The organism is Streptomyces sp. NPDC018029 (assembly GCF_044327655.1).
Classification (GTDB): domain Bacteria; phylum Actinomycetota; class Actinomycetes; order Streptomycetales; family Streptomycetaceae; genus Streptomyces.
Genome location: NZ_JBIRFV010000004.1, coordinates 169,729 through 225,628 on the forward strand (window position 1 = coordinate 169,729; position 55,900 = coordinate 225,628).

Consider the following 55,900-nt stretch of genomic DNA (forward strand, 5'->3'; position numbering starts at 1 on the left):
GCGCACCGCGAGCTGATCCTGCGCGAGGTGCGCGAGCGCCGCCCGCTCCGGGAGATCTATGAGGACGTGGACCGGCTCATGGTCCGCCAGGGCTATGCCAACCGCCATCGCGCCTATCCCTTCGGCGTCATCGCGCACAAGGTCGACCGGGTCAAGGAGCGCCGGCTGACCCCGCACCTCTTCGGGTTCGGCACCCAGTCGCTGAAGGGACTGGCGAGCGACGCCCTCCGCGGCCACCGGGACGGCTGGTCCCCGCTGTGGTCGCCCTACAAATTCTCCGACCACCCGCCCCGGGAGGGGCTCTGGGCGGTCGAACCCCACCTCGGTTTCCGGGGTACGGGCGCGAAATTCGAGGAGATCCTGGTCGTCACCGACTCCAAGGACCCCGAACAGAGCGCGTTCTGGCTGGACGACGACCTGCCGCATGTGCGGCGCTGGGCTGAGGAGAGGGCCGCCGCATGACGACCGGAGCAGTCCCCGCGAAGATGAAGGACGCGCGCGAGCGGTGGGTGCGCACGGGCGGAGTGGAGCTGTGCGTCGCCGAGCTCGGCGACCCCGACCGGCCCACGGTCCTGCTGGTGCACGGATATCCGGACTCCAAGGAGGTGTGGTCCGAGGTCGCCGAGCGCCTCGCGGACCGCTTCCACGTCGTGCTGTACGACGTCCGCGGACACGGCAGGTCGACCGCGCCTCGTCCGCTGCGCGGCGGCTTCACCCTGGAGAAGCTGACCGACGACTTCGTGGCGGTCATCGACGCGGTCAGCCCGGACAAGCCGGTGCACGTGGTCGGGCACGACTGGGGCTCGGTGCAGTCCTGGGAGTTCGTCACGGTCAAGCGGACGGAGGGCCGCATCGCGTCCTTCACGTCGATGTCGGGCCCGTCGCTCGACCACTTCGGCCACTGGATCAAGAACCGCATCTCCAGGCCCACGCCCCGCAAGGTCGGCCAGCTGCTCGGCCAGGGCGCCAAGTCCTGGTACGTGTACATGCTGCACACCCCCGCGCTCCCCGAGCTCGCCTGGCGTGGCCCGCTCGGCAAGCAGTGGCCGAAGATCCTCCAGCGCGTCGAGAAGGTCCCGGCGGGCGACTATCCGACGCCGTCGCTGCCCCAGGACGCCGCGCACGGCGCCTGGCTCTACCGCGACAACATCCGCGCGAGGCTGCGCAGGCCCCGCTCCGACGCGTACGCGCACGCGCCCGTGCAGCTCATCACGCCCTCCGAAGACGCCTTCCTCTCCGAGCGGCTCTACGACGAGTTGGAGCTGTGGGCCCCCCAGCTGATCCGCCGCACCCTGACGGCCAAGCACTGGGTGCCGCGCACCCGCCCTGACCAACTGTCGGCCTGGATCAGCGACTTCGTCACGGCGAACGAAGACGGCCTGCCCGCGCAGAGCAGCGCGGCCACCGGGAAGTACGCCGACCGGTTCGCCGGCCGGCTCGTCCTGGTCACCGGAGCGGGCAGCGGCATCGGGCGGGCCACCGCCTTCGCGTTCGCCGAGGCGGGCGCGCGCGTGGTGGCCGTCGACCGGGACGCGGAGAGCGCCGCCCGCACGGCGGAGATGTCCCGCCTGATCGGCGCCCCGGACGCCTGGGGAGAGACGGTCGACGTCTCCGACGAGCAGTCCATGGAGAAGCTCGCCGAGCGCGTCGCCACGGAGTACGGCGTGGTGGACGTCCTGGTGAACAACGCCGGCATAGGCCTCGCCGGCTCCTTCCTCGACACCACCGGGGAGGACTGGAAGAAGGTCCTCGACGTCAACCTGTGGGGCGTGATCCACGGCTGCCGGCTCTTCGGCAAGCGGATGGCCGAGCGCGGCCAGGGCGGCCACATCGTCAACACGGCGTCGGCGGCCGCCTATCAGCCCTCGAAGACCCTCCCCGCCTACAGCACCTCCAAGGCGGCCGTCCTGATGCTCAGCGAGTGCCTGCGCGCGGAGCTCGCGGACCAGGGCATCGGCGTCTCCGCGATCTGCCCGGGCTTCGTGAACACGAACATCACGACGACGTCCCGTTTCGTCGGTGTCGGGCCCGACGAGGAGAAGCACCGCCAGAAGAAGTCCGCCCGGCTGTACGGCCTGCGCAACTACCCGCCGGAGAAGGTCGCCGACGCGATCCTGCACGCCGTCGTCAAGAACCAGGCGGTGGTTCCGGTCACTCCCGAGGCCCGCGGTGCTCGCTTCATGTCCCGCCTCAGCCCCAAGGCCCTGCGCGCGATAGCCCGATTGGAGCCGCCGTTGTGAGCACGGAGGAGCACTACGCAATCGTTCCGCGGCGGGTCTCGTTCGACTGGGACGGGACACCGCTGCACTGGATACCGGACGAGCCGACGGCCACCCACGTCATCAACGTCCTGCATCTGCTTCTCCCCGCGGGGGAGCGGTGGTTCGTGAAGGTCTTCAAGGAAGGCCTGCCCCTGATCACCGATCCGGTGCTGCGGGGCGACGTCAAGGGGTTCATGGGCCAGGAGGCCACGCACAGCGTGCAGCACGCGCATGTGCTCGACCACCTGGCGGCGCAGCACCTCGACACCGCCGACTTCACCCGGTACGTGGACTTCCTCTTCGAGAAACTCCTCGGTGAGAAGCCGCCGTTGGGGCTGCCGGTATCGACGCGGGAGTGGCTGCGTTTCCGGCTGTCGATCATCGCTGCGATCGAGCAGTTCACGGCGGTCCTGGGGAACTGGGTCCTGCACGCGGAGGGCCTCGACCGCGCCGGGTCCGACGAGGTGATGCTCGACCTGCTGCGCTGGCACGGTGCGGAGGAGGTCGAGCACCGCGCGGTCGCCTTCGACATGTTCCAGCACTGCGGTGGGCGGGGCCTGCCCCGGTACGCCCGCCGGGTCGCGGGCATGACGGTCACGGCGCCCGTGATGCTGTACCTGTGGATCTGGGGCACGGCCTATCTGATCCGCCACGATCCCCGACTCGCGGGCCGCCTGCGGTACTCACTGGCCGAGCACAACAGGGCGGTCCGCAAGGGGCTGCTGCCCACCTGGCGCGAGCTCGGCACGGCCATACCCCGCTATCTGCGGCGGTCGTACCATCCCTCGCAGGAGGGCTCGTTGCGCAAGGCCGTCGAGTATCTGGCGCAGTCGCCCGCGGCACGGGCGGCGGCGGGCGCGATCGGCCGGGCAGCCACTGCCTAGGGACCCCGGCGCGGGCCCCGGCAAGTCATCACGGAGGACGGGCAGCGTGGAGTACCGCATCGAGGACCTGGCGCACCACAGCGGTGCCACGGTCCGCACGATCCGCGCCTATCAGGACCGGGGGCTGCTTCCCCGCCCGGAGCGGCGCGGCCGGTCCAATGTGTACGGGGACGCGCACCTGGCACGGCTGCGGCAGATCGCGGACCTGCTCGACCGCGGGTACACCCTGGCCTCCATCAAGGAGCTCCTGGAGGCCTGGGACGCCGGCAGGGGCCTCGGCGGGGTGCTTGGCCTCGCCGCAGAGGTCGACGGCCCGTGGACGGACGAGAAGGCCGACCGGATCACCCGTGCGGAGCTCGACGCGGCCTTCGGCGGTACGTCGGACGAGGCGGCGGTGGCCGACGCGGTCGCCCTCGGCGTGCTCGAACCGGTGCCGGGGCGCGAGGACGAGTTCCTGGTGCCGAGCCCCCAAGAGCTGGCGGTGGCAGTCGAGTTGCACGCCGCGGGCGTTCCGTTGTCGGCGATATCCGGCCATTTGCGGGAGTTGAGGGGGCAGGTCGAGCACATAGCGTCCCGTTTCCTGGAGTTCACGACGGAGCACGTCTTCGCCCGCTATCTCGGTCATCGCCCGCCGACCGAGGCGGACGCGGCCGAGGCCGCGGAGCTCGTGCGAAGACTCAGGCCGCTTGCCCAGCAGTCGGTCGACGCCGAACTCGCGCGTGCCATGCGTCTGTTCGCCACCCGGCACCTTCGGCAGCACCTTGACACCGGTGAACCGCCGCCTCGGGCAGATGAGCCCCAGGTGGTGTCGGTGCCCGGTTCCACAATGCGGGCCGTGCAGGCCCTGGTTGGCGTGGAGAACGCGGCGGCGTTCATCGCGGCGGCCGCCGAAAGGGAGGTGCAGAAGCGGACGTTGGACGCCTTGGCCTCAACTAGTGACGATACTGGGCGTATTGGTCAAATGCCGCCTATCGCTTAGGAGTTGTCCACAGAATCGCCAACTAGCCTGTGGATAACTTGACTTGGCTGTGGATCAAACCTTCGGACCGAAATCCGTCGATGAAAAGCTGATGGCCGAAGCTGGAGTGCGCGGGAAACTGATCGCCAAGTGCGCGGAAAGCTGACCGCCGAGACTGCGTGCCCCCGACGGCTGTCAGCCGAGCTGGCGGACAGCCTCCGTGGCGATCTGCTCGAACACGGCCTGGTCCGCGGCGAAGTCGGAGCCGGGGATCGGCCAGTGGATCGCGAGCTCGGTGAAGCCGAGCTCCTGGTGGCGGCCGGCGAAGTCCACGAAGGCGTCGAGGGACTCCAGCGGACGGTTCCGGTCAGGGGTGAAGCCGGTCAGCAGGATCTTGTCCAGCTCGGCCACGTCCCGGCCGATGTCCGCGCAGGCCTTGCCGAGCTTGTCGACCTGGTTCCGGATCGCCTCCCGGGACTGCTCGGGCGTGCCGGCCTCGAAGAGCTTCGGGTCCCCCGTGGTCACCCACGCCTGCCCGTGCCGGGCCGCGAGCTTCAGACCGCGCGGACCGGTGGCCGCGACGGCGAAGGGCAGCCTGGGCCGCTGTACGCAGCCCGGGATGTTGCGGGCCTCCAGCGCCGAGTAGAAGGTCCCCTCGTACGTCACCGAGTCCTCGGTCAGCAGCCGGTCGAGCAGCGGCACGAACTCGCCGAACCTGTCGGCGCGCTCCCGCGGCGTCCAGGGCTCCTCGCCGCTCTTCAGCAGCGTCGTGGCGTCGAAACCGTTGCCACCGGCGCCGATGCCGAGGGTGATCCGGCCGCCGGAGATGTCGTCGAGCGATATGAGTTCCTTGGCGAGCGTCACCGGGTGCCGGAAGTTGGGCGACGTGACGAGCGTCCCCAGGCGCAGCCGCTCGGTGGCCGACGCGGCGGCGGTCAGCGTGGGCACCGCGCCGAACCACGGGCCGTCGCGGAAGGTGCGCCAGGCCAGGTGGTCGTACGTGTACGCGGTGTGGAAGCCGAGCTCCTCGGCCCGCAACCACTGGTCGCGGCCGCCCTCCTGCCAGCGTCGTACGGGAAGTATCACGGTGCTCAGGCGCAAACTCATGTATCAGAGCTTACGGCGGGGCTGACGGGGCGGGACGTGGGATGAGCTGCGCTCGGATGTGAGTGGGCCGCACTCAAATGTGCACCCCACCGCACGGCCGTGCACGCATATGCGGGACAATCGACGACGTGACCTCAGCTACCCCAGGGCCCCAGACCCCGGCTTCCACCGCACCGGCAGCCGACGGCCCGGCCGCGCCGCGACCACGGCCCCGGCTGATCGCGACGGACCTGGACGGCACCCTGCTGCGCGACGACAAGACCGTCTCGGACCGTACGGTCGCCGCGCTCGCGGCCGCCGAGGAGGCGGGCATCGAGGTCTTCTTCGTGACCGGCCGCCCGGCCCGCTGGATGGACGTCGTCAGCGCCCACGTCCACGGTCACGGCCTCGCCATCTGCGGCAACGGCGCCGCGGTGGTCGACCTGCACGGCGGACCCGGCACCCACAGCTTCGTCAAGATCCGCGAGCTGGCGCGGGAGTGCGCCCTCGACGTCGTCCGCAGGCTGCGCGCCGCGGCCCCGGGCACGTCCTTCGCGATCGAGCGGACCGGGGGCCTCCACCACGAGGAGACGTATCCACCGCTGCACATGGAGCCGGGTGAAAGCGTCGCGCCGGCCGAGAAGCTGCTGGCGGAGACCCTGGCGGACTCCGCTGTCGCCGTGCAGCCCGTCCTGAAGGTCCTCGCCTTCCACCCGGGGCTCGCCCCCGACGAGTTCCTGGTGCTCGCCCGCGCGGCCATCGGCGACCGGGCCACCGTCACCCGTTCCAGCCCCAGCGCTCTCCTGGAGATCAGTGGCCCCGGCGTCTCCAAGGCCAGCACCCTGGAGCTGTGCTGTGCCGAGCGCGGCATCACCCCGGCGGAAGTCGTCGCCTTCGGAGACATGCCCAACGACATCGAGATGCTCGCCTGGGCGGGTACGTCGTACGCGATGGGCAACGCCCACCCGGACGTCATCGCCGCGGCCTCCGGACGCACGGTCGCCAACAACGACGACGGCGTGGCGGTCGTGATCGAGCAGATCCTGGCGGAGCGCTAGATCCTGCGGATCGCCGGAGCCCGGTGGAGCGCCGGAGCCCGGTGGAGCGCTAGAGCCTGACGCCTCGCCTGGCCAGCCACTTCCGTGGGTCGACCCCCGAGCCCAGGTGCGGCGTGAGCCGCGTCTCGAAGTGCAGGTGCGGCCCGGTCGAGTTGCCGGTCGTGCCGGCCTGACCGACCCACTGGCCGGTGCGCACGCGGTCCCCCTGGTCGACGGTGACGGCCGCGAGGTGCGCGTACTGCGTGAAGTACCCGCCCTTGTGCCGCACCACGACCTCGATGCCGAAACCCCCGCCGCACGACACGCTCTCCACCCGGCCCGCCCCCACCGACCGCACGGGCGCCCCGATATCGACCGCGAAGTCCTGCCCGGTGTGCCGGCCGGACCAGCGGCCACCGACGCTGTCGAAGCCCGCGGAGAGTTCGTACGTCTCCACGGGCGTGACCCACGCGCGCGTGACGGGCTTTCTCCGCTGGTGCAGGCGTACGGCACCGCGGCACTTCCCAGCCGCGGCCGACCGGTCGGCCTCGCCCTGGAGGGTCCACCGCGCCGTCTCCAGCTTCCGCTCGATGCCGCGCTTCAGCTTCGCCAGGCGTGCGGTGCGCCGAACCAGCGAGCGTCTGGCACGGTCTGCCCTGTCCTTGGCGGCGGCGAGACCGGCCACCGCCCGGCGGGTCTTGGTGACGGCACTGTTGACGGCCAGGTCGGCGTGCCACAAGGCGCGTCTGCCGCGCATCACGGCGTCGGGGCTGTCGGCGAGGAGCAGCTGCGCCGTGTAGGGGAGACCTCCGCCGGTGCGGTACTGGGCGCTGGCCATCCTGCCGAGGTCGTCATGGAGCACCGCCACGTGGCGCCGCTCCTTGGCGAGGAGTCGGTCCAGTTTCCGGACCTTCTTCTTCTGGATGCCGGCTGCCCGGCGGCCCTCTTCGTAGCGGGCGGTCGCGGCGGAGGCCTCTTCGTAAAGCCGTGCCACGTCGGCGCTCGCGCTCGGCCCCTCGGAGCCCGCGGCGGGCGGCACGGGTCCGAGCAGCGCGCACAGCAGCACCGGCACCAGCGCCCGCAGGAGCGGATGTGGCAGGCGGCGACGGCGCACGCGGCGGCGATGGCGACGGCTCGAACACATGTCACGGATCGTTGCCCGCCGCGACGGCGCGGATCCTGCGCGACGCGGGCACTCGGGGTGCGCGATGCCCCGTAAGGACCAGGCGTATACCGCCGAACAGACCCCTTCCACCACCGCCGAACAGACCACTCCGGCGCGGTCAGTACGGTGCCTCCCACACCACCGTCGTACCGCCCCCGTCCTCACCGATCCCGGGCCCGTACCAACTGTCGCCGCCGAGCGACTCCGCGCGCCGCTTGAGGTTCCTCAGGCCACTGCGCCGACCGCCCTCCGCGATGCCCACGCCGTCGTCGGCGACGGTCAGACGTACGCCCTGCTGCCCGTCCGGGAGGACCACCGTCGAGTCGACCACGACGTCGATGCGGGCCGCGTGCGCGTGCCGGAACGCGTTGGACAGGGCCTCCCGCAGCGCGGCGATGAGGTTCTTTCCGGTCAGTTCGCCGACCACCGTGTCAACCGGCCCCACGAAGTGGTGCGAGGGCTTGAAGCCGAGGGGGACGGCGGCCATGTTGATCTCGCGCAGGACGCGGGTGCGCAGCCCCGACGGGGCTTCGGCGGGGCCCTGCTGAAGCGCGAAGATCGCCGTGCGGATCTCCTGGATCGTCACGTCCAGTTCGTCGACCGCCCTGCCGACACCGACCTGCACCTCCGGGACGACCGACCTGCGCTGGGCGCTCTCCAGCATCATCCCGGTGGCGAACAGGCGCTGGATGACGAGGTCGTGCAGGTCCCTGGCGATCCGGTCGCGGTCCTCGTACACCGCGAGCCGCTCCCGGTCCCGCTGGGCCTCGGCCATCATCAGCGCGAGCGCGGCCTGCGAGGCGAACTGGGCGGCCAGGGTCCGCTCGGCCTCGCTGAAAGGGCGTGCCCCGCGCGCGCGGGGCGTCACGAGCGTGCCGAGGACCCGGCCGTCGCTCTGCAGCGGCAGCATCATGACGGGGCCGTAGGCGCGGGCGAGCTCGGTCATGACGCGCGGGTCGCTCGCCGCGTCGTCGATGAACACGGACTCTCCTTCGAGGAGTTCGGCGACGATGCGGCTCTCCGGAGGGACGATCATGCCGAGCGCGCCGGTCGGTTCGTCCGAGGAGACCGCGACGATCTCCATGCCGCCCTCCTCGTCGGGCAGCAGCACGATGCCCGCGGCGGAGTCTGCGAGGTGCCTGGCCTGCTCCGCGACGACCGTGAGCGCCTCCTCCGCGTCGCTGCCAGCCAGCAGGGCGGTGGTGACCGCCACGGAGCCGTCGATCCAGCGTTCGCGCTGCTTGGCGGCTTCGTAGAGGCGTGCGTTCCCGATGGCGATGCCGGCCTCCGTCGCGAGGACGCGGACCATGTGCACGTCGTAGTCGTTGAACTCGGCCCCGTCCCGCTTCTCCGTCAGATAGAGGTTGCCGAAGATCTCGCCCTGGACGCGGATGGGGACGCCGAGGAAGGTCCGCATCGGCGGGTGGTGGCGCGGGAAGCCGCAGGAGCGCGGGTCCACGGAGAGGTCGGGCAGGCGCAGCGTCCTCGGCTGGTGGATGAGCGCGCCCAGGAGCCCTTTGTGGCCGTCGGGCAGGTGCCCGATCCTCTCGGCGGTCTCCTCGTCGATGCCGTGGTAAACGAAGTCGGAGAGTCCCTTGCCGTCCTCGGCGACGACACCGATCGCGGCGTAGCGGGCGTCCGCGAGCTCGGCGGCGGTCTCGCAGATGCGGTCCAGAGTGGTGTGCAGTTCGAGTCCAGTGCCGACCGACCGCATGGCCTCGAGCAGTTGCGGCACCCGGGACGTCAGCTCCGGCGAGAGCCCTTGGAGGGTGCGGCTCGCCCGCGCCGCCGCCCGCACCGAGTCCGGTGTGCCGTCGGGGAGCGGGGAGTCGGCGGAGGCCGAGGGTGCTGACATGCCTTTGAGCCTAGTAAGTCCGATTTACAGGGGAAAGTCGAGGCCGCCCGGCCACCGCCGATGTCGTCCGCGCCCGGGGCACCCCGGAATCCGCCACCACCAGCGGGCCCGCGCCCTCAACCCCGCCGCCACCAGCGGGCCCGCCGCTCTCACCCCGCCACCAACAGATCCGCCGCCCGCTCCACCTCCAGCATCCGCCGCAGCGGCCCCTCCTCCGCCGCGAGCTCCGCGTACGTGCCGCGCTGCACCACTCGTCCGCCGTCCAGCACGAGCACCTCGTCCACGGCGTCGAGCCCGGCAAGCCGGTGCGTGATGAGCAGCGTCGTGCGCCCCTCGGTCGCGGTCAGCAGGTCGGCGGTCAGGGCGTCGGCGGTCGGCAGGTCCAGGTGTTCGGCGGGCTCGTCCAGGACGAGGACGGGGAAGTCGGCGAGCAGAGCGCGGGCCAGCGCCAGGCGCTGTCGCTGTCCTCCGGAGAGGCGGGCCCCGTGCTCCCCGACGAGCGTGTCGAGCCCGTCGGGCAGGGAGGCGACCCAGCCGTCGAGCCGCGCACGCTCCAGGGCGTCACGCAACTCCGCGTCGGTGGCGTCCTTCTTGGCGAGCAGCAGGTTCTCGCGCACCGAGCTGTCGAAGATGTGGGCGTCCTGGGCGCACAGCCCGACCATGCCGCGCACCGTGTCGCCGTCCAGCGCGGTCGCGTCCGTGCCGCCGAGCGTGTACGTCCCTTCGGACGCTCCGAGGAACCGCAGCAGCACCTGCGCGAGCGTCGTCTTGCCGGACCCGGACGGGCCGACCACGGCGATCCGCCGCCCCCGGTCCAGCGTCAGGTCGACGCTGGCGAGCGCGGGCGCGTCGGCGGACTGCCCTTCGTAGCGGGCCCCCAGCCCTTCGACGCGCAGCGGGAAAGGCGTACGGGGGGCCTCTGCGGGCACGGCGGGCTCGGGGACCGGCACGGGTGCGTCGAGGACCTCGTAGACCCGCTCGGCGCTCTTCCTGACCCGCTGGCGGTACTGCACGGCGAGCGGCAGCCCCATCACCGCTTCGAAGGCGGCGAGCGGGGTGAGGACGACTGCGGCGAGGGCCACGCCGCTCAGCCGCCCGTCGTGGACCGCCTGCACGCCGACGAGCGCGGCGGCGGCCACGGTGAGCCCGGTGACCAGGGCCCCGAGGCCGTCGCCGAGCGCGGTGGCGGTGGCGCCCCGGGAGGCGATCCGGGTCAGCTCGGCGTCGGCCTCCGCGGCCTTGGCCGTACGACGCTTCAGCGCGCCGGCGACGGTCAACTCGGCGGTCCCGGTGAGGAGATCGGCCACGCGGGTGGCGAGCACCCCGCGCGCGGGAGCCAGCTTCCGCTCCGCGCGCCGGGCCACGGCGCCGCTCACGAGCGGCACGCCGACCCCCGCCGCGAGCAGCCCCGCGGCGAGCACGGCGCCCGCCTCGGGCAGCAGCCACGCGGTGAAGCCGACGGCTCCGGCGCCGACGACGGCCGCGGCGGACGCGGGGAGCAGCCAGCGCAGCCAGTAATCCTGCAAGGCGTCGACGTCGGCGACCAGACGGGAGAGGAGGTCGCCGCGCCGGGCCCCGCGCAGACCGGCCGGGGAGAGCCGTTCCAGGCGCCGGTAGACGGCGACCCGGGTGTCGGCGAGCATCCGCAGCACGGCGTCGTGCGAGACGAGCCGCTCGGCGTACCGGAAGACGGCACGGCCGATACCGAAGGCGCGGGTCGCCGTCACGGCGATCATCAGGTACATCACCGGGGGCTGCTCCGAGGCCCGCGATATCAGCCACCCGGAGGTCGCCATCAACCCCACGGCGCTCGCGAGCGCGAGGCTGCCCAGGAGCAGCGCCAACGCCAACTGCCCTCGCCGGGCCTGCGCCGCGTCCCGGACCCGGCCCAGCACTCCGCCCGTACGCCGGAGTCCCGGGCGGACACTCTCTTCCAGGGACTCCGGCACCACCGGCCCACCGGCCACATCGCCATCGCTCCCGGCAGGGGCAGCCGCGCCCCCCTGCCTGTGAGCAGCGGCCGGATACGCGCCCCGGGACCGGGAAGCCTCGGCGGCGTCCAGCCGTACGACGCGGTCGGCGACGGACAGCAGTGCCGGCCGATGCACGACCAGCAGCACGGTCCGGCCGACGGCGAGCCGGCGAACCGCCTCGACGACCTCCGCCTCGGTGCCGCCGTCCAGCGCCGCCGTCGGCTCGTCGAGCAGGACCACGGGCCGGTCGGCGAGGAACGCCCGCGCCAGCGCGAGGCGTTGCCGCTGCCCGGCGGAGAGCCCGGCGCCGTCCTCCCCCAGCACGGTCCGCACCCCGGCGGGCAGCGCGTCCACGAACTCCAGGGCACCCGCCTCGCGCAGGGCCTCCCGCAGCTGCGCGTCGTCCGCATCCGGCCGCGCGAGCCGTACGTTCTCCGCGATGGACCCGGCGAAGAGGTGCGGCCGCTGCGGCACCCACGCGATCCGCTCGCGCCAGCGTTCCGGCGAGACGTCCGCCAAGTCGACGCCCCCGACCCGCACCCGTCCCTCGGTGGGCGGGACGAACCCGAGCACCACGTTGAGCAGCGTCGACTTGCCAGCCCCGCTCGCCCCGACGAGCGCCACGGTCTCCCCGGGCGCCACCTCGAAGGACGCCCCGGAGACGGCGTCCGACGCACGCCCCGGGTACCGGACCGTCACGCCTTCCACGCTCAGCACACCCGAAGGCGCCGCCCCCGTCCCGGCGGCCGGCACCGGTGTCTCCAAGACCTCGAAGATCTCCTCGGCGGCCGAGAGCCCCTCCGCCGCCGCGTGGTACTGCGCGCCGACCTGCCGCAGCGGAAGGTAGGCCTCGGGTGCGAGGACGAGGACGACGAGACCGTCGTACAGCTCCATCTCACCGTGGACCAGTCGCATGCCGATGGTCACCGCGACCAGCGCGACCGAAATCGTCGCGAGCAGCTCCAGGGCGAACGACGACAGGAAGGCAATGCGCAGCGTCCGCATCGTGGCCTGCCGGTACTCGCCGGTGATCTTGCGTATCGACTCGGCCTGCGCCTTGGCACGGCCGAACACCTTCAGCGTCGGCAGGCCCGCCACCACGTCGAGGAAGTGGCCCGAGAGGCGCGAGAGGAGGCGCCATTGACGGTCCATGCGGTTCTGTGTGGCCCAGCCGATCAGGATCATGAAGATCGGTATCAGGGGCAGCGTCACGACGATGATCGCCGCCGACACCCAGTCCTCGGTGACGATGCGGGCCAGCACCGCCACCGGCACCACCACCGCGAGCCCCAGCTGCGGCAGATAGCGCGAGAAGTAGTCGTCGAGCGCGTCCACACCACGGGTGGCGAGAGAGATCAGCGATCCGGTGCGCTGACCTCCGAGCCACCCGGGCCCGAGCGCGCCCGCCCGCTCCAGCAGCCGCCCCCGCAGCTCGGACTTGACCGCCGCGCTCGCCCGGTGCGCGGCGAGCTCGGTCAGCCAGGAGACCAGCCCACGCCCCGCCGCGACCACGGCGAGCAACACCAGGGGAGTGCCCAGATCGCCTACGGAGAGGCCTTCCTGGAAGGCACCCACCACGATCTCGGCGATGAGCATCGCCTGGCCGACGACCAGGCCCGCCCCGGCCAGCCCCAGCACCACGACCGCGACGAGGAAGAAGCGCGTGGCGCGGGCGTACCGAAGCAGGCGCGGGTCTATCGGTTTCACGTGAAACACACCCTCCGGCGGGCTTGGAGAACGTGTTTCACGTGAAACACACCCTCCGACGGACTCTGGAGAACGGGCACTGGAGCACGAGCACTCGAGAACGGCAGCTGAAGAACGGGCTCAGTGCGCGGCATCCGCGATGTGCTGCGTCCCGATCCGCTTGCGGAACACCCAGTACGTCCAGGACTGGTAGAGCAGCACGACAGGCGTCGCGATGCCCGCGCACCACGTCATGATCTTCAGGGTGTACGGACTCGACGAGGCGTTGGTGACCGTGAGGCTCCACTCCTCGTTCAGCGACGACGGCATGACGTTCGGGAAGAGCGTCAGGAAGAGCATCGCGACGGCCGCCGCGATCGTGATGCCGGACAGTGCGAACGACCACCCCTCGCGCCCGATCTTGATGGCCACGATGGCGCCGACCAGGGCGACCACGGCCACGACCATCGCGACCAGGCTCTTGCCGTCACCCTTGTCGGCCTGCGTCCAGAGCAGGAACCCGAGCGCGAGCACGGCCGTGACGAGCCCCAGGCCCAGCGCCGTCTTCCGCGCGCGCACCCGGATGTCGCCCACCGTCTTGAGCGAGGCGAACACCGCGCCGTGGAAGGTGAACAGCGTCAGGGTGACCAGGCCGCCGAGAAGCGCGTACGGGTTGAGCAGGTCCACGAAGCCGCCCACGTACTCCTTGTGGGCGTCGATCTTCACGCCGCGCACGATGTTGCCGAAGGCGACGCCCCACAGCAGCGCCGGGATCAGCGAGGTCCAGAAGATCGCGTGCTCCCAGTTGGTCTGCCAGCGCTCCTCGGGCCGCTTGGCGCGGTACTCGAAGGCGACACCGCGGACGATCAGGCAGATCAGGATGATCAGGAGCGGCAGGTAGAAGCCGGAGAAGAGCGTCGCGTACCACTCGGGGAAGGCGGCGAAGGTCGCACCGCCCGCCGTGAGCAGCCACACTTCGTTGCCGTCCCAGACGGGGCCGATGGTGTTGATGAGGACCCGCTTCTCGACCCGGTCCCGGGCGAGCAGCTTGGTCAGGATGCCTATCCCGAAGTCGAAGCCCTCCAGGAAGAAGTAGCCGATCCACAGGACCGCGATCAGTACGAACCAGACGTCGTGAAGTTCCATGTCCGCTGTACTCCTTCCTTCAGTACGAGAAGGCCATGGGCCGGTCGGAATCGTCGGAGTCGGAATCGGAATCGGTGCTCTTGCCCGATCCGGGCCCGCTGATCTTGGTGGGCGGGTTGAGGTCCGCCTCGGTCAACTCGGGCGGGCCCGACCTGACGTACTTGAGCAGCAGCTTCACCTCGATCACGGCGAGGATCGCGTAGATGAGCGTGAATCCGATCAGTGAGGTGAGCACCTCGCCCTGGGAGACCCCGGGCGAGACCGCGTCCTTCGTGCGGAGGACTCCGTAGACCACCCAGGGCTGTCGCCCGGTCTCGGTGAAGATCCAGCCCCAGGCGGTGCCGATGAGGGGGAAGATCAGCGTCCACTGCGAGAGCCGCCACCACCACGTGCCGAGCTTCGGCGCGAGCTCCTTGTTCTTGGTGAGCATCAGCTTGGGGATCTCGTCCGCGCCGGTGCGGTGCTCCGGGGCGAGCCAGAACTTCTTCCTCGTCAGCCAGAGGCCCGCGGTGCACAGCGCCATCGAGACCCCGCCGAAGCCGATCATCCAGCGGTACGACCAGTAGGCGGTGGGGATGTTGGGCCGGTAGTCGCCGGGCCCGTACTTCTCCTGCGCTTCCTTGTTGAGGTCGTTGATGCCGGGGATCTCGGCGCTGAAGTTGTTCTTCGCGAGGAAGGACAACACGCCGGGGACCTCGATGGCGACCTTGTTGTGGCCCTCGGCGACATCGCCGTACGCGAAGAGCGAGAACGGTGCCGGCTTCTCGGTCTCCCACAGCGCCTCGGCCGCCGACATCTTCATCGGCTGCTGCTCGTACATGACCTTGCCGAGCGTGTCGGCGCTGACGACGGTGAGCAGCGTGCCGACGAACGCAGTGACCAGGCCGAGCCGCATCGACATCCGCATGGTGCGGATGTGCTGCTTCTTGCGCAGGTGGAAGATGGCGATGCCGGTCATGAAGGCGCCGCCGACCAGGATGGCCGCCGAGATGACGTGGAAGAAGTTGACGAGCGTCGTCTCCTGGAAGAGCACCTTCGAGAAGTCGGTGAGCTCCGCGCGCTTGGTCCCGTCCCGCTCCACGATCTTGTAGCCGACCGGGTGCTGCATAAAGGCGTTGGCGGCGATGATGAAGTACGCCGACAGGACCGTGCCGATGGAGACGATCCAGATCGTGGCGCAGTGCAGCTTCTTCGGCAGCTTGTCCCAGCCGAAGATCCACAGGCCGATGAAGGTCGACTCGAAGAAGAAGGCGATCAGCGCCTCGAAGGCGAGCGGCGCCCCGAAGACGTCACCGACGAAGCGGGAGTAGTCGGACCAGTTCATGCCGAACTGGAACTCCTGCACGATGCCGGTGACGACACCCATCGCGATGTTGATCAGGAACAGCTTTCCCCAGAACTTGGTCGCCCTGAGGTAGTGCTCCTTGCCCGTCCGCACCCATGCCGTCTCGAGGATCGCCGTGAGGGCGGCGAGGGAGATCGTCAGGGGGACGAACAGGAAGTGGTAGACGGTCGTGATGCCGAACTGCCATCGCGCCAGGGTTTCCGGCGCCAGAGCCAGGTCCACTGCGTCTCTCCTCACTCACCGTGCCCACAGCGATCCGGTCGCCCCTTTTGTCCCACCCATCCCGGGACGAACGGGGCACGCTTGTGAACGCGTTCACATTCACAAGCAATTATGTCGTACTGGTGGCCGGAACCCCAAAGGGGGGTCCCACTTACCGAGGGAAACGCCGCAGGCGCGAGAAAAGGCCCCGGGCGCAGCGCCCGAGGCCTTCCCAAGAACTTCAACATATTGTTGAATCCGCGCCATGCAGATACGGATCTCATGGCCCACGGGCCACCTCACCGCGACCCTCGCCGAGACCCCGACCAGCCGGGCTCTCGGCAAGGTCCTGCCGCTCTCCGCCACCGCCCGTACCTGGGGCGAAGAGGTCTACTTCGACACAGGCGTCAGCGTGCCGCGCGAGGCCGACGCCCAGCAGGTCGTCGAACCCGGCACGGTCGCCTTCTGGACCGACGGCGACGCCCTCGCGCTCCCCTACGGGCCGACGCCGATCTCACAAGGCGACGAGTGCCGCCTCGCGAGCCCGTGCAACCTCCTCGGCCGGCTCGACGGCGACCCGCGCCTGCTGGCCACCGTCCGCTCCGGAGACCCCATCCGCGTCGAACTCACGCCCGACTGACGGCAGCCGCGCACACCCACGGACGCCCATGGGCACCCCCGCACGTCGGCGGGGGCTAGAGCTCCTTGCGGAAAGCCTCCGCCGCCTGCAAGAAGATGTCGTTGGCCTCGGTCTCGCCGATCGTGGCCCGCATCCCCTCGCCCGCGAACGGCCGCACGACCACGCCGGCCTTCTCGCACGCCGCCGCGAAGTCCGTCGTACGGTCGCCGAGCCGCAGCCACACGAAGTTCGCCTGCGTCTCGGGCACCGTCCAGCCCTGGCCCCGCAGCGCCTCGACCACACGCGTGCGCTCGGCGACCAGCGAGCCGACCCGGCCCATCAGCTCGTCCTCGGCACGCAGCGACGCCACCGCCGCGTCCTGCGCGAGCTGGCTCACACCGAACGGCACCGCCGTCTTGCGCAGCGCGGCGGCCACCGGCTCGTGAGCGACCGCGAAACCAACGCGGAGGCCCGCGAGGCCGTACGCCTTGGAGAACGTACGGAGCATACAGACGTTCGGACGGTCGCGGTAGATCTCGATGCCGTCCGGCACCTCGGGGTCACGGATGAACTCGCGGTACGCCTCGTCGAGCACGACCAGGACGTCGCCCGGCACCCGGTCGAGGAACCGCTCCAGCTCGGCCCTGCGGACGACGGTGCCCGTGGGGTTGTTGGGGTTGCAGACAAAGATGAGGCGAGTGCGGTCGGTGATGGCGTCGGCCATCGCGTCGAGGTCGTGCACCTCCCCGTCCGTCAACGGCACCCGCACCGACGTGGCGCCACTGACCTGCGTGATGATCGGGTACGCCTCGAAGGACCGCCACGCATAGATGACCTCGTCCCCCGGGCCCGACGTGGACTGCAGCAGCTGCTGGGCGACGCCGACGGAACCGGTGCCGGTGGCGATGTGCGAGGCGGGCACCCCGAAGCGGTCGGCCAGCTCGCTCATCAGGGCCGTGCACGCCATGTCGGGGTAGCGGTTGAAGGACCCGGCGGCGGCGAGCGCGCTCTCCATGACGCCGGGGAGCGGCGGGTAGGGGTTCTCGTTCGAGGACAGCTTGTAGGCCGCGGGACCGTCGGCCGCCGCCGCGGGCTTGCCCGGCTTGTAGGTGGGGATCCCCTCCAGCTCGGCGCGCAGCCTCGGGTTCGTCTCGCTCACCGCAGTCCTCCTCTTGGCCAGTCAAGCTCTTGGTCGGTCACGCTCTTGGTTCGGTCACGCTCTGGGTCGGTCACACCAGTTCGAATACTGCTTACCTTATGAGGATTCGGCGCCGCTGCGAATGGCCTTCCGGCATCGGTATACGGAGGGTCCCGCACCGCACCGCGCAGGCGCGCGAAGCAGGGGGAGCGCCCCCTGCTTCGCCTCGCGCCGGTGGCTCGCTCCGTGGCGCGCATCCCCCGTGAAGGTGAGTTGAGACCTCTTCGAGACCTGACTCATTCGGCAGGCCCGCACGCGACGATCAGGTGCAGCTACCTGTGGATCTCTCCAACTACCTTTGGTTCCAAGGTCATTGGGAGTACAACGCCATGCAGAAACGTGCCTGTCAACGCGTGCATATGCGCCCCTGCTACCCACCCCCATGAGCCCTACTATCGGCTCGCCATGACAGCAGCAGGGAAGCACCAGGTGAGCCGAGCGGAGACCGCGCGCCGGGGCAACCGGCAGAGTCGAGCGGGGATCAGAGACGTCGCCGCCGCCGCCGGTGTCTCCATCACGACTGTCTCCGACGCCCTCAACGGCAAGGGTCGGCTCCCCGACGCCACCCGACGCCACGTCCGCGAAGTCGCAGAGCGGTTGGGCTATCGCCCCTCCGCGGCGGCCCGCACCCTCCGTACCGGCAAGTCGGGCCTCATCGGCCTGACCGTGACGACATACGGGGATGAACCTTTCACCTTCACCGAATTCGCCTACTTCGCCGAGATGGCCAGAGCCGCCACATCGGCCGCACTCGCCCGGGGCTACGCCCTGGTGATCCTGCCCGCCACCTCGCGCCGCAGCCCCGTCGACGTGTGGTCGAACGTCGCGCTCGACGGCACCGTCGTCGTCGACCCCTCCGACCACGACCCCGTGGTCAGCGAGCTGGTCCGGCAAGGCCTGCCGGTCGTCTCCGACGGGCGCCCGGCAGGATCGCTCCCGGTCACCGCCTGGGTCGACAACGACCACGAGGCCGCGGTCCTGGAGATCCTCGACCACCTCGCGGCCGCCGGCGCCCGCAGGATCGGCCTCCTCACCGGCACCACCACGGACACGTACACCCATCTGTCCACGACCGCCTACCTGCGCTGGTGCGAACGCGTCGGGCAGGACCCCGTCTACGAGTCCTATCCCGCCCACGACCCGTGTGCGGGCGCCGTCGCCGCCGACCGGCTGCTCGCCCGGCCCGACCGGCCCGACGCCGTGTACGGCCTCTTCGACCCCAACGGCACCGACCTCCTCGCCGCCGCCCGGCGGTACGGCCTGCGCGTCCCCGACGACCTGCTCCTCGTCTGCTGCAGCGAGTCCACGGTGTACGCCACCACAGAACCGCCCATCACCACGCTCTCCCTCAAACCGCGCCGCATCGGCACGGCCGTCGTGCAGCTCCTCATCGACGCCATCGAGGGCCTCGACACGGGCCGGCCCGTCGAGCAGGTGATACCGACCGAACTGATCGTGCGCACCTCGTCCGAGCGACGTCCGCCACGCACGACGGTCAGTCCGCCACGCTCGTCCGGCTCCGGCTGATCGCTCCCGTTCTCGTACGCGGACCTGGGCAGAGGTCGGCTTCCTCCCCGCCACCAGCGGGGAAACCTCTGCCCAATTCGGGAGAAATCCGCAATGAACGAGGGTCCGGCACCGATTCACCACCCCTGGTGCACCACACAGCGGGAGCCGCATTCCTATGATGGGCGGACGACACCGCGGGCCGCAGCGACCAAGCAGTCCGATCTCGGTGCAGATGCGGCGCAATGGTGGTGGAGGGGTCGATGACTCAGGGGGCCGGTCAGGGACCCGATGTGCGGACGGCGACGCTGCGCGACTTCCGCGTACCCGCGTACATCCATGAGACGACCGGCCCCGCCGCGGGAGGTCCAGGATCGCCGGGCGAGGTGCCGGACGAGGGGTACACCCCCACCCAGCGCGACCTGCCGGTCATCAACCGCGGCGACACCGTCCAGGTACAGGTCATGCCGGAGCCCCCGCAGCCGCGGCCGAGCGACGAGCACGGCCCGCTGTACGTCGTCGGCGATGTGCACGGCTATCTGGACGAGCTCGTCGCGGCCCTCCAGGAGCAGGGCCTCGTCGACGCCGAGGGCAACTGGTCCGCGGGGAACGCGCGGCTGTGGTTCCTCGGTGACTTCACCGACCGGGGGCCCGACGGCATCGGCGTCATCGACCTCGTGATGCGGCTGTCCGCCGAGGCCGCCGCCGCCGGCGGCTACTGCAAGGCGCTCATGGGCAACCACGAGCTGCTCCTGCTCGGCGCCAAGCGCTTCGGCGACACCCCCGTGAACTCCGGTGCGGGCACCGCCACCTTCCAGGCCGCCTGGCTGCTGAACGGCGGGCAGAAGACCGACATGGAGCGCCTGGAGGACCACCACCTCCAGTGGATGGCCCGCCTCGACGCGATGGAGGAGGCCGATGGCCACCTGCTCGTGCACTCGGACACGACCGCCTATCTGGATTACGGCGACTCGATCGAGGCAGTGAACGACACCATCCGGGAGACCCTCACGCGCAACGACGCGGACGAATGCTGGGACCTCTTCCGCAAATTCACCAAGCGCTTCGCCTTCCGCGACGAGTCGGGCCCCTCGGCCGTACGGGAACTCCTCGACATGTACGGCGGCACACGCATCGTCCACGGCCACAGCCCCATCCCCTACCTCCTGGGTGACGTCGGCTCCGAGGACGAGTCGGACGGCGGCGGTCCGGTCATCGAGGGCCCGCATGTCTACGCCGACGGCCTCGCCATCGCCATGGACGGCGGAGTGACCATGGCCGGAAAGCTGCTGGTCCAGCAACTCCCCCTGGGTATCTGAGCGTTCTCCGGGCAGGCGCCCCTCTACAGGATCACGCTGGCCAGGGGGGCAATTTCCGGAAACCCCCTGTCACCGCGTGCCGTCACGGCTCTACCATCGGCTTATCCGTAGCAGGCTCCCCTCCGTTTCTGCCCAACGGCTCGTAGCCATGCGAGCCTCAGCCCTACGGAGCATCGGGGGATGCACATGAACAGCGCTCCACACCTGCTCAATGAGGACCGCCCCGAGTACGAGCGGATCCTCGACGAGGCGCTGCGCACCGCACCTGACCGTCCCGAACTCGCCGCAGTGGGCCAGCGGCTCAACACCGAACAACTGCGCACCATGGCCCTGAACGCGACAGCACTGATCACGGCCGCGGCCGCGGCCGAGTACGCGCACTACGTGAAGGTTCGCGAGGAGTTGCGCGAACCTCGACCGTCGTCCACGTCGATCCGCGAAGGGAATGGACAGAGCGCCGCGGAGTCGGGCTCCGGCGGCGTCAGCCTCGCCACCACGATGGGCGAGGTCGCCGAACCAGCGGCAGCGGGAGCCGGGGCGATCGCCGTCGTCGCGGTCCTCGCACCCGTCCTCGCGGGGGCGGCCGCCGCGATATTCCTGCTCGTCGGCTACATCCTGAAGATGCTCACCCCCGAGCCCGCCTTCGCGGACACCCTGCTCACCGCGGGATGGCTGTTCGGCGCGCTCACCGCGGGGGGCATCCTGGTCGCCGCGGTCGGTCTCCTGCTGACCGCCCTGCGCAACGGCTCCACCTCGCTCCAGGCCGGACTGCACGGCGAGCGGAACGAGGAGTTGACCCGCGCCAGGGAGGACTGGAGCCGGGCGCTCCTCGAGCGGGGCGTCGTGCCGTTCCTGCGGGAGGCCCTGACGGAACCGGGCGGGGCCTCCGCGGCCCGCACGCCGTCGACGAACTCAGGGGTCTCCGGGGCGAGCGGCCGCATGCCCCAACTCGGCTATCACCGGCCGGGGTTCAGCAGCCCGGACGGCGGCCCGAGCGCGGGGCCGCGTCCTAGCTTCTCGAGCCCCGACTTCTCCAGCCCCGATTTCGGCGGGCCCGACCACAAGCCGGAGTAACGGGGCCGGGGCCGGGCCGGGCCGGGCCATGAGGCTCGACACCGCCCTCGGCGCGCCGCTGTCGGCGAGCGGCGGCGCAGGCCGGAGGCGTAATGACAGGTGGGTGGGACCGACACGTCCGCGACCACCCCGTACGCACGGGAGCAGGGCAGTTGACCGGCCGGATGCCGGTCCGCTGCCTTGCTCCCGCGCGACGGCGCCGAGGCGCCCGGAGCGCGACGGTGTGAGAGGGCTCGGAGCGCGACGGTGTGAGAGGGCTCGGGCGAAACCGGCTCTCAGTCGGCGATCGGCAGATAGACCCGGTTGCCCGCTGCCGCGAACTCCTTGGACTTCTGCTCCATGCCCGCCGCGATGTCGTCCGAGTCCAGATCACCGCCGTGCTGGCGACGGATGTCCTGGGAGATCTTCATCGAGCAGAACTTCGGCCCGCACATCGAGCAGAAGTGTGCCGTCTTCGCGGGCTCGGCCGGCAGCGTCTCGTCGTGGAACTCCCGTGCCGTGACCGGGTCGAGGGCGAGATTGAACTGGTCCTCCCAGCGGAACTCGAAGCGCGCGTCCGAGAGCGCGTCGTCCCAGTCCTGGGCGCCCGGGTGCCCCTTGGCCAGGTCCGCCGCATGCGCCGCGATCTTGTAGGTGATGACGCCGGTCTTCACGTCGTCGCGGTTGGGCAGGCCCAGGTGCTCCTTGGGCGTGACGTAGCAGAGCATGGCCGTGCCCCACCAGCCGATCATCGCGGCGCCGATGCCGGAGGTGATGTGGTCGTAGGCGGGTGCGATGTCGGTGGTCAGCGGGCCGAGCGTGTAGAACGGCGCCTCCTCGCAGATCTCCTGCTGGAGGTCGATGTTCTCCTTGATCTTGTGCATCGGGACGTGACCGGGGCCCTCGATCATCGTCTGTACGTTATGACGCTTGGCGATCGTGTTGAGTTCCCCGAGGGTCCGCAGCTCGGCGAACTGCGCCTCGTCGTTGGCGTCCGCGATCGAACCGGGCCGCAGGCCGTCGCCGAGCGAGTACGTCACGTCGTACGCCGCGAGGATCTCGCAGAGCTCCTCGAAGTGCTCGTACAGGAAGCTCTCCTTGTGGTGCGCGAGGCACCAGGCGGCCATGATCGAACCGCCGCGCGAGACGATGCCGGTCTTGCGGCGCGCGGTGAGCGGGACGTACGGAAGTCGTACGCCCGCGTGCACCGTCATGTAGTCCACGCCCTGCTCGGCCTGTTCGATGACCGTGTCCTTGTAGATCTCCCAGGACAACTCCTCGGCCTTGCCGTCGACCTTCTCCAGGGCCTGGTAGAGCGGCACGGTGCCGATCGGCACGGGGGAGTTGCGCAGGACCCACTCGCGGGTCGTGTGGATGTTGCGGCCGGTGGACAGGTCCATGACCGTGTCGGCGCCCCACTGGGTGGCCCAGGTCATCTTGTCCACCTCCTCCTCGATGGAGGAAGTGACCGCGGAGTTGCCGATGTTGGCGTTCACCTTCACCAGGAACTTCTTGCCGATGATCATCGGCTCGATCTCCGGGTGGTTGACGTTGGCGGGGATCACCGCGCGCCCCGCGGCGACCTCCTCCCGGACGATCTCGGGGTCCATGTTCTCGCGGATCCCGATGAACTCCATCTCGGGTGTGATCTCGCCGCGGCGGGCGTACGCCAGCTGCGTCACCGCCTGGCCCTGGCGGCCGCGGCGCGGCTGGCGGGGGCGGCCGGGGAAGACCGCGTCGAGGTTCTTGAGCCCGCCGCGGGGCGAGGTGTGCTTGATGCCGTCGTCCTCGGGACGGGGCGGCCGGCCCACGTACTCCTCGGTGTCGCCGCGGGCGATGATCCAGTTCTCCCGCAGCGGCGGCAGACCGCGGCGGACGTCGGTCTCGGCCGACGGGTCGGTGTACGGGCCCGAAGTGTCGTACAGGGTCACGGCCTTACCGTTGGTGAGGTGCACCTGGCGGACCGGCACCCGCAGGTCGGGGCGTGAACCCTCGACATACGCCTTGTGCCAGCCGATGGACTTCCCGGCCCCGTCAGCCGCGACGGTGTTCTCAGCGTTCTCAGCGTTCTCGGCGTTCTCGTCGCTGCTGGAGGCAGGCGTGCGTGCGTCCGATGTGGTCATGAGACCTACTCCCTACGCCGGCATTACCCGGTAACAGGTTCGGCGGTCGACGCAGCGAATCCCGTACGTTTCGTGCACTCTTCGTGCCGTTTCGTACGGAGGTCAGCGCCCTCTCAGCCCGGTGCTCCGAGCTCCCGCGATTGCAAAGGTGGCTCCACGCTAGCGTCATGTCGGCCGCGCTGAACAGAGGGCCCCCTCCGTTCTTGCGATGATCGGTCAGTGACCACCACAGAGCCGCCTCCTCCGCCGCCCCCGCAGCCGCCCGCATCCGGGATGCCTCCGGAGGGGCCTGGGCATGGGTCCGGGCATGGGTCCGGGCATGGAAACGGGTCCGGGCACGGGCACGGAAATGGGCCCGGGCATGGGTCCGGACACGGGCATTCCCACAGCCACGGTCCGGCCGCGCCCGTCTCCAAGCATCTGCGCAAGGTCATCGCCGCGGTCCTGATCCCCTTCGCCACCGCGGTGGTCGTGGGGCTCATGGTGCTCTGGCCCGGCGGCACGCCCTCGCACGAGCGGACCGGCGTCGGTTTCGACCGGCAGACGCAGTCGGCGAAGGTGACGAAGGTGCAGGAGCTGCCCTGCAAGGAGCTCAGCCCCTCGCAGCCCCCACCGACCGGTGACACCTCCACCCCGGAAGGCCAGTCGGCGCAGTCCCGGGCCACGGGCACCTGCAAGAAGGCGACGATCGAGGTGAGCAGCGGCAAGGACAAGGGCCGCACCTTCACCGAGATCATCCAGCCGGACTCGCCCCGGCAACTGCGCCAGGGCCAAGAGGTGGTGGTCGCCTACGAGCCCAAGGCGCCCGAAGGGCTGCAGTACTCGGTCACCGACGTGAACCGCAAGATCCCGATGGCGCTACTCGCCGGCATCTTCGCGCTCGCCGTCGTCGTGGTGGGGCGGCTGCGCGGCGTGATGGCCCTGGTCGCGCTCGCCATCAGCTTCATGGTGCTCACGTTCTTCATCCTGCCGGCGATCCTGCAGGGCTCGAATCCCCTGGTGGTGGCGGTGATCGGGGCGAGCGCCATCATGCTGATCGCGCTCTATCTCTGCCACGGCCTGACGGCCCGCACATCGGTCGCGGTACTCGGCACGCTCATCTCCCTCCTGCTGATCGGGCTGCTCGGCTCACTCTTCATCGGCTGGGCCGCCCTCACCGGCAACACGGACGACAACACCGGCCTCATTCACGGCCTGTACCCGTCCATCGACATGAGCGGCCTCCTGCTCGCGGGCGTCATCATCGGCTCGCTCGGTGTACTCGACGACGTCACGGTCACCCAGACCTCCGCGGTCTGGGAGCTGCATCAGGCAAACCCGACGATGGGCTGGCGCGGCCTGTACCGTGCGGGCATCCGCATCGGCCGCGACCACATCGCCTCGGTCGTCAACACCCTCGTCCTCGCCTACGCGGGCGCCGCGCTGCCCCTGCTGCTGCTCTTCTCGATCGCGCAGTCCAGTGTGGGCACTGTGGCCAACAGCGAGTTGGTCGCCGAGGAGATCGTCCGCACCCTGATCGGCTCGATCGGTCTGGTCGCCTCGGTGCCGGTGACGACCGCGCTGGCCGCCCTGGTCGTCTCGGCGGACCGCACGTCCGGGGGCGGTCCGGGTGCTGCTGGTGCCGGTATGGGTTCCGGCGGCGGTGCTGGTGCTGGTACCAGTGCCGAGGGCCGTGGGAGTGGGGCTCGGCCGTCCCGCGGCGGGAAGGGGCGCCGCCGCAAACGGTGACCTGACCGCGGTGCCGACGGGTCCGAAGCCCCGACGGCATGACGGCCCCGGCTGCCGTCGATACGGCGGGCTCCCCTGAAATGCACCAAAATGCCTGCGGCCTGCCTCCGTCCGTTCCCGACGCCGAGTCAGCCCGCGTTCTGCTCCTCCGCGAGGATCCGGTCGAGCGCCTCGTCAAGATGCGTCTCGAAGTCGGCGAGCGCCCGCTCCTGCCCGAGCGGCACCAGCCTGTCCGTGCGGTCGAGGAAGGCGAGCAGCGGTGGAATCCCCACCCGGAACAGCGCTCGGTCCGCGCCGACCTGAAGCCTGATCAGGGCTTCGTCGAGCATGTCCGCGTCGGTGGGCTCGACACGGACGTCTCCGTCCCCGCACGGCCTCCCCACCCCGTCGATCAGCAGCTCCCGCCCGAAGGTCCAGGTCACCGGCACGTCCCCCGGCAGGTGGAACGTCAGCCGCACGGCATAGGGATCGTCGATCTCGTAGCGCAGCTCCACCGGGATACGGAACGACAGCTCCTCGGAAACGAGGAAGCTCATCATGACCTCTGCCTGCACCGTCTCGCCCATCGCGTGCTACCCCGTCGCTTCTCCATCAACTGGTCAGAGACCAACTCCCTGACACCACTGGCATCTTGCTCAAAGTGCGCATCAGATCACAAGGAGTGAGTTTTCAGATGCTGATAGAGAAGGCGAGTGTCCCTAGTAGCTTTCCGACCTCCCGTTGCAATTTCTGGGCTGCGGGCAGCAACCGGTCGGCCTGGTTGGACGGGACAGAAATGGCCATGGTCGCCGCGGTGTCACCCGCCGTGATCGGAATCGCCGCGCAGACCGTCCCGAGGGCGTACTCCTGACGCTCCACGACGGGCCGCATCCGCTCCCTCGATTCGAGCCGCCGCATGAACGTGCGGTCGTCCCGGACCGAGTAAGGCGTGATCGACCGGACCGGGTAGCGGTCGAGGTGGTCCTGTCGCGCCTTGTCGTCGAGCTGACCGAGGAGGCACTGCCCGATCGCGTGGGCATGCCCTGTCTCCCGGAAGTCCGCCCACTCCTCCACAGCGGGATTGCCCGGTGTGTCGGCGACGGCCACGATTTCGATCTCTCCCTCCCGGTAGACGGCGAAGTACACGGGGACGCCGATGGTGTCGCGCCAGTGCGCCAGGGAATCGTCGATCCTTCCGCGCCGGTTCTGCTGGGCTCCGCTGCCGCTCAGCCGCTCGGCGGCCTCGCCCAGGACGAACAACCCCTTCTCCCTGCGCAGATAGCCCTCGTGGGTCAGGGTGCGCAGCAGGTGATACGCGGTGGGAAGTGCGAGGCCGGCCTCGCGCGCCAACTGCTTTGCGGGGGCGCCGTTCTGATGCGATGCGGCGGCTTCCAGCAACCGCATCGCCCGCTGCACGGAGCCGATGAGGGTCGGCCCGGCGGCTCCGGGGGCCGCCTCTGTCGCGTCTGCTGTTTCTCTTTCGTCCATGGAGGCCGGCGATGCTTCGGGGTCGGTGCAGGTTGATGGTTCTGCGGGGTCGGTGCAGGCTGACTGTTCTGCGGGGTCGGTGGAGTCGTCAACCAGCGGAGTGGTGGGGTCGACCGCGGCCAAGGTTCGCTCCCTAAGCGTGCGCCCGTTCCGCGGAGATCGACCCCCGCGTCGGATTCCGGACTCTAATCCGCGGCCATCGCCCTATGCCGTCCCGCCGGGAAACTTCCCCCGGCCGGGGGAACCGTTGCGAAATGTCACCAGTCGGTGCGCGATGACGAGGAGCCGGATATGAACTTCCGTACGACGTAGATGAGTCCACCGACCAGTGCTACGAATAGCAGCGCCTTGAAGAGCAGTCCGACCACGAATCCGACAACGGTCGCTATCACGCTGCCGAACACGACGAGTGCGATGACCGGCACGGCCACCCACTTCACCCACCACGGCATTCCCGCAAAGATCTCCTTCGCTGCCATCGTCCTTACCTCTCTCCGCTCTGTCCGCACTTCCACGCTCTTCGCATCGGTGCGGTTCCTGAAAACTCTGCAGGTTCCTGGCTTCTCGCATTCGATGCTAGGGCGCAGAAGCGCTCCACGGGGGCCTCGGAGCCCTTGTCCTCCCCTGATCCGACCCTGAGGGAACCCCGAGGTCGCAGCCCCGAGGAAGTCAGGCCTCCGGAGGAGAGAAGACGACGAGCACGCGCAGGTCCTCGCTGATGTGGTGGAACTTGTGGGCGACACCGGCCGGCACATAGACGACGCTGCCCCGCGCCACCTGCGTGGTCTCCATGCCGACGGTGATCGAGGCCCGGCCGCTGACGACCATGTAGACCTCGTCCTGCCCGTGCGGCTGCTGCGGGTCGGCCTCCCCGGCATTGAGCGCGTACAGCCCGACCGACATGTTCCGCTCACGCAGGAACTGCAGGTAGGCGCCGTCGTTGGCGGCGCGTTCCGCCTCCAGCTCGTCCAGTCGGAATGCCTTCATGACCCTCGTACACCCCTCGCTTGTGAGCCGACGTTTCCCGGCCCCTGTCTGCCACGATCAGACACATGAAGAATTTCGTAGTCAAGACGATCGCCAACGCCACGGCCTTGGCCGTCGCCGTGTGGGTGCTCGACAAGATCACCCTGACCGGCGACAGCACGGGCAAGAAGGTGGGCACGCTCATCGTCGTCGCCCTGCTCTTCGGGCTGGTGAACTTCCTGGTCAAGCCGGTGGTGAAGGTCCTCACCTTCCCGCTGTTCATCCTGACGCTCGGCCTGATCACCCTCGTGGTCAACGCCCTGATGCTGCTGCTCACCTCGTGGCTGGCCGACAAGTTCGACGTCAGCTTCCACGTCGAGGGCTTCTGGACCGCGGTCCTGGGCGGCCTGATCATCTCGATCGTGTCCTGGGCCTTGAACGTCGTGCTGCCCGACGACAAGGACTGACCGGGGGACCGCGGCCTATGCCCCTCCGGGCCTTCGCCCCAGGGCCGGCCGAGGGTTTCCGGGCGTGGCCGAGAATGGTGGAGGCGGCGGGCGAAGGCCTGCTCGGCGCTGTACGCGTAGCAGTGGAAAGGCGGGCGGCATGACGGAATCAGGACCTATAGACAGGCCTGCAGCAGGACCTGCGGACGGAACGGCGGACCGCCCTCTGGGCGACGGCACGCGCGCGGTCCGGGTCGGATTGCCCGAGCCGGTGAAGCACGAGCCGACGCTGCCCGGCCCGGTGTTCGCCGCGCACTTCCACCTGCCGGGCGACCCCACGGGTGGCTACGCCTACGGCCGCGACGAGAACCCCACCTGGACGCATCTGGAGCGCGCGATCGGCGAGCTCGAGACGCCGGACTCCGACTCGGACGTCGAAACGCTGGTCTTCGCCTCCGGCATGGCCGCGATCTCGGCGGTCCTGTTCTCGCAGCTGCGTGCCGGCGACGCGGTCGTCCTGCCGGATGACGGCTACCAGGTCCTCCCCCTCGTCCGCGAACAGCTCACGGCGTACGGCATCGAGGTGCGCACCGCTCCGACCGGCGAAGACGCCCAGCTCGACGTCCTGGACGGGGCGAAGCTGCTGTGGATCGAGACGCCGTCCAACCCCGGGCTCGACGTGTGCGACGTTCGGCGGCTCGCCGACGCGGCCCACGCGCGCGGCGTGCTGGTGGCGGTAGACAACACCCTGGCGACACCGCTCGGCCAGCGACCCCTCGAACTCGGCGCCGACTTCGCGGTGGCCAGCGGCACCAAGATGCTCACGGGCCACGGCGACATCCTCCTCGGGTACGTGGCCTGCCGTGACGCGGAGCTGATCGCTTCCGTACGGCGTTGGCGCAAGATCGTCGGGGCGATCCCGGGGCCGATGGAGGCCTGGCTCGCGCACCGCTCGCTGGCTACGCTGCAGCTGCGCGCCGACCGGCAGAACGCGAACGCCCTGGCTCTCGCCGAAGCGCTGCGGGGTCGTGCCGAAGTGTCAGGGCTGCGCTATCCCGGGCTGGCCGACGACCCGTCGTACACGATCGCCTCGCGGCAGATGCGGCGCTTCGGGTGCGTGGTCTCCTTCACGCTGCCCACGCGCGCGCGTGCCGAGCGTTTCCTCGAAGCGCTGCGCCTGGTCGACGACGCGACGAGCTTCGGCGGTGTGCGGTCCACCGCGGAGCGCCGAGGACGGTGGGGCGGGGACGCCGTTTCGGGGGGTTTCATTCGCTTCTCCGCGGGCGCCGAGGACACCGACGACCTTGTGGCGGATGTGCTGCGCGCGCTGGACGAGTCGGCCGGTTCGACGGGCTGACCGCGCCCGACACGGACGCCGCGACGCGCCTCGCGTACCGCAGGCCGCACCCCGGCTACGTACAACGAACGGTCCGAGCCTCCCCCCTCGTGGCTCGGACCGTTCCGGTTCCGCGCGCGTGGAACCGCGTCAACAAGGCTAGTTGACTCTGTGTCAGTGTCCAATCACAGTAGCGACAGAGTCCTATCGACATATTTATAGTTGGGCGGGCCCTGGGGGTACGAAGGGGAGGAACGTCACCATGGACCTGGCCCTGCTGCGCACCTTCGTGACGGTGCACCGGGCCGGGTCCTTCACGCGGGCGGCGGCGTTGCTCGGGCTCTCCCAGCCCGCCGTCACCTCCCAGATCCGCACCCTGGAACGACAGTTGGGGCGGCCGCTCTTCCTGCGCCAGGCCCGCGGGGTGACCCCCACGACCATCGGCGACGAGCTCGCCCACAAGGCCGCACCCCATCTGGACGCCCTCATGGAGATCACCGAGGCCGGCCTGGACGAGGAGTCGCTCGTCCGCACCCTGCACCTCGCTGGCCCACCGGAGTTCATTGCGGAACGCGCTCTGCCCGCACTCACCGCCCTGAGCGACCAGGAGGGCCGGAGTCATGCCCTGCGCGTCTCGTTCGGCACCGCTGACGAGGTGCTGGAGGGGCTCTCCGCCGGGCACCACGACCTGGCCATCACCACGGCCCGGCCGCGCGGCCCGCTGCTCACCGCGACGCCGCTCTGCGACGAGGAGCACGTCCTGGTCGCGGGGGAGCGCTGGGCGGCCCGTCTCGGGCCCGGCAGGCCGCGGCGCCGGGCGGCGCTGCCGCTGGAAGATCTTCCGGTGGTCGAGGTCCATGAGTCGCTGCCGTTCGTCTCCCGCTACTGGGCCGCTGTCTTCGACGGCCGCCCTGTGGCGTCGGGGGCCGTGATCGTGCCGGACCTGCGCGCCGTCCTCTCCTGCGTGGTCTCGGGCGCGGGCCTCGCGGTGCTGCCCCGCTACCTGTGCGCCTCGGCCCTGGAACGCGGCGACATCGTGGCGCTCCTGGACCCCGCAGTGCCCCCTTTACGCACGTACTTCTTGGCGGTGCGCAGCGGAACACTCGCCATGCCGCACATCGCGCGGGCGCACGAGTGGCTGTTGCGCGCTGCCGCTGACTGGGCTTGATGGGGGGCGCGGCTGGTTCACGATGTTTCACGTGGAACAGTCCGGGCCACATTTCCCCCATGACCGTCCGACCCGTGGTCAAGCGCACCGCACGCGCCGTCCTGCTGGACGGCGACGACCTGATCCTGATCAAGCGCACCAAACCCGGTGTCGACCCGTACTGGATCACCCCGGGCGGCGGTGTGGAGGCGGAGGACGCCTCCGTCGTCGACGCGCTCCACCGTGAGGTCCATGAGGAGCTCGGCGCCAAGATCACCGATGTCGTGCCCTGTTTCGTCGACACCGTGGAGCACATCGCCGAGGACGGCGCGGCCGGTGTGAAGGTGCAGCACTTCTTCGTCTGCCGCCTGGAGTCCATGGACCCCGGGCTGCGGCACGGGCCCGAGATCGAGGAGCCGTGCGGCGAGTACGAGATCGTGCACGTGCCCTTCACCAGGGTCGGCATCGCCTCAGTCCATCTCGTACCGCTGTCGCTGCGGCACTACCTGGACGGCAACATCGAGGGCGTGCGCGCGATGCACGCCCCTGATCTGGGTTAGCGCCCCCTATTCCGACGCCACCAGTTCCTCTATTCCGACGCCACCAACTCCTCCACGGAGTCGTGGCGGATCCGGCCCTCCGGGATGCCGATGTCCCGCAGGGCGTCCACTCCGTTGCGGATCATGCCGGGCGGGCCCGAGAGATACGCGTCGTACTCGTTCCACGGACCGTATTCGCGCACGGCGTCCGGCAGTTGCGCCCGCTGGTCGACGACCGGGCGGACGGCCAGCCAGGGGTGGGACTGCTGGAGCCGCAGCATCGTGTCGATGTCGTACAGATCGTGATCGGTGCGTGCGCCGTAGAAGACCTCGACGGGGCGCCGTCTGCCGTGCTCGGCGACGTCCTCGACGAGCGCCTTGATCGGCGCGATGCCCGTGCCGCCGCCCAGACAGAGCAGACCGCTGTCGGTCGTGTGGTCGACGGTCATCGAGCCGGTGGGCGGGCCCAGCCGCAGGATGTCGCCGGGGCGGGCGTGGTGCACGAGGGCGTTGGACACCCAGCCGGCCGGGACGGCCTTGACGTGGAAGGACAGCAGCCCGTCGGAGCGGGGGGCCGACGCGAAGGAGTAGTGCCGCCAGACCCGCGGCCACCAGGGAGTCTCCAGGCTGGCGTACTGCCCGGCGAGGAAGGGGTACGGCTTGTCGGGCCGGACGGTGACGACCGCGATGTCCGGGGTTCTGAGGTCGTGTGACACGACCTCGCCGAACCACCAGGCGGGAGCCCGCAGTTCGTCCTCCGCTGCCGCGTCGATCATGACCTGGGAGATTGTCGTGTACGTACGGACCCAGGCGGCCTCGGTCTCGTCGTCCCAGATGGCGCTCGCGTACCGGCTCAGCGCACCGATCAGGCACTCGCCGACGGCCGGATAGTGCTCGGGCCGGGTGCCGTACTTGCGGTGTCCGCGCCCGAGATTCTTCAGATATGAGACCAGGACGTCGGTGTGGTCGATGTGCTCGGCCGCGGTCAGCAGTGCCTTGAGGATCCGGTCCCGCTGGGCGTCCATCGCCGCGGGGAAGAGAGCGCGGAGGTCGGGGTGGCGGGTGAAGAGGAGCGCGTAGAAGTACGAGGTGACCTTGTCGGCGACAGGGCCTATCTCGGCCATCGTGCGCTGCACCAGGACGGCGTCGGGGGACGCGGCCTGCGGCGACTTCGACTTCGCGGCGGAGATCGGGGGTGAGGTGTTCTGGGCCTGGGGGGCTGAGGTCCCCGGGGGTGGAGTCTGGGCGGCCAAGGCCTCCGGAGTTGGAGCCTCCGGGGTCGGCGCCTGGGGAGCCGGGGCCTGTTGCGCCGGGATCTGTTGCGTCGGCAGGGCGGCGGAGACCGCAGAGGCGCCTGATACGGCCTGAACTGCGGATATTCGCTCGTCCGCAGGTTCTGTGACGGGCGACGCGGAGGTGCCGGACGGCTGCCTGTCCCCGTCCTCCGGCCGCTTCGACGGCCTGCGCGGGGTGAACCAGCCCCCCTCGCCGTCGGAAGTACCGTCATCCGCCGACGCGGTGGTCGGAGCGTCCATGCTGTGCCTCGCCTCGAACATCTCTCGGTCGGTCTGTGCACTTCCTGCCGGAAGCTGCCTGTTTCCCCGCTCTGCCTCGATGGCCGATACGGCCACATTGAACCCCGTACACCCGGACCCTACGGACAAGTAGGTCGAGAATGTGACATTGCCCGCAGCCGCCTCACCGCAGCACCCGGCAGCATCCCATTCCCCGTCACCGCGCCGGCCGCATAACAAGAAGTACGGGCTCTCGATCTCTCTGCCCCGTTAGGCTTCATTTACCTGCGCGCGTACCCCCCTGAGTGCGCAGAGACGCACCGGTACGAACCTTGATCGACCATACCGGCAGCGGCCGAAGGCACAAGTCCCTCTCCCCTTGGCCTCGGAATTCAACGGCTCTGCCTGCCAATTGCCTCAATTACCGGCCTTGCCGGACCAATTCGTACGCCTTACGCAGATCCCGCCCGACATAGGAGTGGGTGGCGAGGCTCACCAGCCGTTGATCCGCATTGATCGCCACAGAAACGGGCACCGCGCCGAACAACTCCAGGTCGGAAAGCGAGTCACCGTACGCGACGCAATCGCTCCGGCCCACCCCGAACTCTTCACAGAGCCGGTCCGCGATCTTCACCTTGGCCGCCGCGTTGAGAATGCCCGTCGGGTCGACGGGCTGGGTGAACGGAACGGCGGGAAAACGCGAACCGTGCGCGGCATGCGCGCCCCACCCGAGGAGCCGCTCCACGAAGAACGACGGCGAGAGGGAGACCACCGCGCAGTAGTCACCGCTCTGCCTGATCTCGGCCCAGGTCTCCTGGATGCCGGAGAGCCACGGCGCCCCGTCGAAGGCCGCCGACACCTGCGCCTCCGTGAGCTCCGCCCACAACGCGTGCACGCGCACCGCGTACTCCGGCGAGCCGATGTGCCCCGCCACGAACTCCCGCTCCAGCTCGGCGATCTCGGCGTCCAGGCCGAGCTGCCGCGATATCTCCACAGGGGCCGCAGTGCCGTGCAGCAGCGTCCCGTCCAGGTCGAAGAGGTGTAGGCGTGCCATGTGGGCCGAGGCTAGTACCCATGGCTGGTTCTGCCCTCGGGCGCCCCTCGACGCTCTGCGCAGCACCATGTTTCACGTGAAACCTCGACGTCTTCCTGCCGTTTCCGCCGGACCTACCCACCGTGGCCAACGACGAGGTGTCCAAAAGCAACGTGCTTCTGCCCACAAACGGGTGGACGCCGAGGTTGTACGTCAGACAGCCTGACCCGCGTGTCGACACCTTCCCTCTCCGCACTGCCCATCCGCCGACTGACCCCCCGCGACCTCAAGGCCTGCGCCGATCTGTCCGAGGACCGGGGCTGGCCCCGTGAAGAACACAAGTGGGGTCTGCTGCTGTCGGCCGGAACGGGTTACGGCATCGACGACCCCGACGGCGACAGCCTCATCGGTGCCTATGTAGTGACCCAGTACGGCCCTCTCCACCGCCCCGCCCTCGCGGCGATCGGCATGGTTCTCGTCGCCGAGCGGTACGCCCGCCGGGGCATCGGCCGTCGACTGATGCAGTACGCCATCGAGGAGGCGGCCACCACCCCGCTCACCCTCCACGCGACACCGACCGGACGCCCGCTCTACGAGCAGCTCGGCTTCAAGGTGATCGGCCGGGCCGAGATGGTCATGGGACGCTTCACCGCGGTGGGCTCCGAGCCCGGCATCGCCACCAGGCCGGCCACCGCGGAGGACCTCAGCGCCATCCTCCGGCTCGACACCGAGGTGTTCGGCCATGACCGCATGCATGTGATCACCCGCCTCCCCGCCTTCACGGACCAGCTGCGGGTCGCGGAGGCCGGCGGCGAGATCATCGGCTACGCGGGGGCCTGGCCCAACATGGACACCCATGTCGTGGGCCCGCTCGTCGCGCGGGACACCGAGACCGCGAAGGCCCTCATCACCTCGCTCGGCACCGGTACCGACCGCCCTCTGCGAACCGACATCGACGTGCGGCACACCGAACTGCTGGCATGGGTGAAGGAGAACGGCCTCGAGCCCATCGCTTTCAACGCCGTGATGGCGTACGGCACGCCGGAACTGCCCGGGGACTGGACGCGCCGCTTCGCACCGCTGACGGTCGCGGCGGGCTGATTCGCAAGCAACGCGGAAAGGCCCGCCCCGGCGTTGCCCGGGGCGGGCCTTTCGGCACACACGTTGCGCGTAAGCGCGTCGCGAGCCTTACGCCTGACCCGCTTTACGCGAGGGCCTCGACGGCCGCCGTAGCGAAGCCGTGGTCCTGCTGCGGGGCTCCGCCGCCCACGCCGACGGCACCGATCAGGCGACCGTCACGGTGGACCGGCACCCCGCCCGCGATGAAGAGCAGCGGGCGGTCGAGGGCGGTGGGCAGGGTGTGGAAGAGGCCGCCCGGCTGCACCGCGTCGACGAGGTCGGCGGTGGGGGCGTCCAGCTGAAGCGCGGTGTACGCCTTGCGGGTGCTGGTCTCGCCGGAGATCAGCACAGCCCGGTCGTCACGCCGGAAGGCGAGGAGGTGGCCTCCCGCGTCCAGGACGGTGACGCTGACCGTGACACCGGCCTCCTCGGCCGCGCGGCGGGCCGTAGAGACGAGCGCCTCGGCGTCCTCGATGGTGAGCGGAGCGACAGCGGCGGTGGTCTTGGTGGTGCTCATGAGGGGTCTTTCTCCTTGCGGGTGGTGCGGGTGGTGTGGGGGGGGAGGGAGGAGTGGCTGGGGGTGACGAGTGGCGCCCGGGAGCCGGGGCCGGTCAGTGGTGGACGGGCGTGCGCTGCTCTGTCGGCGCCGCACCCGTCACGACCAGGCTCGGGCCGCCGGAGCGGCGCTCCAGGGCGGCCGAGACGAGGGCCAGGACGAGGGCGGAAGCGGCGAGCACCGCGCCGACCCAGTTCGGGGCGGTGTAGCCGAAGCCTGCGGAGATGACGAGGCCACCGAGCCAGGCCGACAGCGCGTTGCCCAGGTTGAAGGCGCCGATGTTGACCGCGGAGGCGAGCGTCGGGGCGCCCGACGCGTAGTCCAGGACCCGCTTCTGCAGGGGCGGCACGGTCGCGAAGCCCAGCGCGCCGATCAACAGGACGGTCACGGCGGCCGCGATCTTGTTGTGGGCGGTGAGGGTGAACAGGCCGAGCACGACGGCGAGGGCGCCCAGTGCCACGTACAGCATCGGCATCAGCGCACGGTCCGCGAATCGCCCCCCGATGAGGTTGCCGCCGACCATGCCGAGCCCGAAGAGGACGAGCAGCCAGGTGACGGAGGAGTCCGCGTAACCGGCGACGTCCGTCATCATCGGCGTGATGTAGGTGATGGCCGCGAAGACACCGCCGAAGCCCAGGACCGTCATCGCCATGGCGAGCAGCACCTGTACGTTGCGGAAGGCACCCAATTCGTCGCGCAGCCGCACGCCTTCGGGCTTGGACAGGTCCGGTACGAGCTTGGCGATGCCGAAGAGGCCGAGGACGCCGAGGGCGGCGACGATCACGAAGGTGACGCGCCAGCCGATGGCCTGGCCGACGAGCGTACCGAGCGGAACACCGACCACGTTGGCCACGGTGAGGCCCGAGAACATCATGGCGATCGCGCCGGCCTTCTTCTCGGGGGCGACCAGTTCGGCCGCGACGACCGAGCCGATGCCGAAGAAGGCACCGTGGGCGAGTGAGGCGACGACGCGGCCGGCCAGCATCACGCCGAAGACCGGGGCCACGGCGGAGAGCAGGTTGCCGACGACGAAGAGGCCCATGAGCAACATCAGCATCCGCTTGCGCGGGATGCGGGTACCGAGGGCGGTCATCAGGGGAGCGCCGAGCACGACGCCGAGGGCGTAGCCGGTCACGAGGAAGCCGGCGGTGGGAATGGAGACACCGAAGTCACCCGCGACCTCGGGAAGCAGCCCCATGATCACGAACTCGGTGGTCCCGATTCCGAAGGCCCCGATCGCGAGGGCCAGAAGCGCGAGAGGCATGGATCTACCTTCCAAACGATTGCAGGTGCGCTTAACGTGCGTCCACAATAGTTGCAGACGCGGGCTACTTGCAACCGCTGGATATTGCATCGGTGGATTACTCTGGGTGCAGCCGCTCCGGGACGGAGGAACAAGAGCCATGACAGCGACCGACCCCGCACTCACCGCGCTCGCTCAGAGCTGGTGCGCCCTCTCCTTGCTCCACGGGAAGATCGAGGCTCACGTCGAGCGCGCCCTCCAGACCAAGCACGGCCTCAGCGTGCGGGAGTACAGCCTTCTCGACGTCCTCAACCGTCAGCACGACGGCGAAGGCGGTCATCTGCAGATGAAGCAGGTCGCCGACGCCGTGGTGCTCAGCCAGAGCGCGACCACCCGCCTGGTGACCCGGCTCGAGGAGCGCGGCCTGCTGGCCCGCTACCTGTGCCCCACCGACCGCCGCGGCATCTACACGGACGTCAGCGAAGCCGGCGCCGCGCTGCTCGCCGAAGCGCGTCCCACCAACGACGCCGCCCTACGGGAGGCGCTCGACGAGGCCGCCCGGAATCCCGAGCTCGCCCCGCTGGTCAAGGCCGTCAAGACACTGCGCGTACCGGCGTGAGGCCGCGGGCCGTGGCCTCCGCACCGCCTCCGCAGGGGCTGCGCCCGTAGGAATTGGCTGCGGCCATGGGAATTGCCGCGGCCGCGGGAATAGGCTGCGCCCATGGGAGATCTTGAAATACGCCCTGCTGTCGCCGCGGATCTGCCCGCCATCGTGGGCATGCTCGCCGATGACCCGCTGGGCGCCTCGCGCGAATCGCCGGACGACCTCGCTCCATACGTGACGGCGTTCGAGCGGCTGGCGAGCGACCCGAACCAGCACCTGGTCGTCGCCGAGCGCCAAGGGCGCGTCGTCGGCACACTCCAGCTCACGATCGTTCCGGGGCTCTCCCGGAAGGGCGCCACCCGCTCGATCATCGAGGGAGTGCGGGTCCACGCCGACGAGCGCGGCAGCGGCCTCGGCACGCAGTTCATCGAGTGGGCCGTCGACGAATCCCGGCGTCAAGGCTGCCAGTTGGTGCAGCTGACCTCAGACGCCACGCGCACCGACGCCCACCGTTTCTACGAGCGGCTCGGCTTCACGGCGTCACACGTGGGCTTCAAGCTGCAGCTCTGAGGCCGTTCCTGCGGGGCTGTCGTGCGCGGTCGCGCTGTTTCACGTGAAACGTTCGCCGTTTCACGTGAAACAGACCTGCGCACCGCCCAGAACTAGAAGCCGCGCCACCCCTGCGGGTCCACACCGCCCGGCACCGACGCCTCCTCGTCGTACGGCTTACGTGTGAAGACGAACGAACCCAGGTCGAGGTGGCTCACCGAGCCGTCCGGCCGCCGTACCGCCCGCAGCAGCTCTCCGGCGTAGTACCCGTTGAGTCCCGTCCACGTGCCGTCGCCGTTGGGCCGGAACCGGGCCTGGCGCCCCCACCCGGACAGCGGTCCGATCTCCACCCCGCCGTCGGCCGTCAGGCGAAGCGCGAGCACCTGAGTCCCCCAGTACCAGGGACCCGCCAACTCCAGTACCTTGTCGTCGACTTCGGGGAGCGGTCGCCACGGCTCCGGGATGCGCGGCTCCGCATCGGCCACGATCTTCACCAAGTCCACGGTCAGCGCCGCCACCGGCGGCCCCGATGTGCAGTTGGCGAGCGCGACCGCGGCGATGCCGTCTGCCTCGCTCACCCACAGGGCGGCGAGGAAGCCGGGCAGCGACCCTCCGTGCCCGGCCAGAGTGCCCTTCTCCCCCCGCAGCAGGTCCACGCCCAGGCCGTACGCCCGGTCCCATTCCCCCGTCGGCAGCGGGGCCGACGGCGTCCGCATCTCCCGTACGGAATCCGCGCTGAGAACCCGGTCGTCGCCCTTCACCAGGAACGATCCGAAGCGCACCAGATCCGCCGTCGTGGACCACAGCTGACCGGCCGGAGCCATCAGCCCCAAATCCTCGACGGGCTCCGGCATCATCACGTCCGCCCAGGGATGCACGGCCCAGCCGCCGGCGTGCGGGTCCTGCGGCTGAGCACTCGTGCGGCTCAGCCCGAGCGGCTCCAGCACTTCCCGGCGGAGCACTTCCTCCCATGGGGCGCCCCGCAAGGCCTCCACCAGAGAACCGAGCAACGTATAGCCGGGGTTGGAATAGTGGAAACGTCGGCCGACAGGGTGCTTGAAGGGCTCGTCCCCCAGGACGTCCGTGAGCTCCGGGCGGGTCGATCCGGGGGTGCGCTCCCACCACTCGCCGGGAGTCTCGGCGGCCAGCCCGCCGGTGTGCGCGAGGAGTTCGGCGATCGTGGCCTCCCCCGCGCCGGTGCCCGGCAGGTGCTTCTCCAAGGGGTCGCCCAAGTCCAGCACACCCTCGTCGCGCAGCCGCATGACCAGGACGGCGGTGAAGGTCTTGGTGATCGAACCGATGCGGTACTGGACGTTCTCATCCGGCTCGTGCCCGTCCACCATGCTGCGGCCGCCGCTCCACACCAACGCGCCGTCCCGGGCCACCGCGGCGACCAGTGACGGGGTCCGGCCCTCCGCCTGCGCGGTGGCGACGCGGTGCAGCAGGGCTCGACGGGTGGAGGGGAGCAGCTCTTCATGGGGTGTTGTCATGGGACCAGTTCACCTGGGAGACGCGCGTGCGTCGAGCGAATTCGAAGGTGCCGGCGCCACGGCTCCGAAGTTCCGGCCCCAAGGCCCTGAAGGCGCCGGCCCGTCAGGTCTCCCATGGCTGTGCTCCGGCGACTCGGCGCGTCGCGATGTTGATCCGGTTGAACATGTTGGCCGCTCCGATGGCGAGGACGAGCGCCGCCAACTCCTGCTCGTCGAAGTGCTTCGCGGCCTCGTCCCAGATCGCTGTCGGCACCGGGTCTGGCCGGTCGGCGAGGCGGGTGGCGGCCTCCGCGAGGGCGAGGGCGGAGCGTTCCGCATCGGTGAAACAGGGAGTGTTCCGCCAGGCGGCCACTGCTGAGCGCTGCTCGACGGTGGCACCCGCCGCGGCGGCACTGCGTGCGTTCCCGGCCACACAGACGCTGCTTCCGTTGATCTGGCTCACGCGCAGTTGCACCAGCTCGATGATCGCCTGGGGCAGACCTTGCTTCCTGATGACCTTCGACAGGATCAGCAAGGCCTTCATGGCCTCAGGGATGAGCGTGGCGGGGTTCTGCATACGAGCCTGCATGAGATTTCTCCTCAAGCGTCTGCCCGGCGCCGCTGCCGGCCGCAGCGGCGCCGTGGTGGTCCGTCACTGCATCGACGAATCGCGACGCGGGAGTGTGAGCGGCGTGGGCGCCCAGAGCCCGGCGGTCGTCCCGACACGCAGGTGCTGCTCGTAGGTGACGACCTTGCCGTGGATGACCTCCAGACAGGCGTCGAGGTCGTCGATCTTCGCGCGTACGGCGCGCTCGTGCTCCTGGAGCAGCGCGAGGCGGTCCGGCTCGTTGCCCGGTCCCGAACGCACGAGAGTCGCGAACCTCCTGATCGTGGCGATCGGCATGCCCGAGTCCCGCAGCCGCCCACACAGCAGGAGCCAGTCCACGTCCGCCTGTTCATAGACGCGTCGGCCGCCGCCGGAGCGCGGGATCTCGCGCAGGAAGAGCCCTTCACGCTCGAAGAACCGCAGCGCGTGCACGCTCAGGCCGGTCGCCTCCGCGACTTTCCCGATGGACAGCTCGTTCGTCGCCTGGTCCGGCAGGCGGGCCGCCGGCTCGTCGAGCCCCGCACGGTCAACTGCGTCGGTTCTCTCATCAGGCCATTCACCGGGCGAATTGCCCGCATCCCCACTCATGCCCCGACCGTACTCGGCCCCTTCTCCGGCCCCTGCCCCATGGTCTTGACCTAGCTCGCACTCTAGGTTTTAGCGTCGCCGGCATGATCACCGAACAGCAGAAGATCGGCTCCGGATTCAGCGCCCGCAGCACGGCCGACGACGTCCTCGCGGGCAGGGACCTGGCAGGAGCCACGGCTCTGGTGACCGGCGGGTACTCCGGTCTCGGCCTCGCGACGACGCACGCGCTGGTCCGCGCGGGTGCGCACGTCGTCGTCCCCGCCCGACGCCCCGAGACCGCCGAGGACGCTCTGCGTGGTATTCCCGGGACAGAGGTGCACGCCCTCGACCTCGCGGATCTGGAGAGCGTCCGCGTCTTCGCCGAACGCTTCCTGGAGACCGGCCGCTTCCTCGACCTCCTCATCAACGGCGCGGGTGTGATGGCCTGCCCCGAGACACGCGTCGGCCCCGGCTGGGAAGCGCACTTCGCCGTCAACCACCTCGGGCACTTCGCGCTGGCCCACCGCCTGCGCCCGGCCTTCGCGCCTGCCGGGGCCCGTGTCGTGGCCGTCGCTTCCTCCGGTCACTTCCTGTCCGACATCCGCTGGGCGGACCCGCACTTCCGCACGGGCTACGACCGATGGCTGGCCTACGCCCAGTCCAAGACCGCCAACGCCCTCTTCGCCCTGCACCTCGACCGCCTCGGCTCCGACCTCGGCCTGCATGCCTTCGCCGTACACCCCGGCAGCATCCTCACCCCGCTGCAACGCCACATCCCCCGCGAGGAGTGGCTCGCGCAGGGCTGGGTGACTCAGGACGGGACACCGGCCGCCGGCTTCAAGACTCCCGAGCAGGGCGCGGCGACAGCCCTGTGGGCGGCGACCTCGCCTCTGCTGGAGGGCCGTGGCGGGGCGTACTGCCAGGACTGCGACATCGCCGAGCCGGCCACCAGCGACGACATGCTGATCGGGGGCGTCAAGCCCTGGGCCGTCGACCCGGACGCGGCCGCCCGGCTCTGGGACCTGTCCTGCGAACTCAGCGGACTCAGCGCCTTCTGATCGGTGGGGGCCTCGCATCAGAGCCCTCCATAGTGCCCGCCCCAGGGTCGATACACCCACGCTGTTCTGCCGACAGGAGATATCGGTCCGACTGGACGTCGACGATCACTACAGTCCCGACTCATGACGACGACCCCAACGCCTATAACGGCCACAAAGGTCACCACACGCACGGTCGAGTACCCGGCCGACGGTCTGACGATGGTCGGGCACCTCGCCCTCCCCGCCGGAGACGACCGCCGGCCGGCAGTCCTGATCGGGCCCGAAGGGACGGGTCTGAACGACTTCCAGCGCCGCCGGGCCGACGCCCTTGCCGAGCTGGGGTATGTCGCGCTGGCCTTCGACATCAACGGCGGGCGCTGGTTCGCCGACCCACAGGAGATGCTGGCGCACGCGATGCCCCTGCTCGCCGACCCGGACCGGATGCGGGAGATCGGCCACGCGGCACTCGATGTGCTGCGCGCCGAACCCCGGACGGACCCCGACCGGATCGCCGCCATCGGCTACGGCACCGGGGGCGCGATCGCCCTGGAACTCGGCCGCGACGGCGTCGACCTGCGGGCGATCGGGACGATCAACGCCCTGACCACGGGACGTCCGGGCGAGGCGGCACACATCCGTTGCCCCGTGTGGGCCGGGGTCGGGTCGGAGGACCCGATCATGCCCGCCGAGCAACGGGACGCCTTCACCGCCGAGATGCAGGCTGCGGGCGTCGACTGGCGTGTCGTCGTCTACGGCGGGGCCCTGCACGCCTTCCACCACCCACCGGTCGACCACGCCGTGCGCCCCGGCGTCGGCCACCACCCGCTGCACGCGCAACGGGCCTGGCGCGACATCGTCGGCCTGCTCGCCGAGTGCCTGCCCCTGACGGAGTGAGCCAGGAGCAGGATCCTGGTCAGGGAGAGGTCAGGGTCAGGCGAAGGTGTGGAGGGCCTTCCGCAGGCATTCGGCGAACTCGGCGGGGTGCGTGGTCAGACCGGTGTGCCCACCCGGGAAGTGCTGAAGTTCCGTGCCGAAACGCTCGGCCAGCAGTGCGGCTGGGCGGTACGGCAACTCGCCGCGTGAGTCCTCACCGCAGGCGAGAACAAGGCGGCCCGAAAGCGCCTCAAGCCGGTGGAGATCCGGGGTGTAGGACATGAAGCTCGGCACGATGCGTCCGACGAAGTACGGCAGGTTGGCCATCGTCTGCTCGGCCCGCGCCGCTGCTTGCGGCGGAAGTTCCACCTCGGTCTCCGTCCCAGCCTTCGCCTCGGCCTCCGTCCCAGCCTGTGGGCCGGCCTCCGGTTCGGCCCCCTGCTCACCCTTCGCGTCGGCCTTCGGCTCGCTGGTGTCGTCGTCCTTCTTCAGCCCCGCAGCGAACACGGCCATCGCAGGCATGGGCCCTTGCGTACGGAACGTCTCCCGCACACGTGCGAGAAGCATGCGGTGTTCGGGAGCGTCCGGGAGGACCTCCACCACCGGTGGCTCGTGTGCCACGACCTGTTCGACGCGTTCGGGATGAGCCGTGAGCAGGTGCAGGGCGACGATCGCGCCCGAGCTGATGCCGAGCACCCGAGCGGGCTCGGCGGGCGACAGCAGCTCCAGCACCCGGAACGCGTCATCGGCGTGGTCCGCCACGTGCTGCTCGGCCTCGGGGTCATCCAGCGCGCTGCGGGACATGCCACGCGGGTCGTAGGTCGCGACGGTGTACTCCGTGGCCAGGTCGTCGACGATGCCGTCGAAGGAGGCCGCGCCGCCCGTCCCGCCGGGGATCAGGAGCAGGAGTGGGCCCTGACCGCGCACTTCGTAGTGGAGGGTCGCGCCCTTCACGCGCAGGCTGCCGATGGTCGGCGTGGTCATCAGGAGTCTCCTTCTCCGGACGCAGGTTCTTGGGACGGAGGCCAGTGCTCCAGGAGGGTGTGCAGGGCGTCGAGCGCGCGGACCCACGACCGCTGCGGCGCACGCGCGTGCCCGAACCCGCCCGCCGCCTCCAAGGCGACGAACCCGTGGAACGTGCTGCGCAGCAACCGGACCGCATCGGTCAGATCGGGCTCGCCCAGGCCGTAACCGCGCAGCATGCCGTAGGTCAGCTCGACCGCGCGCCGCGGCCCGGGCGCCTTCGCGGCCAGCTGGGGGTCGATCTGGATCGAGGTCTGCGTCGCTGCGTAGCGGCCCGGGTGCTCACGGGCGTACTCCCGCCAGGCGTCGGCGAACGCGACCAGCGCGTCACGCCCCGCAAGACCGGCGGTCGCCTCAGCGATACGAATGGTCTTCTCGTCCGCCGCCAGCAGCGCGATCCGGCCGCGCAGATCCTCCAGACCGCGGACGTGCGTGTAGAGGCTCGCGTCCTTCACGCCCAGCCGCCGCGCCACCTGCGCCATGGTCACCTGATCGAGCCCGACGTCGTCCGCCACCTCGGCGCCCGCGATCGTCACCCGCTCCGCTGTCAGCCCGGCCCGCACCATGCACACCCTCCCCGAATCCTTGAGGCCCTAGTTTTACCCTAGGTCCCCTAGGACCCCTAGGAAAGCCATACACGCCAGAAGAGGGACAGGCAGGAGAGGAGAGGACCAGAAGGGAGTGGCCCGAGAGGGCAACTCAGTGCGGGGATCAGGTCTGTGCCATGTCCACAAAACGCGAGTAGTGACCCTGGAAGGCGACGGTGATCGTCGCCGTGGGGCCGTTACGGTGCTTGCCGACGATGATGTCCGCCTCGCCCGCGCGAGGCGATTCCTTCTCGTACGCGTCTTCGCGGTGGAGCAGGATCACCATGTCCGCGTCCTGCTCGATCGAGCCGGATTCACGCAGGTCGGAGACCATGGGCTTCTTGTCGGTGCGCTGCTCGGGGCCACGGTTCAGCTGCGAGAGCGCGATCACCGGCAGTTCCAGCTCCTTGGCCAGGAGCTTCAGGTTTCGCGACATGTCCGAGACTTCCTGCTGGCGGCTCTCGGCCCGCTTCGAACCGCCGGACTGCATCAGCTGCAGATAGTCGATGACGACGAGCTTCAGGTCATTGCGCTGCTTGAGCCGTCGGCACTTGGCGCGGATCTCCATCATCGACAGGTTCGGGGAGTCGTCGATGTAGAGGGGGGCGGCCGAGACGTCGGGCATGCGCCGGGCGAGGCGCGTCCAGTCCTCGTCCGTCATGGTGCCGGAGCGCATGTGGTGCAGGGCCACGCGGGCCTCGGCGGACAGGAGGCGCATCGCGATCTCGTTGCGCCCCATTTCGAGCGAGAAGATCACGCTCGGCATGTTGTGCTTGATCGAACAGGCGCGTGCGAAGTCGAGGGCCAGCGTCGACTTACCCATGGCGGGGCGGGCCGCGATGATGATCATCTGGCCGGGGTGCAGGCCGTTGGTGAGCTGGTCGAGGTCGGTGAAGCCGGTGGGCACACCGGTCATCTCCCCCGAGCGCGAGCCGATCGCCTCGATCTCGTCGAGAGCGCCCTCCATGATGTCGCCGAGCGGCAGATAGTCCTCGGTGGTGCGCTGCTCGGTGACCGCGTAGATCTCGGCCTGGGCGCTGTTGACGATCTCGTCGACGTCACCGTCGGCCGCGTACCCCATCTGGGTGATGCGGGTGCCGGCCTCGACGAGTCGGCGCAGCACCGCGCGCTCGTGGACGATCTCCGCGTAGTACTCGGCGTTGGCCGCCGTCGGGACCGTCTGGACCAGGGTATGCAGATACGATGCGCCGCCGACCTTGGTGATCTCACCGCGCTTGGTGAGCTCGGCCGCCACGGTGATCGGGTCGGCCGGCTCGCCCTTCGCGTAGAGGTCGAGGATCGAGGCGTAGATCGTCTCGTGCGCGGGCCGGTAGAAGTCGTGGCCCTTGAGCACCTCGACGACATCGGCGATGGCGTCCTTGGAGAGCAGCATGCCGCCGAGCACCGACTGCTCCGCGTCGAGATCCTGCGGGGGGACGCGCTCGAACGACGAACCTCCGCCGTCCCAGCCACCCTCACGACCGCGCTCGTGCTGCTCGTCGCGGCCCCGGCCTCCGTCGCGGCGCTGGCGGGAGACGGGCAGACGATCACTGGGACCGCTGTCGGCCCAGGGGTCGTCCAAAGGCTCGGAGATACTCACCGGGCCACCTCCTCCCGTCCGCCGCGCGGACCTCGCCGTGCCCCTCTTTCCTAAGGCACGACACTGACAAATAAGGGGGCCCAACTCCGGTTCTGACGCGTCGGTTTTCCGGGGTTTCCGAGGTCGTACGACGAGGCGGGCGCCGGACCACGGTAGGCCTGTGGGCACCGTCAGCCAATCTGGTTATCCACAGGCGGTGTGGATGACGGGCCCTACGCTGTGGAGAACTCCGCGAAACCTGTGCACGGCCCGGTGGACAGCCCTGTGAACAAGCACTCAGCCAGTTTGAGAAACCGCTTCTGACCTGCGACTTTCCCATCCACCGGCTGTGCAGAAGAAAAACTTTCCCACTCGGACCAAGATCGTTGCAAAACCCGCCCGACGGGGCGTCGAGCCACGGCTCAGGTAAGGGTCTAAAGAACATTGCATCTCTTACCTGTGGAAGATTACATTGGTGTCCATGACACAGGCTCCCGCGGCGCCCAAGGCCGCTCGGCGACGGCATGACCGAGAGATCATCGCGCTCGCCGTACCCGCCTTCGGCGCGCTCGTCGCCGAGCCCCTCTTCGTCCTGGCCGACAGCGCCATCGTCGGACACCTCGGCACCGCCCAGCTCGCCGGTCTCGGTGTCGCCTCAGCGCTCCTCACCACCGCGGTGAGCATCTTCGTCTTCCTCGCGTACGCCACTACGGGCGCCGTCGCCCGCAGGGTCGGTGCGGGCGACCTCCAGGCCGCCATCCGGCAGGGCATGGACGGCATCTGGCTCGCCCTGCTCCTCGGAGCCGCGGTCATCGCCGTGGTCCTGCCCACCGCCCCCGCCCTGGTGGACCTGTTCGGCGCGTCCGACACCGCGGCTCCCTACGCCATCACGTATCTGCGGATCTCCTCGCTCGGTATCCCGGCCATGCTCGTCGTGCTCGCCGCCACCGGTGTGCTGCGCGGCCTACAGGACACCAAGACCCCGCTGTACGTCGCGATCGGCGGCTTCGTCGCCAACGCCGTCCTCAACGTCGGTCTCGTCTACGGCGCCGACCTCGGCATCGCCGGCTCCGCCTGGGGCACCGTCATCGCCCAGTGCGGCATGGCCGCCGTCTACCTCTTCGTCGTCGTCCGCGGCGCCAAGCGGCACGGCGCCTCCCTGCGACCCGACGCCGCCGGGATAAGGGCCTGCGCCCAAGCCGGTGTGCCGCTCCTGGTCCGCACGCTCTCTCTGCGGGCCATCCTGATGATCGCGACCGCGGTGGCGGCCCGCCTCGGCGACTCCGACATCGCCGCCCACCAGATCGTTCTGTCCCTGTGGAGTTTGCTGGCCTTCGCGCTCGACGCCATCGCCATCGCCGGCCAGGCGATCATCGGACGCTATCTGGGCGCCGACGATCCGGACGGCGCGCGCGCCGTCTGCCGTCGGATGGTGCAGTGGGGCATCGCCTCAGGTGTCGTGCTCGGCCTGCTCGTCGTCCTCGCCCGGCCGCTGTTCATCCCGCTGTTCACCAGCGATGCCACCGTCCAGGACGCGGCGCTGCCCGCCCTCGTCGTGATCGCCCTCGCTCAGCCGGTCTGCGGCATCGTCTTCGTCCTCGACGGCGTCCTGATGGGTGCGGGCGACGGACCGTACCTCGCCTGGGCGATGATCGTCACGCTGGCGGTCTTCACCCCGGTCGCCCTGCTCGTCCCCACCTTCGGCGGCGGCCTGACCGCGCTGTGGGGAGCGATGACCCTGATGATGGCGGTCCGCATGGTGACCTTGTGGCTGCGCTCCCGCTCGGGCCGCTGGATCGTCACGGGCGCCACGCGCTGAGTCCTGTTTCACGTGAAGTCCTGTTTCACGTGAAACAGCACCCTTCGAGAAACACGTTGGGCCGCACCCCGAGGGGTACGGCCCAACGATTGCTTCAACTCTGCCAAGCGCAGTGCTTAGGCGGAGACGACCTCGACGTTGACCTTCGCGGCAACCTCGGGGTGCAGACGCACGGACGTCGCGTGGGCGCCCAGGGTCTTGATCGGCGCGCCCAGCTCGACACGGCGCTTGTCGACCTTCGGACCACCGGCAGCCTCGATCGCCGAAGCGATGTCGGCCGGGGTGACGGAACCGAAGAGACGACCGGCGTCGCCGGAGCGAACGGCCAGGCGGACCTTGACGCCCTCGAGCTGGGCCTTGACCTCGTTGGCCTGCTCGATGGTCGCGATCTCGTGGATCTTGCGAGCACGACGGATCTGCTCGACGTCCTTCTCGCCACCCTTGGTCCAGCGGATCGCGAAGTTCCGCGGGATCAGGTAGTTGCGGGCGTAGCCGTCCTTGACGTCTACGACCTCGCCGGCGGCACCGAGGCCGGAGACCTCGTGGGTGAGGATGATCTTCATTAGTCGGTCACCCTTCCCTTATCGCGCGGTGGACGTGTAGGGCAGCAGCGCCATCTCACGGCTGTTCTTCACGGCCGTGGCGACGTCACGCTGGTGCTGCGTGCAGTTGCCGGTCACGCGGCGGGCACGGATCTTGCCGCGGTCGGAAATGAACTTCCGCAGCATGTTCGTGTCCTTGTAGTCCACGTACGTGACCTTGTCCTTGCAGAAAGCGCAGACCTTCTTCTTAGGCTTGCGCACAGGCGGCTTCGCCATGGTGTATCTCCTGTGTGATCAAGAAGTGGGGTTACGGCCCACCCTCGGCCCGGAGGCCTGAAAGCCCTGGGGCTCAGGCCCTGAGGCCTAGAAGGGGGGCTCGTCCGAGTAGCCGCCACCGGAGCCGCCGGAGCTTCCGCCCCAGCCGCCACCGCCGCCGCCCTGCTGCTGGCCGCCGCCGGCCGGCGCACCGGTCGCCCAGGGGTCGTCGGCGGGAGCACCGCCGCCACCCTGCTGCTGACCGCCGCCGGAGCCACCGCCCCAGCCGCCGCCCTGCTGGCCGCCGCCACCGCCGCCGTAACCGCCCTGGCCGCCTCGACCGGTGGTCTTGGTGACCTTGGCCGTGGCGTTCTTCAGGCTGGCGCCGACTTCCTCGACGTCCAGCTCGTAGACCGTGCGCTTGATGCCCTCACGGTCCTCGTAGGACCGCTGCTTCAGCCGGCCCTGCACGATGACGCGCATGCCTCGCTGGAGCGACTCCGCGACGTTCTCCGCCGCCTGACGCCAGACCGAGCAGGTGAGGAAGAGGCTCTCGCCGTCCTTCCACTCGTTCGTCTGGCGGTCGAAGGTGCGGGGGGTGGACGCGACACGGAACTTCGCGACCGCCGCACCGGAGGGGGTGAAGCGCAGCTCGGGGTCGTCGACAAGATTGCCGACGACCGTGATGACGGTCTCGCCTGCCATGGGGGAACCTCTCGGCGGGTTTGCTGCTGGCTGCTTGTTGCTGCTACTCGATTCCCGGGTGCTGCTGAGCTAGAAAGCTCAGTGCATCTCGGGACGGAGGACCTTGGTCCGGAGGACCGACTCGTTCAGGTTCATCTGTCGGTCGAGCTCCTTGACGACCGCAGGCTCGGCCTGCAGGTCGATGACCGAGTAGATGCCCTCGGGCTTCTTCTTGATCTCGTAGGACAGACGACGACGGCCCCAGGTGTCGACCTTCTCGACCTTTCCGTTGCCCTCACGGACGACGGAGAGGAAGTTCTCGATCAGCGGGGAGACAGCGCGCTCCTCGAGATCGGGGTCGAGGATGACCATCACTTCGTAGTGACGCATGTGGAACCCACCTCCTTTGGACTCAGCGGCCACGGTCGTTCCGTGGCAGGAGGGTCGTGATGCGTACGCAACGGTATCGGCCGCCACTGACAATCGGCTCCCGCGAGCGGGGGCTCTTGCTGTGGCCAGGGCAGACACCGGTGCAGACGGTACAGAGTACCCGCACCGAGGCTTCCGGTTGAAATCCGGCGGGGGACGGGCAGAATCTGTACACATCGGGTGTGTATGGCGCTACGATGCGCCGCTTCCGCAGGAGGTGCCTCACATGGCACAAGTAATGCGACCGAACACCGCCACTTCCCTCTTCGCCACGGACGGCAAGTCCCATCCGCTCCAGGACGCGCTGCTCGGCGTGACCCTGGTGCTCGGGGCGATCGCCTTCGTGACGGCGATGTTCCACAACCTCCATCTGATCAGCTCGTGGGCCGGCCTGATCGGGATCGCCACAGGTGCGTACGGCCAGCTCATCTCGGCGACGACCCGCGAACGCTTCGGTCTGATCCTGGGCCTCGGCGCTTCGGCGATCGGCTTCTTCCTGGGCATGGCACACGGCGGACTCTTCGGCGGAATCATCGGCTGACGGCCTCGCGGCACCCCGGCCGCACACGCGGCCGGGGGCCCGAGTTCCGTACGCCCAGACGGGGCGCTCGCGGGGCGCAGTAGGCTTCGGCGCGAGAGCCGGAGCCCCTGTACCCATGGGGACACACCAGCCCGAGGAGCGCCCCGAATGAGTCTGACCCTGAGGACCATCAGTCGCGAGCAGCATCTGGCGTATATCCAGACACTGCCGTCGGCGAGTCATTGCCAGGTCCCCGCATGGGCTGACGTGAAGAGCGAATGGCGCTCGGAGAACCTGGGCTGGTTCGACGACAGGACCGGCCAGCTGGTCGGTGCCGGCCTGGTGCTCTACCGGCAGTTGCCCAAGCTGAAGCGCTATCTGGCGTACCTGCCCGAGGGGCCGGTGATCAACTGGTACGCCCCGAACCTCGACGAGTGGCTGCAGCCGATGCTGGCGCATCTGAAGCAGCAGGGCGCCTTCTCCGTGAAGATGGGTCCGCCGGTCGTGATCCGCCGCTGGGACGCTCCGGCGATCAAGGCCGGAATCCAGAACCCGGACGTGAAGCGGCTGCGGGACGTCGAGGCGACGTACATCGAGCCGCGGGCCTTCGAGGTCTCCGACCGGTTGCGCCGGATGGGGTGGCAGCAGGGTGAGGACGGCGGCGCCGGCTTCGGTGACGTACAGCCCCGCTTCGTCTTCCAGGTGCCGCTGGCCAACCGCTCCCTGGACGAGGTCCAGAAGGGCTTCAACCAGCTGTGGCGGCGCAACATCAAGAAGGCCGAGAAGGCCGGTGTCGAGGTCGTCCAGGGCGGCTACTACGACCTGCCCGAGTGGCAGCGGCTCTACGAGATCACCGCGGTGCGCGACAAGTTCCGCCCGCGGCCGCTCGGCTACTTCCAGCAGATGTGGCAGGCCCTCAACTCCGAGGACCCCAACCGCATGCGGCTGTATTTCGCGCGGCACAACGGCGTGAACCTGTCGGCCGCGACGATGCTGGTCGTCGGCGGGCACGTCTGGTACTCCTACGGCGCGTCGGACAACATCGGGCGTGAGGTCAGGCCCTCGAACGCGATGCAGTGGCGGATGCTCCGCGATGCGTACGCCATGGGTGCCACCGTCTATGACCTGCGCGGCATCTCCGACTCGCTGGACGAGACCGACCACCTCTTCGGTCTGATCCAGTTCAAGGTCGGCACCGGCGGTGAGGCCGCCGAGTACATCGGCGAGTGGGACTTCCCGCTCAACAAGCTGCTGCACAAGGCGCTCGACATCTACATGTCGCGCCGCTGATCCCGCACAATTTCCTTCCATAACTCTGATACACCGCAGATACGAGAAAGGTTCCGGGATCCAGCCATGGCGCTCACGCTCTATGTCGACACCGCGCGCTGGCGGGCACACCAGAAGCACCTGCTGGAGCAGTTCCCGGGCATCGTCCCGGTCTGCAAGGGCAACGGCTACGGCTTCGGTCACGAGCGCCTCGCCGAGGAAGCAACGCGTTTCGGCTCCGACATCCTCGCCGTGGGCACCACCTACGAGGCCGCCCGGATCAAGGACTGGTTCAGCGGTGACCTGCTGGTCCTGACGCCGTTCCGGCGGGGCGAGGAGCCGGTGCCGCTGCCCGACCGCGTCATCCGGTCGGTGTCGTCGCTCGACGGCGTACACGGCCTCGTGGGCGCCCGCGTCGTCATCGAGGTCATGTCCTCGATGAAGCGCCACGGCGTGAGCGAGCAGGAGCTCCCGCAGCTGCACGCCGCCATCGAGGACGTACGCCTCGAGGGTTTCGCGATCCACCTGCCGCTGGACCGCACCGACGGCTCGGACGCCGTCGAGGAGGTCATCGGCTGGATGGACCGCCTGCGCGCGGCCCGGCTGCCGCTGCACACGATGTTCGTCAGCCACCTCAAGGCTCATGAACTCGCCCGCTTGCAGCAGCAGTTCCCGCAGACCCGCTTCCGTGCCCGCATCGGCACGAACCTCTGGCTGGGCGACCACGAGGCCACCGAGTACCGCGGTGCCGTCCTCGACGTCACCGCCGTCGCGAAGGGCGACCGCTTCGGATACCGCCAGCAGAAGGCCGCGTCCGACGGCTGGCTGGTCGTGGTCGCCGGCGGCACCTCGCACGGTGTCGGCCTGGAGGCCCCGAAGGCGCTGCACGGCATGATGCCGCGCGCCAAGGGTGTGGCCCGCGCGGGTCTCGCGACGGTCAACCGCAACCTGTCGCCGTTCGTCTGGGCGGGCAAGCAGCGCTGGTTCGCGGAGCCGCCGCACATGCAGGTCTCGATCCTCTTCGTCCCCTCCGACGCCCCGGAGCCGAAGGTCGGCGAGGAACTGGTGGCCCACCTGCGGCACACCACCACGCAGTTCGACCGGATGGTCGACCGCTGAGACGGAACGTAGGCCGCTGAGACAGGCCGCTCCAGCATGCGGAAGGGCCGGCACGACGACGAGTCGTACCGGCCCTTCCGCGTGCCGAGTCCGCACGTGTTCGCTCAGGGCGAACGCACGGGCAGAGTGCCCTTTCAGAGCCTCAGCGTGAGAGATCGGCCGAGGAACCCCACCGCACGGCGGGCGCCTCGGCGGAGCGCATCTCGGTCCGCGCCGCACGGCCCTCGACCCCCAGGACGAAGACGTCCCGAGCCCCGTCCAGAGCACCCCCCGAGGGGTCGTCGTCACCGGCCTGCCGCACCACGTCCCGCTCCGGCATCAGGATGTCGCGTACGACCACGGCACACAGGTACAGCGTTCCCAACAAGTGGATGCCGATGGCCAGTTGGTAGCCCTCGGTCGGCAGCCCCTTGTGGGCGTCTCCGCTCGTCGTGTACGCCAAGTACATCCAGATCCCGAGGAAGTACGCGACCTCGCACGCCTGCCAGACCAGGAAGTCGCGCCAGCGCGGCCGGGCGAGCGCGGCGAGGGGGATCAGCCACAGGACGTACTGCGGTGAGTAGACCTTGTTGGTGATGATGAAGGCCGCGACCACCAGGAAGGCGAGCTGCGCGAAGCGCGGGCGCCGCGGTGCCATGAGGCCGAGCGCGCCGATGCCCAGGCAGGCGAGGAGCATCATCACCGCCGCCAGGGTGTTCACCGTGTCGGTGGTCAGCGGGGAGTCCATGCGCTGGGAGAGGATCAGCCAGAAGGACCCGAAGTCGACGCCACGCTCCTGGCTGAACGTGTAGAACTTCGACCAGCCGTCGCTCGCGAGCAGCATCACCGGCAGGTTGACGAGCAGCCAGGCGCCCGCCGTGCCGAGCAGCGCGGTCCCGAACTGCCGCCATCTGCCCGCGCGCCAGCACAGGATCAGCAGCGGTCCGAGGATGAGCACGGGATAGAGCTTGGCGGCCGTCGCGAGCCCGAGGAGCACACCGAAGGCCAGCGCACGCGCGCGTGCCCACATCAGCATCGCGGCGGCCGTGAGAGCCACCGCGAGGAGGTCCCAGTTGATGGTGGCCGTCAGCGCGAAGGCCGGGGCGAGAGCGACGAGCAGCGCGTCCCAGGGGCGGCGCCGGTGGGTGCGCGCGACGCACACGGCGATGACCGCTGTGCAGGCCATCAGTATCCCGGCGTTGACCATCCAGTAGATCTTTTCCTGGTGCTGGATGGAGCCGCTGCCAGGAGTGACCCAGGAGGCCACTTCCATGAACACCCCGGTGAGGACCGGATACTCGAGGTACTCCATGTCGCCGGGCAGCTTGTCGAAGTACGGCACGAGACCGTCGGCGAAGCCACGTCCCTGGTAGAGGTGCGGGATGTCGGAGTAACACGCGTGCGTGTACTGCGAGCTCGCTCCGAAGAACCACGCGCCGTTGTAGCACGGCATTTTCTGGATCATTCCGAGTGCGAACATCCCGAGCGCGACGAGTGCGATGACGCGCACGGGAGTCCACCACGTCGCCGCGAACAGCACTCTCCGGCCGACCGGGCCTCCGATCAGCTCGCTGCCGGCCCGGGCGACCTCGTCCTCCTTCGTGGGCCGTACCGGCTCCGGCTCCTGGCTCACGGGCTCGTACGTGCTCGTGCGCGGCGTCTCTGCGCTGGGGTCTGCACTGGGCATGCCCGCCATCCTGCCGTACGCGCCTGAGAACACGGAGAGGGCCGCCGCACCCATCGGTGCGACGGCCCTCGTTTCACGTGAAACATCCGCGGGGGACGTGGGGGGGCGCGGGGGGGGCGCGGGGGAGTCCTCGGCGGCCCGCCGAATCACCCCGGCGGGACTGGCTCAGCCCCTCGGGCCGGCGATGAAGCCGCCACCGCCCCCGTTCTCGTTGCCGTGGTTGGCTCCGCCCCCGGCTGGGTCATCCGTCGGCGGTGGCGACTCGCCGCCGGGACCGCCGCCGACGCCGCCGTCGGCGGCACCACCACCGTTCTCCTGGCCGCCGTCGTCGTTGCAGTCCCAGTCCAGCGGATCACAGGACTCCTCGGGGTCCGGCGACTTCGTCGGAGGCTTCGAGGACTCGGTCTCCGTGGGCGTCGGTGACGTGGTCTTCTCCGGCTCCTCCTCGGTCTCCGTCGGGGACGGCGGCGGGGGCGGAGTCTCGCCGACCACCTTGCCGATCGGCCCGGGCACCGGGAAGTTCTTCACGGGCTGGCCCTTGAGCGCCTGCTCCATGTAGTCCTGCCAGATCTGCGCGGGGAACGAGGCTCCGTGGATCTTCTTCTCGCCTCCCGTGCCGAACATCTCCAGGAACTTGCGCTTCTTGTTGGTCTCGTCGTCGTCGAGCCGGTACATGCTCACCGCCGTCGACAGCTGCGGGGTGTAGCCGACGAACCAGGCCGACTTGTTGCCGTCGGTCGTACCGGTCTTGCCGGCGACCTGGCGGCCGGAGAGCTGGGCCGAGGTACCCGTGCCCTTGTCCACGACGGTGCGCAGCACGTCGGTGACGTTGTCGGCGACCTCCGCGTCGAAGGCCGGCTTGGTCTCCTTCTCGTGCCGGTAGACCGTGTCGCCCTCGTGCTCGACCTCCGTGACCGAGTAGGGCTCGTTCTGCTTGCCGCTCGCCGCGAAGGTGGAGTACGCCCCGGCCATCCGGATGGCGCTCGGCGACGAGGTGCCGAGCGAGAAGGACGGGTAGGTGGCACCGGCCATGGAGCTGTCGTCCTTGAGGCCGGCGTCCATGGCCGCCTCCTTGACCTTCTCCAGGCCGACGTCCATGCCGAGCTGCACATACGCCGAGTTGACCGACTCCCTCATCGCCTCACGGAGATCGATCTGGTAGCTGGGCGGGTTGTACGACTGGTTTCCGTCGTTCTTCTGGTTCCACTGCTTGCCGTCGCGGTCCGTCCAGACCTGCCCGTTGTACTTCTGGATCTTGAGCTCGTTCTTGCCGCTGTACAGGCTCTTCGGGTTGACGATGGTGCGCTCGACCTCGGTCTGCTGTTCCGGGCCGTCCGGGTCACGCACGCCGTACTTGAACGCGGCGGCCAGCACGAAGGGCTTGTACGTCGAACCGACCTGGGCACCGGTCTGGTCCGCGTTGTTGGTGAAGTGCTTGGTCGCGTCCTCACCGCCGTAGATGGCCTTGATCGCGCCGTCCTTCGGGTCCACGGAGGCGCCGCCGAACTGGACGTGCGTGTCCTTCTCCGGACGCAGCTTCGGCTTGATCTTCTCCTTGCGGACCTTGTTCACCGCCTTCTCGAGCTCCTTGACCTTCTTCCTGTCGAAGGTCGTGTGGATCTCGTATCCACCCTGCTGGAGCTGCTCGGCGGTGATGTTGGTGTTCCTGATGACGTACGCCTTGGCCAGGTCCACGAGGTAACCGGTCTGGCCCGCCAGGTCCACGTTCGAGCGCGGATTCTGCAGCTTGGGGAATTCCGTGTACTTGGCCCGCCGCTCCTCGGTCAGGTGGCCGTCCTTGACCTCCTCGTCGAGGATCCACTTCCAGCGCTTCTTGGCGCGAGTGGTGTTGTCCTCCTTGTTGGCGGCGGGGTCGATCTCGGGATAGCCGGCGGGGTCGTAGTACGTGGCGCCCTTGAGCACCGTCGCGAGGAGAGCGCACTGGCTGGGGTCCAGCTCGCTGGCTTCCTTGCCGAAGTACGCCCGCGCGGCGGCCTGAATGCCATAGGCCCCACGCCCGTAATAGGCGGTGTTGAGGTACCCCGCCATGATGTCTTCCTTGGAGACCTGGCGGCCGACCTTTATGGAGATGAAGAGCTCTTTGAACTTCCTGGAGAACGTCTGCGACTGATCACCGAGGCGCGCGTTCTTCACGTACTGCTGGGTGATGGTCGAGCCACCCTGGGTCTG

Annotated in this window: 51 protein-coding genes and 1 riboswitch (2 of these 52 running past the window's edge); of the genes, 23 read left to right on the plus strand and 28 right to left on the minus strand. The window is 69.6% G+C overall.

Annotated features, from left to right (window positions below; all coding sequences use genetic code 11):
- The 4 genes in view from ACH4D5_RS13655 to ACH4D5_RS13670 are tightly spaced (at most 46 nt apart) and all read left to right on the plus strand, a layout consistent with a single transcriptional unit that may run on beyond the window.
- Positions 1–462 carry the 3' portion of a M24 family metallopeptidase gene (locus ACH4D5_RS13655; protein WP_398301735.1) on the plus strand. Its footprint begins 390 nt before the window's first position, so 462 of the gene's 852 nt are visible here — the last part of the coding sequence; the start codon falls outside the window, past its left edge; it ends in the stop codon at positions 460–462.
- Positions 459–2,240, plus strand: a complete 1,782-nt coding sequence (locus tag ACH4D5_RS13660; protein WP_398301737.1) for an SDR family oxidoreductase — start codon at positions 459–461, stop codon at positions 2,238–2,240. The genes ACH4D5_RS13655 and ACH4D5_RS13660 overlap by 4 nt, the downstream gene beginning before the upstream one ends.
- On the plus strand, positions 2,237–3,145 hold the full coding sequence (locus ACH4D5_RS13665; protein ID WP_398301739.1) for a metal-dependent hydrolase: 909 nt from the start codon (positions 2,237–2,239) through the stop codon (positions 3,143–3,145). The genes ACH4D5_RS13660 and ACH4D5_RS13665 overlap by 4 nt, the downstream gene beginning before the upstream one ends.
- Positions 3,146–3,191: 46 nt before the next feature.
- A complete protein-coding gene (locus tag ACH4D5_RS13670) occupies positions 3,192–4,124 on the plus strand; it encodes a MerR family transcriptional regulator (RefSeq protein WP_398301741.1) in 933 nt (310 codons plus the stop codon).
- A 174-nt stretch (positions 4,125–4,298) separates the two neighbouring features.
- Here the strand turns inward: ACH4D5_RS13670 and ACH4D5_RS13675 are convergent, their stop codons facing one another.
- On the minus strand, positions 4,299–5,210 hold the full coding sequence (locus tag ACH4D5_RS13675; RefSeq protein WP_398301743.1) for an LLM class flavin-dependent oxidoreductase: 912 nt from the start codon (positions 5,208–5,210) through the stop codon (positions 4,299–4,301).
- Positions 5,211–5,338: 128 nt separating this feature from the next.
- Here ACH4D5_RS13675 and ACH4D5_RS13680 point away from each other — a divergent pair, with 128 nt between their 5' ends.
- Positions 5,339–6,247 carry a Cof-type HAD-IIB family hydrolase gene (locus ACH4D5_RS13680; RefSeq protein WP_398301745.1) on the plus strand — a complete coding sequence of 303 codons (909 nt, stop codon included), beginning with the start codon at positions 5,339–5,341 and terminating at the stop codon, positions 6,245–6,247.
- Between the two features lie 49 nt (positions 6,248–6,296).
- Here ACH4D5_RS13680 and ACH4D5_RS13685 read toward each other — a convergent pair whose 3' ends face one another.
- The 5 genes from ACH4D5_RS13685 to ACH4D5_RS13705 all read right to left on the minus strand — a co-directional run bounded on the left by ACH4D5_RS13685 (position 6,297) and on the right by ACH4D5_RS13705 (position 15,618).
- A complete protein-coding gene (locus ACH4D5_RS13685; protein WP_398301747.1) occupies positions 6,297–7,370 on the minus strand; it encodes a murein hydrolase activator EnvC family protein in 1,074 nt (357 codons plus the stop codon).
- A 139-nt stretch (positions 7,371–7,509) separates the two neighbouring features.
- Complete coding sequence (locus ACH4D5_RS13690; RefSeq protein WP_398301749.1) at positions 7,510–9,246, minus strand: GAF domain-containing sensor histidine kinase; 1,737 nt, start codon at positions 9,244–9,246, stop codon at positions 7,510–7,512.
- 149 nt (positions 9,247–9,395) lie between these two features.
- Positions 9,396–12,926 carry a thiol reductant ABC exporter subunit CydD gene (gene cydD / locus ACH4D5_RS13695; RefSeq protein ID WP_398301751.1) on the minus strand — a complete coding sequence of 1,177 codons (3,531 nt, stop codon included), beginning with the start codon at positions 12,924–12,926 and terminating at the stop codon, positions 9,396–9,398.
- 120 nt (positions 12,927–13,046) lie between these two features.
- Positions 13,047–14,051: a cytochrome d ubiquinol oxidase subunit II gene (cydB, locus tag ACH4D5_RS13700; protein ID WP_398301753.1), complete on the minus strand. Its 1,005-nt coding sequence runs from the start codon at positions 14,049–14,051 to the stop codon at positions 13,047–13,049.
- Between the two features lie 19 nt (positions 14,052–14,070).
- Positions 14,071–15,618, minus strand: coding sequence for a cytochrome ubiquinol oxidase subunit I (locus ACH4D5_RS13705; protein ID WP_398301754.1), 1,548 nt, complete (start codon positions 15,616–15,618; stop codon positions 14,071–14,073).
- Positions 15,619–15,862: 244 nt separating this feature from the next.
- Here ACH4D5_RS13705 and ACH4D5_RS13710 point away from each other — a divergent pair, with 244 nt between their 5' ends.
- Positions 15,863–16,237: a cyclophilin-like fold protein gene (locus ACH4D5_RS13710; RefSeq protein WP_398301756.1), complete on the plus strand. Its 375-nt coding sequence runs from the start codon at positions 15,863–15,865 to the stop codon at positions 16,235–16,237.
- A gap of 55 nt (positions 16,238–16,292) precedes the next feature.
- On the opposite strand, the gene hisC is transcribed toward ACH4D5_RS13710, so the two are convergent.
- Positions 16,293–17,375, minus strand: coding sequence for a histidinol-phosphate transaminase (hisC, locus tag ACH4D5_RS13715; protein WP_398301758.1), 1,083 nt, complete (start codon positions 17,373–17,375; stop codon positions 16,293–16,295).
- 444 nt (positions 17,376–17,819) lie between these two features.
- Between hisC and ACH4D5_RS13720 the strand changes: the two genes are divergently transcribed.
- The 3 genes from ACH4D5_RS13720 to ACH4D5_RS13730 all read left to right on the plus strand — a co-directional run bounded on the left by ACH4D5_RS13720 (position 17,820) and on the right by ACH4D5_RS13730 (position 21,313).
- Positions 17,820–18,941 (plus strand): LacI family DNA-binding transcriptional regulator, encoded by a 1,122-nt coding sequence (locus ACH4D5_RS13720; RefSeq protein WP_362992161.1) that lies wholly within the window; start codon positions 17,820–17,822, stop codon positions 18,939–18,941.
- Positions 18,942–19,183: 242 nt separating this feature from the next.
- Positions 19,184–20,239, plus strand: a complete 1,056-nt coding sequence (locus tag ACH4D5_RS13725; protein ID WP_398301760.1) for a metallophosphoesterase — start codon at positions 19,184–19,186, stop codon at positions 20,237–20,239.
- 180 nt (positions 20,240–20,419) lie between these two features.
- A complete protein-coding gene (locus ACH4D5_RS13730; protein ID WP_398301762.1) occupies positions 20,420–21,313 on the plus strand; it encodes a hypothetical protein in 894 nt (297 codons plus the stop codon).
- 275 nt (positions 21,314–21,588) lie between these two features.
- Here the strand turns inward: ACH4D5_RS13730 and thiC are convergent, their stop codons facing one another.
- Positions 21,589–23,415 carry a phosphomethylpyrimidine synthase ThiC gene (gene thiC, locus ACH4D5_RS13735; protein WP_398301764.1) on the minus strand — a complete coding sequence of 609 codons (1,827 nt, stop codon included), beginning with the start codon at positions 23,413–23,415 and terminating at the stop codon, positions 21,589–21,591.
- A riboswitch (TPP riboswitch) is annotated at positions 23,408–23,563 on the minus strand. (Overlaps the previous gene by 8 nt.)
- Positions 23,564–23,634: 71 nt before the next feature.
- Between thiC and ACH4D5_RS13740 the strand changes: the two genes are divergently transcribed.
- Complete coding sequence (locus ACH4D5_RS13740; protein ID WP_398301766.1) at positions 23,635–25,143, plus strand: YibE/F family protein; 1,509 nt, start codon at positions 23,635–23,637, stop codon at positions 25,141–25,143.
- Between the two features lie 128 nt (positions 25,144–25,271).
- Here the strand turns inward: ACH4D5_RS13740 and ACH4D5_RS13745 are convergent, their stop codons facing one another.
- The 4 genes from ACH4D5_RS13745 to ACH4D5_RS13760 all read right to left on the minus strand — a co-directional run bounded on the left by ACH4D5_RS13745 (position 25,272) and on the right by ACH4D5_RS13760 (position 27,597).
- Positions 25,272–25,709: an SsgA family sporulation/cell division regulator gene (locus ACH4D5_RS13745; RefSeq protein ID WP_398301768.1), complete on the minus strand. Its 438-nt coding sequence runs from the start codon at positions 25,707–25,709 to the stop codon at positions 25,272–25,274.
- 103 nt (positions 25,710–25,812) lie between these two features.
- Positions 25,813–26,538: an IclR family transcriptional regulator gene (locus ACH4D5_RS13750; protein ID WP_398302602.1), complete on the minus strand. Its 726-nt coding sequence runs from the start codon at positions 26,536–26,538 to the stop codon at positions 25,813–25,815.
- Positions 26,539–26,867: 329 nt separating this feature from the next.
- Positions 26,868–27,089, minus strand: coding sequence for a DUF5326 family protein (locus tag ACH4D5_RS13755; RefSeq protein WP_361719010.1), 222 nt, complete (start codon positions 27,087–27,089; stop codon positions 26,868–26,870).
- Between the two features lie 190 nt (positions 27,090–27,279).
- A complete protein-coding gene (locus tag ACH4D5_RS13760) occupies positions 27,280–27,597 on the minus strand; it encodes a cupin domain-containing protein (protein ID WP_362338708.1) in 318 nt (105 codons plus the stop codon).
- A 65-nt stretch (positions 27,598–27,662) separates the two neighbouring features.
- On the opposite strand from ACH4D5_RS13760, the gene ACH4D5_RS13765 reads away from it, so the two are divergent.
- The 4 genes from ACH4D5_RS13765 to ACH4D5_RS13780 all read left to right on the plus strand — a co-directional run bounded on the left by ACH4D5_RS13765 (position 27,663) and on the right by ACH4D5_RS13780 (position 31,065).
- A complete protein-coding gene (locus ACH4D5_RS13765) occupies positions 27,663–28,043 on the plus strand; it encodes a phage holin family protein (protein WP_398301770.1) in 381 nt (126 codons plus the stop codon).
- A 139-nt stretch (positions 28,044–28,182) separates the two neighbouring features.
- The gene (locus ACH4D5_RS13770) at positions 28,183–29,379 is read left to right on the plus strand and encodes a cystathionine gamma-lyase (RefSeq protein WP_398301772.1); all 1,197 of its coding nucleotides are present in this window, start codon (positions 28,183–28,185) and stop codon (positions 29,377–29,379) included.
- Positions 29,380–29,620: 241 nt separating this feature from the next.
- On the plus strand, positions 29,621–30,526 hold the full coding sequence (locus ACH4D5_RS13775; RefSeq protein ID WP_398301774.1) for a LysR family transcriptional regulator: 906 nt from the start codon (positions 29,621–29,623) through the stop codon (positions 30,524–30,526).
- A gap of 59 nt (positions 30,527–30,585) precedes the next feature.
- Positions 30,586–31,065, plus strand: coding sequence for an NUDIX domain-containing protein (locus tag ACH4D5_RS13780; protein ID WP_398301776.1), 480 nt, complete (start codon positions 30,586–30,588; stop codon positions 31,063–31,065).
- Positions 31,066–31,094: 29 nt separating this feature from the next.
- Here ACH4D5_RS13780 and ACH4D5_RS13785 read toward each other — a convergent pair whose 3' ends face one another.
- A complete protein-coding gene (locus ACH4D5_RS13785) occupies positions 31,095–32,600 on the minus strand; it encodes a globin domain-containing protein (RefSeq protein ID WP_398301778.1) in 1,506 nt (501 codons plus the stop codon).
- A 379-nt stretch (positions 32,601–32,979) separates the two neighbouring features.
- The gene (locus ACH4D5_RS13790) at positions 32,980–33,612 is read right to left on the minus strand and encodes an HAD family hydrolase (protein WP_398301780.1); all 633 of its coding nucleotides are present in this window, start codon (positions 33,610–33,612) and stop codon (positions 32,980–32,982) included.
- A 210-nt stretch (positions 33,613–33,822) separates the two neighbouring features.
- On the opposite strand from ACH4D5_RS13790, the gene ACH4D5_RS13795 reads away from it, so the two are divergent.
- Entirely contained in the window at positions 33,823–34,692 is an 870-nt protein-coding gene (locus ACH4D5_RS13795) for a GNAT family N-acetyltransferase (RefSeq protein WP_398301782.1), read from the plus strand.
- Positions 34,693–34,795: 103 nt separating this feature from the next.
- Here ACH4D5_RS13795 and ACH4D5_RS13800 read toward each other — a convergent pair whose 3' ends face one another.
- Together ACH4D5_RS13800 and ACH4D5_RS13805 are read right to left on the minus strand one after the other, a co-directional pair.
- Complete coding sequence (locus ACH4D5_RS13800) at positions 34,796–35,227, minus strand: heme-binding protein (protein ID WP_398301784.1); 432 nt, start codon at positions 35,225–35,227, stop codon at positions 34,796–34,798.
- Positions 35,228–35,321: 94 nt separating this feature from the next.
- The gene (locus ACH4D5_RS13805; RefSeq protein ID WP_398301785.1) at positions 35,322–36,530 is read right to left on the minus strand and encodes an MFS transporter; all 1,209 of its coding nucleotides are present in this window, start codon (positions 36,528–36,530) and stop codon (positions 35,322–35,324) included.
- A gap of 139 nt (positions 36,531–36,669) precedes the next feature.
- On the opposite strand from ACH4D5_RS13805, the gene ACH4D5_RS13810 reads away from it, so the two are divergent.
- Both ACH4D5_RS13810 and ACH4D5_RS13815 read left to right on the plus strand, forming a co-directional pair.
- Positions 36,670–37,128: a MarR family winged helix-turn-helix transcriptional regulator gene (locus ACH4D5_RS13810; RefSeq protein ID WP_398301787.1), complete on the plus strand. Its 459-nt coding sequence runs from the start codon at positions 36,670–36,672 to the stop codon at positions 37,126–37,128.
- Positions 37,129–37,230: 102 nt separating this feature from the next.
- Positions 37,231–37,683, plus strand: a complete 453-nt coding sequence (locus ACH4D5_RS13815) for a GNAT family N-acetyltransferase (RefSeq protein ID WP_398301789.1) — start codon at positions 37,231–37,233, stop codon at positions 37,681–37,683.
- Positions 37,684–37,775: 92 nt separating this feature from the next.
- Here ACH4D5_RS13815 and ACH4D5_RS13820 read toward each other — a convergent pair whose 3' ends face one another.
- The 3 genes from ACH4D5_RS13820 to ACH4D5_RS13830 all read right to left on the minus strand — a co-directional run bounded on the left by ACH4D5_RS13820 (position 37,776) and on the right by ACH4D5_RS13830 (position 40,326).
- Positions 37,776–39,152, minus strand: coding sequence for a serine hydrolase domain-containing protein (locus ACH4D5_RS13820; RefSeq protein ID WP_398301791.1), 1,377 nt, complete (start codon positions 39,150–39,152; stop codon positions 37,776–37,778).
- Between the two features lie 103 nt (positions 39,153–39,255).
- Positions 39,256–39,720, minus strand: a complete 465-nt coding sequence (locus ACH4D5_RS13825; RefSeq protein WP_398301793.1) for a carboxymuconolactone decarboxylase family protein — start codon at positions 39,718–39,720, stop codon at positions 39,256–39,258.
- Positions 39,721–39,783: 63 nt separating this feature from the next.
- Complete coding sequence (locus tag ACH4D5_RS13830) at positions 39,784–40,326, minus strand: MerR family transcriptional regulator (protein WP_398301795.1); 543 nt, start codon at positions 40,324–40,326, stop codon at positions 39,784–39,786.
- Between the two features lie 83 nt (positions 40,327–40,409).
- Here ACH4D5_RS13830 and ACH4D5_RS13835 point away from each other — a divergent pair, with 83 nt between their 5' ends.
- Together ACH4D5_RS13835 and ACH4D5_RS13840 are read left to right on the plus strand one after the other, a co-directional pair.
- A complete protein-coding gene (locus ACH4D5_RS13835; protein ID WP_398301797.1) occupies positions 40,410–41,363 on the plus strand; it encodes an SDR family NAD(P)-dependent oxidoreductase in 954 nt (317 codons plus the stop codon).
- A gap of 123 nt (positions 41,364–41,486) precedes the next feature.
- Positions 41,487–42,239: a dienelactone hydrolase family protein gene (locus ACH4D5_RS13840; protein ID WP_398301799.1), complete on the plus strand. Its 753-nt coding sequence runs from the start codon at positions 41,487–41,489 to the stop codon at positions 42,237–42,239.
- A gap of 36 nt (positions 42,240–42,275) precedes the next feature.
- On the opposite strand, the gene ACH4D5_RS13845 is transcribed toward ACH4D5_RS13840, so the two are convergent.
- The 3 genes from ACH4D5_RS13845 to dnaB form a co-directional block, all read right to left on the minus strand.
- Positions 42,276–43,202, minus strand: a complete 927-nt coding sequence (locus ACH4D5_RS13845) for an alpha/beta fold hydrolase (protein ID WP_398301800.1) — start codon at positions 43,200–43,202, stop codon at positions 42,276–42,278.
- Positions 43,202–43,807: a TetR/AcrR family transcriptional regulator gene (locus tag ACH4D5_RS13850; RefSeq protein ID WP_398301802.1), complete on the minus strand. Its 606-nt coding sequence runs from the start codon at positions 43,805–43,807 to the stop codon at positions 43,202–43,204. Before ACH4D5_RS13850 ends, ACH4D5_RS13845 begins: the two co-directional genes overlap by 1 nt.
- 145 nt (positions 43,808–43,952) lie before the next feature.
- The gene (gene dnaB, locus ACH4D5_RS13855) at positions 43,953–45,428 is read right to left on the minus strand and encodes a replicative DNA helicase (protein ID WP_030780096.1); all 1,476 of its coding nucleotides are present in this window, start codon (positions 45,426–45,428) and stop codon (positions 43,953–43,955) included.
- A 460-nt stretch (positions 45,429–45,888) separates the two neighbouring features.
- Between dnaB and ACH4D5_RS13860 the strand changes: the two genes are divergently transcribed.
- The gene (locus ACH4D5_RS13860; protein ID WP_398301805.1) at positions 45,889–47,226 is read left to right on the plus strand and encodes an MATE family efflux transporter; all 1,338 of its coding nucleotides are present in this window, start codon (positions 45,889–45,891) and stop codon (positions 47,224–47,226) included.
- A gap of 116 nt (positions 47,227–47,342) precedes the next feature.
- Here the strand turns inward: ACH4D5_RS13860 and rplI are convergent, their stop codons facing one another.
- The 4 genes from rplI to rpsF form a co-directional block, all read right to left on the minus strand.
- On the minus strand, positions 47,343–47,789 hold the full coding sequence (rplI, locus tag ACH4D5_RS13865; protein ID WP_398301807.1) for a 50S ribosomal protein L9: 447 nt from the start codon (positions 47,787–47,789) through the stop codon (positions 47,343–47,345).
- 18 nt (positions 47,790–47,807) lie between these two features.
- Entirely contained in the window at positions 47,808–48,044 is a 237-nt protein-coding gene (rpsR, locus tag ACH4D5_RS13870) for a 30S ribosomal protein S18 (RefSeq protein ID WP_003949403.1), read from the minus strand.
- An 87-nt stretch (positions 48,045–48,131) separates the two neighbouring features.
- Entirely contained in the window at positions 48,132–48,728 is a 597-nt protein-coding gene (locus tag ACH4D5_RS13875) for a single-stranded DNA-binding protein (RefSeq protein ID WP_150169892.1), read from the minus strand.
- A 78-nt stretch (positions 48,729–48,806) separates the two neighbouring features.
- Positions 48,807–49,097 carry a 30S ribosomal protein S6 gene (gene rpsF, locus ACH4D5_RS13880; protein WP_016644628.1) on the minus strand — a complete coding sequence of 97 codons (291 nt, stop codon included), beginning with the start codon at positions 49,095–49,097 and terminating at the stop codon, positions 48,807–48,809.
- 265 nt (positions 49,098–49,362) lie between these two features.
- On the opposite strand from rpsF, the gene ACH4D5_RS13885 reads away from it, so the two are divergent.
- The 3 genes from ACH4D5_RS13885 (at position 49,363) to ACH4D5_RS13895 (ending at position 52,044) form a co-directional block, all read left to right on the plus strand.
- Positions 49,363–49,677, plus strand: a complete 315-nt coding sequence (locus tag ACH4D5_RS13885) for a hypothetical protein (protein WP_398301809.1) — start codon at positions 49,363–49,365, stop codon at positions 49,675–49,677.
- Between the two features lie 147 nt (positions 49,678–49,824).
- Positions 49,825–50,946, plus strand: a complete 1,122-nt coding sequence (locus ACH4D5_RS13890; RefSeq protein WP_362988283.1) for a peptidoglycan bridge formation glycyltransferase FemA/FemB family protein — start codon at positions 49,825–49,827, stop codon at positions 50,944–50,946.
- Between the two features lie 66 nt (positions 50,947–51,012).
- Positions 51,013–52,044, plus strand: coding sequence for an alanine racemase (locus ACH4D5_RS13895; protein WP_398301812.1), 1,032 nt, complete (start codon positions 51,013–51,015; stop codon positions 52,042–52,044).
- 142 nt (positions 52,045–52,186) lie between these two features.
- On the opposite strand, the gene ACH4D5_RS13900 is transcribed toward ACH4D5_RS13895, so the two are convergent.
- Both ACH4D5_RS13900 and ACH4D5_RS13905 read right to left on the minus strand, forming a co-directional pair.
- Positions 52,187–53,710 carry a glycosyltransferase family 87 protein gene (locus ACH4D5_RS13900; RefSeq protein WP_398301814.1) on the minus strand — a complete coding sequence of 508 codons (1,524 nt, stop codon included), beginning with the start codon at positions 53,708–53,710 and terminating at the stop codon, positions 52,187–52,189.
- A 165-nt stretch (positions 53,711–53,875) separates the two neighbouring features.
- A protein-coding gene (locus ACH4D5_RS13905; RefSeq protein ID WP_398301816.1) for a transglycosylase domain-containing protein crosses the window boundary here: on the minus strand, positions 53,876–55,900 show its 3' portion. Its footprint extends 768 nt past the window's final position; only the last 2,025 of its 2,793 coding nucleotides appear in the window; the start codon falls outside the window, past its right edge — the gene reads right to left on this strand; it ends in the stop codon at positions 53,876–53,878.

Coding starts and splice junctions, on each gene's coding strand:
- thiC (WP_398301764.1), bottom strand. CDS start 23,415: ATGACCACATCGGACGCACGCACGCCTGCCTCCAGCAGCGACGAGAAC.
- ACH4D5_RS13810 (WP_398301787.1), top strand. CDS start 36,670: ATGACAGCGACCGACCCCGCACTCACCGCGCTCGCTCAGAGCTGGTGC.
- ACH4D5_RS13760 (WP_362338708.1), bottom strand. CDS start 27,597: ATGAAGGCATTCCGACTGGACGAGCTGGAGGCGGAACGCGCCGCCAAC.
- rpsF (WP_016644628.1), bottom strand. CDS start 49,097: ATGCGTCACTACGAAGTGATGGTCATCCTCGACCCCGATCTCGAGGAG.
- ACH4D5_RS13885 (WP_398301809.1), top strand. CDS start 49,363: ATGGCACAAGTAATGCGACCGAACACCGCCACTTCCCTCTTCGCCACG.
- ACH4D5_RS13745 (WP_398301768.1), bottom strand. CDS start 25,709: ATGGGCGAGACGGTGCAGGCAGAGGTCATGATGAGCTTCCTCGTTTCC.
- ACH4D5_RS13765 (WP_398301770.1), top strand. CDS start 27,663: ATGAAGAATTTCGTAGTCAAGACGATCGCCAACGCCACGGCCTTGGCC.
- ACH4D5_RS13900 (WP_398301814.1), bottom strand. CDS start 53,710: ATGCCCAGTGCAGACCCCAGCGCAGAGACGCCGCGCACGAGCACGTAC.
- ACH4D5_RS13890 (WP_362988283.1), top strand. CDS start 49,825: ATGAGTCTGACCCTGAGGACCATCAGTCGCGAGCAGCATCTGGCGTAT.
- rplI (WP_398301807.1), bottom strand. CDS start 47,789: ATGAAGATCATCCTCACCCACGAGGTCTCCGGCCTCGGTGCCGCCGGC.
- ACH4D5_RS13675 (WP_398301743.1), bottom strand. CDS start 5,210: ATGAGTTTGCGCCTGAGCACCGTGATACTTCCCGTACGACGCTGGCAG.
- ACH4D5_RS13710 (WP_398301756.1), top strand. CDS start 15,863: ATGCAGATACGGATCTCATGGCCCACGGGCCACCTCACCGCGACCCTC.
- ACH4D5_RS13790 (WP_398301780.1), bottom strand. CDS start 33,612: ATGGCACGCCTACACCTCTTCGACCTGGACGGGACGCTGCTGCACGGC.
- ACH4D5_RS13720 (WP_362992161.1), top strand. CDS start 17,820: ATGACAGCAGCAGGGAAGCACCAGGTGAGCCGAGCGGAGACCGCGCGC.
- ACH4D5_RS13770 (WP_398301772.1), top strand. CDS start 28,183: ATGACGGAATCAGGACCTATAGACAGGCCTGCAGCAGGACCTGCGGAC.
- ACH4D5_RS13840 (WP_398301799.1), top strand. CDS start 41,487: ATGACGACGACCCCAACGCCTATAACGGCCACAAAGGTCACCACACGC.
- ACH4D5_RS13755 (WP_361719010.1), bottom strand. CDS start 27,089: ATGGCAGCGAAGGAGATCTTTGCGGGAATGCCGTGGTGGGTGAAGTGG.
- ACH4D5_RS13815 (WP_398301789.1), top strand. CDS start 37,231: ATGGGAGATCTTGAAATACGCCCTGCTGTCGCCGCGGATCTGCCCGCC.
- ACH4D5_RS13895 (WP_398301812.1), top strand. CDS start 51,013: ATGGCGCTCACGCTCTATGTCGACACCGCGCGCTGGCGGGCACACCAG.
- ACH4D5_RS13660 (WP_398301737.1), top strand. CDS start 459: ATGACGACCGGAGCAGTCCCCGCGAAGATGAAGGACGCGCGCGAGCGG.
- ACH4D5_RS13835 (WP_398301797.1), top strand. CDS start 40,410: ATGATCACCGAACAGCAGAAGATCGGCTCCGGATTCAGCGCCCGCAGC.
- ACH4D5_RS13775 (WP_398301774.1), top strand. CDS start 29,621: ATGGACCTGGCCCTGCTGCGCACCTTCGTGACGGTGCACCGGGCCGGG.
- ACH4D5_RS13875 (WP_150169892.1), bottom strand. CDS start 48,728: ATGGCAGGCGAGACCGTCATCACGGTCGTCGGCAATCTTGTCGACGAC.
- ACH4D5_RS13690 (WP_398301749.1), bottom strand. CDS start 9,246: ATGTCAGCACCCTCGGCCTCCGCCGACTCCCCGCTCCCCGACGGCACA.
- rpsR (WP_003949403.1), bottom strand. CDS start 48,044: ATGGCGAAGCCGCCTGTGCGCAAGCCTAAGAAGAAGGTCTGCGCTTTC.
- ACH4D5_RS13845 (WP_398301800.1), bottom strand. CDS start 43,202: ATGACCACGCCGACCATCGGCAGCCTGCGCGTGAAGGGCGCGACCCTC.
- cydB (WP_398301753.1), bottom strand. CDS start 14,051: ATGGAACTTCACGACGTCTGGTTCGTACTGATCGCGGTCCTGTGGATC.
- ACH4D5_RS13685 (WP_398301747.1), bottom strand. CDS start 7,370: ATGTGTTCGAGCCGTCGCCATCGCCGCCGCGTGCGCCGTCGCCGCCTG.
- ACH4D5_RS13820 (WP_398301791.1), bottom strand. CDS start 39,152: ATGACAACACCCCATGAAGAGCTGCTCCCCTCCACCCGTCGAGCCCTG.
- ACH4D5_RS13725 (WP_398301760.1), top strand. CDS start 19,184: ATGACTCAGGGGGCCGGTCAGGGACCCGATGTGCGGACGGCGACGCTG.
- ACH4D5_RS13830 (WP_398301795.1), bottom strand. CDS start 40,326: ATGAGTGGGGATGCGGGCAATTCGCCCGGTGAATGGCCTGATGAGAGA.
- ACH4D5_RS13780 (WP_398301776.1), top strand. CDS start 30,586: ATGACCGTCCGACCCGTGGTCAAGCGCACCGCACGCGCCGTCCTGCTG.
- ACH4D5_RS13825 (WP_398301793.1), bottom strand. CDS start 39,720: ATGCAGGCTCGTATGCAGAACCCCGCCACGCTCATCCCTGAGGCCATG.
- ACH4D5_RS13860 (WP_398301805.1), top strand. CDS start 45,889: ATGACACAGGCTCCCGCGGCGCCCAAGGCCGCTCGGCGACGGCATGAC.
- ACH4D5_RS13850 (WP_398301802.1), bottom strand. CDS start 43,807: ATGGTGCGGGCCGGGCTGACAGCGGAGCGGGTGACGATCGCGGGCGCC.
- ACH4D5_RS13785 (WP_398301778.1), bottom strand. CDS start 32,600: ATGTTCGAGGCGAGGCACAGCATGGACGCTCCGACCACCGCGTCGGCG.
- ACH4D5_RS13800 (WP_398301784.1), bottom strand. CDS start 35,227: ATGAGCACCACCAAGACCACCGCCGCTGTCGCTCCGCTCACCATCGAG.
- ACH4D5_RS13730 (WP_398301762.1), top strand. CDS start 20,420: ATGCACATGAACAGCGCTCCACACCTGCTCAATGAGGACCGCCCCGAG.
- ACH4D5_RS13805 (WP_398301785.1), bottom strand. CDS start 36,530: ATGCCTCTCGCGCTTCTGGCCCTCGCGATCGGGGCCTTCGGAATCGGG.